This is a genomic window from Colidextribacter sp. OB.20 (assembly GCF_009911595.1).
Lineage (GTDB): Bacteria > Bacillota > Clostridia > Oscillospirales > Oscillospiraceae > Lawsonibacter.
Genome location: NZ_QWKG01000033.1, coordinates 1 through 46003 on the forward strand (window position 1 = coordinate 1; position 46003 = coordinate 46003).

Annotated in this window: 45 protein-coding genes and 5 tRNA genes; 15 read left to right on the forward strand and 35 right to left on the reverse strand. The window is 60.0% G+C overall.

Annotated elements, in window-relative coordinates:
• Window positions 1–803 (forward strand): hypothetical protein (locus D1641_RS09135; protein WP_160664898.1); only part of this gene is annotated, 803 nt, incomplete at its 5' end.
• Window positions 804–1147: 344 nt separating this feature from the next.
• Window positions 1148–1744: a hypothetical protein gene (locus tag D1641_RS09140; RefSeq protein WP_160664900.1), complete on the forward strand. Its 597-nt coding sequence runs from the start codon at window positions 1148–1150 to the stop codon at window positions 1742–1744.
• Between the two features lie 586 nt (window positions 1745–2330).
• Here D1641_RS09140 and D1641_RS09145 read toward each other — a convergent pair.
• The 6 genes from D1641_RS09145 to D1641_RS09170 form a co-directional block, all read right to left on the reverse strand.
• Window positions 2331–3071, reverse strand: coding sequence for an MBL fold metallo-hydrolase (locus D1641_RS09145; RefSeq protein WP_160664902.1), 741 nt, complete (start codon window positions 3069–3071; stop codon window positions 2331–2333).
• Window positions 3072–3102: 31 nt separating this feature from the next.
• Window positions 3103–4617 carry a tripartite tricarboxylate transporter permease gene (locus tag D1641_RS09150; protein ID WP_160664904.1) on the reverse strand — a complete coding sequence of 505 codons (1515 nt, stop codon included), beginning with the start codon at window positions 4615–4617 and terminating at the stop codon, window positions 3103–3105.
• Window positions 4618–4628: 11 nt separating this feature from the next.
• The gene (locus D1641_RS09155) at window positions 4629–5081 is read right to left on the reverse strand and encodes a tripartite tricarboxylate transporter TctB family protein (protein ID WP_160664906.1); all 453 of its coding nucleotides are present in this window, start codon (window positions 5079–5081) and stop codon (window positions 4629–4631) included.
• 89 nt (window positions 5082–5170) lie between these two features.
• On the reverse strand, window positions 5171–6256 hold the full coding sequence (locus D1641_RS09160; RefSeq protein ID WP_160664908.1) for a tripartite tricarboxylate transporter substrate-binding protein: 1086 nt from the start codon (window positions 6254–6256) through the stop codon (window positions 5171–5173).
• A 45-nt stretch (window positions 6257–6301) separates the two neighbouring features.
• On the reverse strand, window positions 6302–7063 hold the full coding sequence (locus tag D1641_RS09165) for an aldolase/citrate lyase family protein (protein WP_160664910.1): 762 nt from the start codon (window positions 7061–7063) through the stop codon (window positions 6302–6304).
• Between the two features lie 32 nt (window positions 7064–7095).
• Complete coding sequence (locus D1641_RS09170; RefSeq protein ID WP_160664912.1) at window positions 7096–8076, reverse strand: 2-hydroxyacid dehydrogenase; 981 nt, start codon at window positions 8074–8076, stop codon at window positions 7096–7098.
• A 368-nt stretch (window positions 8077–8444) separates the two neighbouring features.
• On the opposite strand from D1641_RS09170, the gene D1641_RS09175 reads away from it, so the two are divergent.
• Both D1641_RS09175 and D1641_RS09180 read left to right on the forward strand, forming a co-directional pair.
• The gene (locus D1641_RS09175) at window positions 8445–9443 is read left to right on the forward strand and encodes a LysR family transcriptional regulator (RefSeq protein ID WP_160664914.1); all 999 of its coding nucleotides are present in this window, start codon (window positions 8445–8447) and stop codon (window positions 9441–9443) included.
• Entirely contained in the window at window positions 9433–10368 is a 936-nt protein-coding gene (locus tag D1641_RS09180; RefSeq protein WP_160664916.1) for a hypothetical protein, read from the forward strand. Before D1641_RS09175 ends, D1641_RS09180 begins: the two co-directional genes overlap by 11 nt.
• A 133-nt stretch (window positions 10369–10501) precedes the next feature.
• On the opposite strand, the gene D1641_RS09185 is transcribed toward D1641_RS09180, so the two are convergent.
• From D1641_RS09185 to pyrB, 7 genes are all read right to left on the reverse strand, one after another.
• Window positions 10502–10577 (reverse strand) — tRNA-Lys (locus D1641_RS09185).
• 128 nt (window positions 10578–10705) lie between these two features.
• Window positions 10706–10779, reverse strand: a tRNA-Gln gene (locus D1641_RS09190).
• A gap of 52 nt (window positions 10780–10831) precedes the next feature.
• Window positions 10832–10907, reverse strand: a tRNA-His gene (locus D1641_RS09195).
• A gap of 13 nt (window positions 10908–10920) precedes the next feature.
• Window positions 10921–10997, reverse strand: a tRNA-Arg gene (locus tag D1641_RS09200).
• A 3-nt stretch (window positions 10998–11000) separates the two neighbouring features.
• A tRNA-Gly gene (locus D1641_RS09205) sits at window positions 11001–11074 on the reverse strand.
• A 121-nt stretch (window positions 11075–11195) separates the two neighbouring features.
• A complete protein-coding gene (locus D1641_RS09210; RefSeq protein ID WP_160664918.1) occupies window positions 11196–12035 on the reverse strand; it encodes a hypothetical protein in 840 nt (279 codons plus the stop codon).
• Window positions 12036–12129: 94 nt separating this feature from the next.
• Window positions 12130–13191 (reverse strand): aspartate carbamoyltransferase, encoded by a 1062-nt coding sequence (gene pyrB, locus D1641_RS09215; protein WP_160664920.1) that lies wholly within the window; start codon window positions 13189–13191, stop codon window positions 12130–12132.
• A 186-nt stretch (window positions 13192–13377) separates the two neighbouring features.
• Here pyrB and D1641_RS09220 point away from each other — a divergent pair, with 186 nt between their 5' ends.
• Both D1641_RS09220 and D1641_RS09225 read left to right on the forward strand, forming a co-directional pair.
• Window positions 13378–13896, forward strand: a complete 519-nt coding sequence (locus D1641_RS09220; protein ID WP_160664922.1) for a hypothetical protein — start codon at window positions 13378–13380, stop codon at window positions 13894–13896.
• Window positions 13897–13972: 76 nt separating this feature from the next.
• The gene (locus tag D1641_RS09225; RefSeq protein WP_160664924.1) at window positions 13973–14488 is read left to right on the forward strand and encodes a putative ABC transporter permease; all 516 of its coding nucleotides are present in this window, start codon (window positions 13973–13975) and stop codon (window positions 14486–14488) included.
• Between the two features lie 35 nt (window positions 14489–14523).
• Here D1641_RS09225 and D1641_RS19150 read toward each other — a convergent pair whose 3' ends face one another.
• The 11 genes from D1641_RS19150 to D1641_RS09275 all read right to left on the reverse strand — a co-directional run bounded on the left by D1641_RS19150 (window position 14524) and on the right by D1641_RS09275 (window position 20721).
• On the reverse strand, window positions 14524–14694 hold the full coding sequence (locus D1641_RS19150) for a hypothetical protein (RefSeq protein WP_201757315.1): 171 nt from the start codon (window positions 14692–14694) through the stop codon (window positions 14524–14526).
• A gap of 82 nt (window positions 14695–14776) precedes the next feature.
• The gene (locus D1641_RS09230; RefSeq protein ID WP_160664926.1) at window positions 14777–15502 is read right to left on the reverse strand and encodes a polysaccharide deacetylase family protein; all 726 of its coding nucleotides are present in this window, start codon (window positions 15500–15502) and stop codon (window positions 14777–14779) included.
• Window positions 15503–15578: 76 nt separating this feature from the next.
• Complete coding sequence (locus tag D1641_RS09235) at window positions 15579–15920, reverse strand: type II toxin-antitoxin system PemK/MazF family toxin (RefSeq protein ID WP_160664928.1); 342 nt, start codon at window positions 15918–15920, stop codon at window positions 15579–15581.
• A complete protein-coding gene (locus tag D1641_RS09240; RefSeq protein ID WP_160664930.1) occupies window positions 15914–16180 on the reverse strand; it encodes an AbrB/MazE/SpoVT family DNA-binding domain-containing protein in 267 nt (88 codons plus the stop codon). Before D1641_RS09240 ends, D1641_RS09235 begins: the two co-directional genes overlap by 7 nt.
• Before the next feature lie 65 nt (window positions 16181–16245).
• Window positions 16246–17010 carry a hypothetical protein gene (locus D1641_RS09245; protein WP_160664932.1) on the reverse strand — a complete coding sequence of 255 codons (765 nt, stop codon included), beginning with the start codon at window positions 17008–17010 and terminating at the stop codon, window positions 16246–16248.
• 51 nt (window positions 17011–17061) lie between these two features.
• Window positions 17062–17211 carry a hypothetical protein gene (locus D1641_RS09250; RefSeq protein ID WP_160664934.1) on the reverse strand — a complete coding sequence of 50 codons (150 nt, stop codon included), beginning with the start codon at window positions 17209–17211 and terminating at the stop codon, window positions 17062–17064.
• 149 nt (window positions 17212–17360) lie between these two features.
• A complete protein-coding gene (locus D1641_RS09255) occupies window positions 17361–18335 on the reverse strand; it encodes an SPFH domain-containing protein (RefSeq protein WP_160664936.1) in 975 nt (324 codons plus the stop codon).
• A gap of 43 nt (window positions 18336–18378) precedes the next feature.
• Window positions 18379–18807, reverse strand: coding sequence for an NfeD family protein (locus tag D1641_RS09260; RefSeq protein ID WP_347707411.1), 429 nt, complete (start codon window positions 18805–18807; stop codon window positions 18379–18381).
• 144 nt (window positions 18808–18951) lie between these two features.
• A complete protein-coding gene (locus D1641_RS09265) occupies window positions 18952–19938 on the reverse strand; it encodes a WYL domain-containing protein (protein ID WP_160664939.1) in 987 nt (328 codons plus the stop codon).
• Window positions 19939–20173: 235 nt separating this feature from the next.
• Complete coding sequence (locus D1641_RS09270) at window positions 20174–20506, reverse strand: ArsC/Spx/MgsR family protein (RefSeq protein ID WP_160664941.1); 333 nt, start codon at window positions 20504–20506, stop codon at window positions 20174–20176.
• Window positions 20503–20721, reverse strand: a complete 219-nt coding sequence (locus D1641_RS09275) for a DUF1653 domain-containing protein (RefSeq protein ID WP_160664943.1) — start codon at window positions 20719–20721, stop codon at window positions 20503–20505. The genes D1641_RS09270 and D1641_RS09275 overlap by 4 nt, the downstream gene beginning before the upstream one ends.
• Before the next feature lie 125 nt (window positions 20722–20846).
• Here D1641_RS09275 and D1641_RS09280 point away from each other — a divergent pair, with 125 nt between their 5' ends.
• Together D1641_RS09280 and D1641_RS09285 are read left to right on the forward strand one after the other, a co-directional pair.
• Entirely contained in the window at window positions 20847–23195 is a 2349-nt protein-coding gene (locus tag D1641_RS09280) for a sugar phosphate nucleotidyltransferase (protein WP_347707412.1), read from the forward strand.
• A gap of 457 nt (window positions 23196–23652) precedes the next feature.
• The gene (locus D1641_RS09285) at window positions 23653–25311 is read left to right on the forward strand and encodes a ribonuclease J (RefSeq protein ID WP_160664947.1); all 1659 of its coding nucleotides are present in this window, start codon (window positions 23653–23655) and stop codon (window positions 25309–25311) included.
• Between the two features lie 185 nt (window positions 25312–25496).
• Here D1641_RS09285 and D1641_RS09290 read toward each other — a convergent pair whose 3' ends face one another.
• Entirely contained in the window at window positions 25497–26684 is a 1188-nt protein-coding gene (locus tag D1641_RS09290; protein ID WP_160664949.1) for an SH3 domain-containing protein, read from the reverse strand.
• Window positions 26685–26902: 218 nt separating this feature from the next.
• Here D1641_RS09290 and D1641_RS09295 point away from each other — a divergent pair, with 218 nt between their 5' ends.
• The 5 genes from D1641_RS09295 to mtaB all read left to right on the forward strand — a co-directional run bounded on the left by D1641_RS09295 (window position 26903) and on the right by mtaB (window position 31874).
• Window positions 26903–28342: an AAA family ATPase gene (locus D1641_RS09295; RefSeq protein ID WP_160664951.1), complete on the forward strand. Its 1440-nt coding sequence runs from the start codon at window positions 26903–26905 to the stop codon at window positions 28340–28342.
• Between the two features lie 306 nt (window positions 28343–28648).
• Window positions 28649–29188, forward strand: coding sequence for a DUF2716 domain-containing protein (locus tag D1641_RS09300; protein WP_160664953.1), 540 nt, complete (start codon window positions 28649–28651; stop codon window positions 29186–29188).
• 6 nt (window positions 29189–29194) lie between these two features.
• Window positions 29195–29965 carry a hypothetical protein gene (locus D1641_RS09305; protein WP_160664955.1) on the forward strand — a complete coding sequence of 257 codons (771 nt, stop codon included), beginning with the start codon at window positions 29195–29197 and terminating at the stop codon, window positions 29963–29965.
• 275 nt (window positions 29966–30240) lie between these two features.
• Entirely contained in the window at window positions 30241–30576 is a 336-nt protein-coding gene (locus tag D1641_RS09310) for a cupin domain-containing protein (RefSeq protein ID WP_160664957.1), read from the forward strand.
• Window positions 30573–31874, forward strand: coding sequence for a tRNA (N(6)-L-threonylcarbamoyladenosine(37)-C(2))-methylthiotransferase MtaB (gene mtaB, locus D1641_RS09315; RefSeq protein ID WP_160664959.1), 1302 nt, complete (start codon window positions 30573–30575; stop codon window positions 31872–31874). The genes D1641_RS09310 and mtaB overlap by 4 nt, the downstream gene beginning before the upstream one ends.
• A 42-nt stretch (window positions 31875–31916) precedes the next feature.
• Here mtaB and D1641_RS09320 read toward each other — a convergent pair whose 3' ends face one another.
• The 5 genes from D1641_RS09320 to D1641_RS09340 all read right to left on the reverse strand — a co-directional run bounded on the left by D1641_RS09320 (window position 31917) and on the right by D1641_RS09340 (window position 36252).
• Window positions 31917–32723: a hypothetical protein gene (locus tag D1641_RS09320; protein ID WP_160664961.1), complete on the reverse strand. Its 807-nt coding sequence runs from the start codon at window positions 32721–32723 to the stop codon at window positions 31917–31919.
• Entirely contained in the window at window positions 32720–33277 is a 558-nt protein-coding gene (locus tag D1641_RS09325) for a prolyl-tRNA synthetase associated domain-containing protein (protein ID WP_160664963.1), read from the reverse strand. The genes D1641_RS09320 and D1641_RS09325 overlap by 4 nt, the downstream gene beginning before the upstream one ends.
• A 92-nt stretch (window positions 33278–33369) precedes the next feature.
• On the reverse strand, window positions 33370–34221 hold the full coding sequence (locus tag D1641_RS09330) for an amidohydrolase family protein (protein ID WP_160664965.1): 852 nt from the start codon (window positions 34219–34221) through the stop codon (window positions 33370–33372).
• A 162-nt stretch (window positions 34222–34383) separates the two neighbouring features.
• Complete coding sequence (locus D1641_RS09335; RefSeq protein ID WP_160664967.1) at window positions 34384–35958, reverse strand: sodium:solute symporter; 1575 nt, start codon at window positions 35956–35958, stop codon at window positions 34384–34386.
• A 144-nt stretch (window positions 35959–36102) separates the two neighbouring features.
• Entirely contained in the window at window positions 36103–36252 is a 150-nt protein-coding gene (locus tag D1641_RS09340; RefSeq protein ID WP_160664969.1) for a hypothetical protein, read from the reverse strand.
• 110 nt (window positions 36253–36362) lie between these two features.
• Here D1641_RS09340 and D1641_RS09345 point away from each other — a divergent pair, with 110 nt between their 5' ends.
• On the forward strand, window positions 36363–36572 hold the full coding sequence (locus tag D1641_RS09345) for a helix-turn-helix transcriptional regulator (protein ID WP_160664971.1): 210 nt from the start codon (window positions 36363–36365) through the stop codon (window positions 36570–36572).
• Window positions 36573–37367: 795 nt separating this feature from the next.
• Here the strand turns inward: D1641_RS09345 and pyk are convergent.
• From pyk to mnmA, 5 genes are all read right to left on the reverse strand, one after another.
• Window positions 37368–38798 carry a pyruvate kinase gene (gene pyk / locus D1641_RS09350; protein WP_201757316.1) on the reverse strand — a complete coding sequence of 477 codons (1431 nt, stop codon included), beginning with the start codon at window positions 38796–38798 and terminating at the stop codon, window positions 37368–37370.
• 163 nt (window positions 38799–38961) lie between these two features.
• Window positions 38962–40932 (reverse strand): methionine--tRNA ligase, encoded by a 1971-nt coding sequence (gene metG / locus D1641_RS09355; RefSeq protein WP_160664973.1) that lies wholly within the window; start codon window positions 40930–40932, stop codon window positions 38962–38964.
• A gap of 108 nt (window positions 40933–41040) precedes the next feature.
• Complete coding sequence (locus D1641_RS09360; protein WP_160664975.1) at window positions 41041–41889, reverse strand: hypothetical protein; 849 nt, start codon at window positions 41887–41889, stop codon at window positions 41041–41043.
• A 115-nt stretch (window positions 41890–42004) separates the two neighbouring features.
• Window positions 42005–42313 (reverse strand): hypothetical protein, encoded by a 309-nt coding sequence (locus tag D1641_RS09365; RefSeq protein ID WP_160664994.1) that lies wholly within the window; start codon window positions 42311–42313, stop codon window positions 42005–42007.
• A 12-nt stretch (window positions 42314–42325) separates the two neighbouring features.
• Window positions 42326–43378 carry a tRNA 2-thiouridine(34) synthase MnmA gene (mnmA, locus tag D1641_RS09370; protein ID WP_160664996.1) on the reverse strand — a complete coding sequence of 351 codons (1053 nt, stop codon included), beginning with the start codon at window positions 43376–43378 and terminating at the stop codon, window positions 42326–42328.
• A gap of 270 nt (window positions 43379–43648) precedes the next feature.
• Here mnmA and nrdD point away from each other — a divergent pair, with 270 nt between their 5' ends.
• On the forward strand, window positions 43649–45775 hold the full coding sequence (gene nrdD, locus D1641_RS09375) for an anaerobic ribonucleoside-triphosphate reductase (protein WP_160664998.1): 2127 nt from the start codon (window positions 43649–43651) through the stop codon (window positions 45773–45775).
• Window positions 45776–46003 lie beyond the last annotated feature (228 nt).

Below are 46003 nucleotides of genomic sequence, written 5' to 3' on the forward strand. Positions count from 1 at the left end.
TTTCACAAATCTATTCTCATCCTTTTTGCACCATTTGTCTTTATTTTTCTTCGAGTTCTACTATTGATTCGCACTTTACAAGGAGAAAACAAATGAAATTACATGATAACCAATTACATCTGCTCCGACATTTGGCACGTTTCAACCTGTTTGATTACAGTGGTTGCTTGAAAATGTTGGACATGGACGGAACCGGGAACCGCACCAAGCTGTCCTATGCGTTCCGTCCGTTGACAAAGAACAAATATCTTTCCAAGCGGAAAGATGGCAGCGTATCCATTTTGGCAAAGGGCCGGGCGCTGTTTCCTGAGATCAAACCGCTGATTGCTGTGGGCGGCGGCGCGAGCGAAACCAGACGCATAATTGAGGTATCCCGAATGGCGGCGTTGATGGAGAAGAACGGGGTGCCCGCTGTTGGAAGTATACCGGCGTCGCCGGAGCCGTGTTTTATCCCCTCTGCCTGCTGGCGCAACATTGCCCCCGGAATCCTGTCCACCACCCGTTTTGCTGGAATGTTGGTGGTGGGAGAACACCGCTTGGCAGTCTATGACATTGGAGACGGAACGATGGACTGGCAGGTACGGGCGGAGGGCTCTTTGTTTTACACCCGGTATGGCAGCTATGCGACAAAGGCTACAGGAATGCTCCTGATTTGCCGCAAGGAAGCTCGAATCAAGGCCGCCCGAAATTATTATCCGCCAGACTATGTGGAACCGCCGACAGCTTCTTCAAGAAAGCTGTCTGGAGCGCAACAGGCCTACACGCTGGTCCCGCTCCCCCATCAAGCTGAGAGCAAATTATGAGCACGTCTATTTGACAACTCCCGAGCATCTGGTTGTAAGTTTGAATCGGATTCTGGACGAGGAAAAGTACATCCAAGCGTTGTGTGATGAAAGTGGCGGCACACGGCTGGGCAGACAAGGAATAGGAGATGTGGAGATATGGCCTCGACACCTCTTTGTCAATCCGGCCTGTGACCTACTGAAATTTGTCCGCTTCTTTTCCGCTGTAAAAACATATCTGGAGCCGAGAGAGAAAGACGATTATTATCGGCCCCAGGTTACTCTGGAACTGTATATACACAAGATAGACCATCCCATTGCAGGGATGTATTCGGAATTTTACGGATTGGAGGGACTGAAAATCTATGCATACCGATCTTAAGAAAACACTGGCGACAATCAAACGCTGTCTGCCTATCGAGGGAGAACCAACCCGAGAGCAACTGCATCGGATGTATGATTTAACGCTGCGGCTCATGAGTCAGGAGTTAGCGGTTATTTATGACCAGGAGATGTTTGGCGGTGCAGTGGGGCAAGGGCAGCAGAAATTTTGCGAACGGCAGAGCGGCGGCAGGAACACAGGGGACACCGTGACACTGACGATCCGCGAGCCGCTACCTCCCATGAAGAAACTGACCGAAGCCGTCGAGGAACATTGGAAGGCCATGCTCCATGCAGCCATTGCTGAGGCGGCCCGTCAATCCCCGCTCCCATATTTTGAGAAAGCGTTTGTGGAAATTAAAATTGTTACCATCAAGGGTTGTAATAATGCCAAGGTATGGGATACCTCCAACCGGGCAATCCAAGTCATTCTCAACAACCTGAAAGGTATCTTTTTTAAGGATGACAACATGGATCATATGGCGTTTTCAGTGGTTGGACGATGGGGTGAAAAAGGTGCCACGATAATCCGTATTTTGGACTTTGACAAATTACAGCAAATCAGAGTCAACAGCTGTTAGCCATTTTTAGTGCAAAACTATGAGAGTTTAAAATTATCATAGTGAACAGTGGACAACATTAAAAAATATAACTGTTTTGGACTGCAATAGGTATTGATATGCTGTAAATTGGAAAACAAATCGGTCATAGTAAAACAGCTTTGAGGAGGGGTTCTGCGAGGAGTGTCTGCCTGGGCAGACGCGACGAGCAGAACAGGTCGAGGTGAAGAAAGAGGGGCTGAGTTGGTATTGACTCTCCTACCTTTTCGCCAGTAGGGGGCGGAAACCCCAGCCATAGCGATGTCAAAACTTCGCATATACTAATCTGTCGAATAGAACTGCCATCATAGGCAATTACCGGCAAAAAGCTTATAAACTCCGCCACCTTCTTCCCTGGGGTTCCCTCGTTGATGTTCAAGCAGCAGCTATAATCGTAAATTTGCTTCAAGGCCTGGTCCATCGCAAAATCGAACACATAGCACTCCAGTCTAATAAACGTCATTTGTTTTCTCTTCTATCCCAGAATTAAAACCTCCAAAGTGGCGTCTCTATTCTGCGCCGCTCTGGAGGTTCACTAATTTGGGAGAATTTTCTTGGGATTGCCGCTTTAAACTGAATACACCTGCAAAGGCTCCAAGCAAAAAGGACGCTCGATTCCTTCCATCACCTTTACATATGGAGCAAACGAAGCTAAATGTTGCTTAAACACGTTAAGTGAGTCCGTTCCAGTTACATAGTGAGTAGGAATTACCACATCTACACCGCACCAGCTGACCCCAAGCGCCGCCTCCCGCTCGGTCATCTCTCGAGAGGCACCTGGTCGGATCCCGCTAATCCCTGCACACATGATATTTGGATGGTAAAGTTCCCGAATGGTCCGAAAGTTTTCACTGAGAGCGGTATCTCCTGTATGATAGTAAGTAACCCCAGGCTCCACCTCGATGATGTAACCCACAGGGGGACCATAGGTCAAAATGCCGCCATTCGTATGCTTGGAGGTGTGAAAGGCCAACATGGTGCGCACGACAGTCTGTCCAAACTGCCGGCAGTCACCATATACTGTGCTGACAAGCCGTTCCTTGGGTAAATCCATATGCTCCTTGATGAGATGAATATTGTCGCTGCACATCATAACCTGAGCCTTGCTGCACGCCATAACCTCTTCCACATTGCCATAGTGGTCAGAGGCATGATGGGTAACCAACACCAGATTCACATCCCGAAAATCTTCCGGTACGGCCTCGGTCTGGACGTTTTTTGTAAAATAAGGATCGCATAGAATCTTATAGCCGTCGCTGCGTTCAATCAGTACGCACATACCGCCATAGTAGGTAAATTTAACACTCAAACGGATTGCCTTCTTTCCTTATAGAATAATGTCAGTCGTCCTCTTCCTCGCTCAGATGATTACCCTTGGTACGCACCATGTTAAAAATGGCAGAGCCCAGGGAGAGGAAGGTAAGCAGCATAAACACCAGGCTGATTGGCCGGGTGAACAGCGAGACACAGAAGTTCCAGCCGCCCCGCTCCAGCGCAATTCCCTGCATCATCCCCTTCTCGGTGAGAATGCCCAGCAGCAGACCTAGAACTAGGGGAACCACATTAAAATTATACTTCTCTAAAAAATACCCGACCACGCCGAAGAAGAGCATCACATACACATTGAACATAGAATTGGTGGCCGCATAGATGCCAGTCACACACAGGATTACAATCACAGCGGCCAGAATGTTGTTGGGCACTTTGGTCACGATAGTAAACCGGCGGGCGGTAAAATAGCCAACCAGAAGCATAAAGATATTCGCGATGAACAGGCCTACCATAAAGGGATAAATCGTAGTGGCCTGAACGGAAAAGAGCTCATAGCCGGGTTGGAGTCCGTGGAGGACCATAGCACTCATAAAAATTGCCATTGGGGGAGAACCTGGGATTCCAAGAGTCAAGGTGGGGACCAGCGCGCCCCCAGTAACGCCGTTGTTGGACGCCTCGCAGCAAGCGACTCCCTCGCGGATACCGGTCCCAAAATCCTTACCTTCAGGGCAGGAGCGTTTTCCGAGATCGTAGGATATAAACGTTGCTATGTTGGCCCCCGCCGCAGGCATTATGCCGATCAGGATTCCAATGATGCTGGAGCGAAGATAGGTAACGGGGTAGCGGAACAAATCCCGGAACAGGGAACGCCTGCGTTTTTCCTCTGCGGCGGTCTGCTTCCCGCTGAAGCTGCTCTTATTCAAAATCAGTTTGAAAATGCGGCTGATGGAAAACAGACCTGTCATAACCGCCAGCGTCTGTAAGCCGGACTCCAACTGGTACATACCAAAGGTAAAGCGTTTAAAGCCGTTGAAGGGATCAATGCCCACGCAGCCCAGCAAAATACCCAGTACGCCGGCAATCAGTCCCTTCCAAACATCCTTGCCGCATAGGGAAGCAATGATTGTCAGCCCAAATACAGCCACTGAAAAGTACTCCTGCGCGCTGAACTTCAGAGCAAATCGGGCTAGCGGAGGCGCAATGCACAGCAGGGCCACTACGCTGAGCATCCCGCCCCAGAACGAAGCGACGGCAGCCTCATCCAACGCTTCCCCCGCCCGGCCTTTCAGTGTCATCTGATGCCCGTCAAAGGTAGTAGCCGCCGCAGCACCTGTGCCGGGCGTTTTCAGGAGGATGGCAGAAATGGAGCCGCCGTACTGGGTCGCGCAGTAACACGCGGCTAGAACCAAAAGCGCGGTGGTCCGGTTCATACCAAAGGTCAGGGGAATAAGCAGCGTCATACCAATGGTAGGGCCCAAGCCCGGCATGGCGCCGATAAAGATTCCATATACCGTACTGGCAAGGCAGAGCACCAGATTTTCCACTGTCATGACCTGCTGGAACCCCATGATGATGTTCGACATGATATCCCTCCTCAGATCAGAAAGCCCTTGGGCAATACGGTGTTCATTGCCGCAGCAAACAGAATATAAAGCACCGCCACGGTTATCAGGCTGATAAGGGTGGTCTTGATCTTGTTTTGCTCCTTACTGCCAAAATAGATGCAGAACGCCACCATAAACAGTACGCTGGAGGTCACCCAGCCGATTACGGTAATGAGTGCCGTGTAGGCGAGCATCAGCGCAAAGGCGGTAAGAACCTTAACCGTCTCCTCATGGGAATTCCTCTTGCTCTGAAACACAGGAACCCCCAGCCTTTCATTGATGCAGGTATGAAGAAACAGGGCGGCGCTGAACACCATACCAAGGATGCACGCAATCACCGGGAACAGCCTGGCGTCTCCCACGACAGTTTTTATGGTAAAAAAGCAGGCGGCCGCAAAAAAGCTGAACGACACAAGGGAGACGATTTTGTTTTCTTTATACATAAAACACCTCCACACTTTCGGAAGACTTGATTCAAGGGGGAGGACAGGATTTTCCCTGTCCCCTCCTCTATTTTGCCCTGTAAGCCCAGTTATCCGACGGCGGCGAGATAGGCGTCATAGCAGGCCTGAATATTGGTCTGGCACTCGGCGCTGGAGACGTAGTTTACCGTGCTTCCATAGGTGTTCATGCTCAGGTCAATATAGTCCTGATTCTCGGCCATCTCCGAAAACAGAGTGGTTAGATAGTTGATGATAGCGGGATCGGTCCCTTTTTTCACCAGCATACAGCGGGTGATGGGAATGCTCAAGTCATAACCGGTTTCCACAAAAGTGGGGATATCCGGGAACAGATCAGAGCGCTCATCGCTCGCACATCCGATGGTTTTGGCTGTGGTTCCGTCGTTGCTTGCAGCAGAAAGGGCGCTCATCTCCGCGTCTACATGCCCGCCCAGCAGGGCGGCGTGAACCTCGGCGGTGCTGGTGTAGTTGACAATATTGATGTCCAGCTTCAGTTTGTTGACCATCAGCTGCGCCATCAAGCCGCCGGAGCTGGCGGCACCAGGAGTGCCAATGGTAAGCTCGCCGGGGTGATCCTCCGCATAGGACATAAAGCTGGCCAGATCGGAGAAACGGTCATCATCGGCACGGATGGTAATTGAGCGGGAGTCATTGTGCAGTCCGCAGACGGCGTCAAATCCCTCCGCCACCACAATGTTGGTGGCCATTTGGCTCTCCAGCGCATTGGGATCAAGGTACTGGAAGTCGTTTTCATTGACAAAGGTAACAGCGGCCAGATATAGCTTCTGTCCATCGGCTTTAGAGGCGGTCACATCGGCGGCGGCCACGCGGCCGCTGGAGCCCTCGATATTCGTCACTACATAGTTATCTCCAGAGAGCTGACTGGCAAACTGGGCGGCGGCCCGGCAGTTGTTGTCCTGCGCCCCGCCGGCGGCATAGCCGCAGACTACGGTTACTGTACCCCCCTGGGGATAGCCCGCAGGCTTTATCCCCGCCGCGCCGCTGGCGGAGGGCTCTCCGGGGGAGGCGGCAGGATTGTTCGAGGCGCTGCCCGGCATACTGGAGGAGGCGTTTTGCCCTCCGTTGGAACATCCGCTGAGCGCAAGAGCTGCGGCTAGGGCCAGGGAACACAGTTTGACAAAACGATTCTTTTTCATATCAGTTCTCCTTTTCTCATTTGACACAAAGAGCTTGGCGGAGCACTAGCCCTTTAATTCCTGAAGCTTGTCCTTCATGGTGGCGAAGAGAATTGAGTCGTCCCGCGCAATGCTGAAGCAGTGGACGCCCTTCTCCCGCAACTCCTGAATCCGCGTTTTGTTTTTCACCAGCAGGGTGGGAATTTTGCCATATTGCAGCGCCTTGGAGATCACCATATCCTCCGCAGCTAAAACGTCGGGGTGGCTGTTCTCGCCGGGAACTCCCAGCGCCTGAGACAGGTCGTTTTTCCCGGTGGCGACCATATCCACGCCGGGAACTGACAATATCTCGTCGATATTTTCCAGTCCCTCCCGGTCCTCAATCTGGACAATCAGCGCGACACGGTCATTGGCGGTTTTGGCATAGTCGCTCAGCTTGGTCTCTCCGAAGTTGAGGATACGGGCGGTGCCAGTCATGCCCCGTTCTCCCAGCGGAGAATACTTCATCATGGAAATGGCCTGCCGGGCAATCTCAGCGTTGCGCACATGGGGGATCATCAGTGCATCCGCCCCCATATCCAGCAGTGCGCTGGCCTGGCGCAGGTCGGTCACCCGCAGCTGGAGCGGAAGGCCCAGCAGCTTGGCGGTACGGATCATCTCAGTGAGGCAGGCATAGTCGAACAGCATATGCTCACAGTCAATGCGCACAAAGTCATAACCGGCCCGGGCGGCCATTTCCAGAACAGAACAGTCATGGATGGAAAGATTCAATCCGTAGCTGTCCAGCCCCTGCCGGGCCCGTCCGGGTATATTTGGTTTTTGAATCATATTTGACTCCTCCTTATCATAAACGGTTTTGTTTATTTCTTGGCCACCACCACATCTCTGGCGGGGACCGGCTCGCCTTTGGAAAAGGCCACAATATTTTGGTAGGCGTGCTCGGTAACCGGGATCACATTGTCGCTGGCCGCGCCGCCGATGTGGCAGGTGCAGACAACATTGTCCATCTGCAGCAGCGGATTGCTGGGGTCCACCGGTTCCTGGGCGAAAGCGTCAAGACCCGCACCGCGCAGGGTCCTGCTTTGGAGCGCCTGAATCATCGCTCCCTCATCTACAATGGGACCGCGGGCGGTGTTAATCAGAACCGCTCCCTCCTTCATGCTCCGGAACTGCTCCGCCCCAATCATCCCCCGGGTCTGGTCAGTCAGCGGAACATGCACAGAGATGATATCACTGGTACGAATCAGTTCCTCAAAGGGGACGTAGTGAGCCTGGAGCTTTTCCTCCAGCTCTGGAGAGAGACGGAATACATCGTAATAAACCACCTCCATATCAAAGCCCTGGACCATCTTTGCCACCTTTTTTGCGATGTTGCCAATGCCCAAAAGGCCCACTCGTTTGCCGTTCATCATGTAACACTGGGCCCGCATCTCGGTGCGCACCCACTGCCCCTCCCGCATGGTGCGGCTGACATAGGGAATCTTCCGGTTGACTGCCAACATCAGCCCTACAGCCAACTCGGCCACAGGGATGGCATTGGAGCCAGCGGTAATATTGACGGGGATATTCCGCGTCTCCGCCGCCTTGCAATCGATCTTGTCAACTCCGATTCCCCACTTTTGAATCATTTTCAGCTTAGGAGCAGCGGCTATGTACTCCGCGGTAACCGGGATGCGGCCGGCAATGATGTAGTCAGCGTCCCGAACCAGACGTAAATGCTCCTCCTTGTCGGTCAGGGAGGTGGGACGCACCAGTTCAAATCCCTCCGGAAGAATCTCCCGTTCCTTTTCCATCAGCGCGTCGGCGTGTATCTCGAGCCAGACAATTTTTTCCATGTTCATTCAATATCATCCTCCTGCTATTTAGGGTGGGTTCTGTACGCTCATCCTGCTGTCAGTGTATCATTCAAAATGTTAAAAGGAAATCATAAATTATATTTTATTTTATCAATATAAACGTGTAATAATTATTTTATTTGTAAATAGTAAATAAATAAAGCAAAGCTTTTTGTATATTTAATACAATATTTTAGGAATAATTCAGAAGAAAAGTTTTCCATTAAACAAAAAGACTGACGAGGCATACACGAAAAAGAAACAAGAGATATCTTGCTTCTTAATACACGATTATGTTAATATCATTACGGACTAGCCTTTACGTTTCTGATTTATTCCGTCCACAGGATTTTTTATTTGATTGGAGGTATTCAATGAATTTTGTTAACTTAAAATATTTTTTGACCGCAGCAGAGGAACTGAATATGACGAAAGCCGCACAAAGGCTCTATATTTCCCCACAAAGTTTAAGCAACCATATTGCCCGAATGGAGCAGGAATTGAACATTCAGCTGTTCGAGCGAACACCTAAACTGCGCCTCACCTATGCAGGGGAGTGTACCGCCAAGATCGCGGCCCAGATGCTGAAGCTGAACAAGCAGATGCAGGTACAAATCAATGATATTATTAACCAACGCAGAGGAAACTTAAACATCGGCCTTGTAACCCGCGCCCGCGGACGTATTCTGCTGCCTAAAATTTTGCCTGCCTATCATCGGATGAATCCGGATGTAGAACTACATCTGGAAGTAGGCAGTTCGGATGTTTTGGCGGAGAAATTAAAGGAGGGCTCGCTGGATCTTATTTTTACTATGAAACAGGACACTGGGAACGGCTCTATCTGCGCGCAGGAGGTATACCGGGAGAACTTCTGTCTGATTGTATCTGAAAGCACCATGCGGCAGTTGTTTCCCGACAACACCAAAACAGTGGTCCGGGCCTTTGAACGCGGGGTTGATTTGTCCGCCTTTCGTATGGCGCCCTTCCTGTTGATGGAGCGGGGCGCGCCTGTCCGGATTCAGGCCGACCAATTGTTCCTCTCCGTGGATTGGGAGCCCAATGTCATTTTGGAAAGTACCGACCTGGAGACGCTGCTGGCGCTGTGCTACGCGGGGATGGGGGTTACCTTTGCCCACGAACGAACCGCGCTGCACAGCTTCGCTAAAAACCTGGCCGGCGGTACCTCTGCGGTCCATGTGTTTCCCATTCTGGATGACGCATTCACTGGCCGTACGTTCCTGTGTTACCGGCGCTCTGAATATTTGAGTAAGGCGCTGCGAGAATTTATTACACTGACTATGGAAACATTCCATCAGCCAAAACCATTTTTTGAACATTTATTAACGGAAGGCGGAACTTACGATGCGCTATGAGACAAAGGCAGGAATCTTTCAAACCGTGGACCAGTGGGCTCAAGTGCCCCCGCAGGAAATCAGCGGACCAATCGCTGGTGTTGGCAGGGACCAAGATGACCATATCTATGTGCTGACCCGCAGACGGCCTGCCATCTTAATCTTTGACCGAAAGGGGCAATGTCTAGAACGCTGGGACGACCAGGTCTTCGCACGCCCACACGGAATCCATGTTGTGAAAGGAAATGCTATCTATATCGTGGACGACGCAGGACATGCCGTTTATGAATTTCGTCCTGACCATACTTTACTTCGAGTCCTTGGAAATCGCGGAGTTCCATCTGATACCGGCTGCATAAACAAGGATTATAAAACAATTACTCACAGCGGGCCGCCCTTTCATTATCCTACCGGGATCACATCAGACGAGGATGGCAGACTCTATGTATCGGACGGCTATGGAAATGCCAGGATTCACTGCTTTTCCCCGGAGGGGAGGCTGGAGTTCAGTTGGGGAGAGCCTGGCACAGCACCGGGACAATTTCAGCTGCCCCACGGAATTTTTTATCACCAGGGAATCATATATGTGGCAGACCGTCAGAATAACCGCGTTCAGCTCTTTGACCGCAGCGGCAGGCCACAAGGCTGCTGGACTAATTTCATCCGGCCTTCTGGTTTGTGTATGGGACCTGACAGCAATCTCTACGTTTCGGAATGCTGTCACCGAGCTGCCTTTGATGGTTGTCCCAGCCGTATTACCATCATAAATTCTCAGGGACAGCTCGTGGACCGAATTGCGTTTGACCAAAAGGATGAGTCTGCTAAAGCATATCATACTGCTCATGGCGTTACTGTGGACAGTGAGGGCAGTATCTATATCGGAGAAGTTGGTAAAGGATTTCCTGAAGGATACTCCGGTATGCGGAAACTCCAGCGGCTCAGTTGATTTTTGGCCATTTTGTCTATTCGCAGTTTTCTAGAATAAAAAGATAGAGCCAAGGTCCTATAACCTCGGCTCTATCTCTGTTTCAATCGCAAATACATTTCTCACGACAAAGAGTGTTCGTATCTGCGCGTTTTGGTGACCCAGCGGAGATTCGAACTCCGGACACCCTGCTTAAAAGGCAGGTGCTCTGCCAACTGAGCTACTGGGTCGTGGCGATTGCGTTTTGAGGAGGCCAAGCTGCCCCAGGCGGCCCGTCAAATGCGGCTTTGCTGCCCTACGGATGCAACGCACCCCTTCGCGGACAAGCGGGCCGGGTTTGAAGCCTGTACCGACGATGTGGCAGGGATGGCTGGACTCGAACCAGCGATGAGGGAGTCAAAGTCCCTTGCCTTGCCGCTTGGCTACACCCCTGTGTTGAAAAGAGGGAAAGCCGGAGCAGAAGCTCCGGCCTTCCGCCTTCTTGTGGGGTGGGTAAAGGGGCTCGAACCCTCGACACCCGGAACCACAATCCGGTGCTCTGCCAGCTGAGCTATACCCACCATATCACTGACGTGGTACGCCTGAAGGGACTCGAACCCCCGGCCCGCTGCTTAGAAGGCAGCTGCTCTATCCACCTGAGCTACAGGCGCGTCTGGAGCGGGTGATGGGAATCGAACCCACGCGACCAGCTTGGAAGGCTGGGATTCTACCATTGAACTACACCCGCATGGATGGTGTTCCTGTTACATCAGCCTTTTGATATTATCACATTTCTTCCGGCCTGTCAATGCCTTTTTGCGCAAATTTTTCCCGGCGGGAGCGGGGCGGCTCGGGGCCGCCCCGCCGGATCAACCGCCGATAAAAAAGATGGTGTCTCCCTCCTGCTTGCTGACCACCTCTATCTCCTCGGTGAGGGGGATGAGGGCCATGTTCCGGTACAGCTGCTTCCCGGTGACCTGCCAGCTGGACATGGTGAACAGGTAGTTCAAGGTGTCCTCAACGGGCAGCTCCGGATCGAAGAATCCCAGCTCAGGCAGACCGAACTCCGCCAGCCCCTGTGTCTGTATGGTGGGCTTGTCCTCCTGGAGGCCCCGATAGAACCAGACCCACAGGGGAACGGGGAAATAGTCCGGGTCGTCCCGGCCCACCTCCTCCATCTGGGCACGTCGGGACAGGTAGTTTTCCTTGCTCACCAGCAGGGCGGTGTTGGTCACCGAGACCCCCACGGCCCCCTCCAGCTCCAGCAGGGCGGCGCACACCAGACTGAAGTCCCAGCAGGCCCGGCGCTTGCCCTCCAGGGTCTTTCCGCCTCCCTTCTGGGCCAAAACCCAGAAGGACTTGTGGTTACAGAAGGCCTCCTGCCTCTCCGGGCTGAGGAACAGGTTGTGCTGGGCCATGACGGCGATGTCCCGCTCCTCCTTAGGCACCGGCATGGGCAGGTAGGAGCACCAGAACTCCAGTCCGTCCACCGTGACGGTAAAGGCGGGGACCTTGGGGTGGCTGCGGTCGATGCCGCTCACAGACCGCTCCCCAAAAGTCTTTCGCAGCTGTTCAATGGCCGGGCCGACGTTCTTCAGCACCCGGTCCATGAGCAGCAGGGCCATGGTGTCCTCCCTGGGGGGCTTGGGCCACTCGCTCTTCGGGGCGGGCTCCGGCGCTTTTTTCTTGAAGCGGTCAAACAGTCCCATAATATGATCTCCTTGTTGTGGTGTAGGGGCCGACGAGTCGTCGGCCCGTGGTCAGATGGCGCGCCGGGGTCGTCGCGCCCTACAACGCCTCCAATTACCCCAGCGCCGAGTCGCAGAAGGCGCAGCAGTCCACGCCGCCGTTTTTCTTCACCAGGGGGGGCAGGTAGGGCTGGCTCTGGGTGATGCACCGGGGGTTGCGGCAGACAGGCTTTGTGCCAATCTCCACCGCCTGGGCGCGGTCCAGCCGGGGCTGGTTGGCCAGGTCGGCCAGCAGTGCCATCCGGGCGAACATGCCGTAGCGGGCCTGCTCAAAGTACACCGCCCGGGCGTCGTCGTCCACATCCACGGCGATCTCGTCCACCCGGGGCAGGGGGTGCATCACCAGCATGTGCTCCTTGGCCCGCTCCAGCTTCCGCCGGGTGAGGATATAGACCCCCTTACACCGCTCATACTCCAGCGGGTCCACGAAGCGCTCCCGCTGGATGCGGGTCATATACAGCACATCCAGCTGGGGGATGACCGCCTCCAGGCCGGTGACCTCGGTAAAGCGCATGTTATTCTCCCGCATAAAGGTGCGCATGTAGTCGGGAATGGCCAGCTCCCGGGGGGAGATGAGGAAAAAGCAGACATTCTCAAACTTGGCCAGAGCCTTGATGAGGGAGTGGACGGTCCGCCCGTTCTTCAGGTCGCCGCACAGACCTACCGAAAGCCCGTCCACTCCGCCCAGCAGGCGGGTGATGGTGGTCAGGTCGGCGGTGGTCTGGGTAGGATGCATATGTCCGCCGTCTCCGGCGTTGACCACCGGGACGTGGGAGTAAAGCGAGGCCGCCTTGGCCGCCCCCTCCCAGGGGGTGCGCATCACCACCACGTCGGCGTAGCCGGAGACCATCTTGATGGTGTCCTTCAGCGTCTCCCCCTTGGACACCGAGGAGGAGTTGGGGTCGGCGAAGCCGAACACCGTTCCGCCCAGACGGAGCATGGCGGTCTGGAAGGAGAAGTTGGTGCGGGTGGAGGGCTCATAGAACAGGGAGGCCATCACCCTGCCCCGGCATGTATCCAGAAAGCCCTCCGGGGCGTCCATAATTTGGCTGGCCCGGGCATACAGATCGTCCCACTCCTGCCGGGACAGGTCCCCAAAGTCGATTAAATGACGCATTCCATCTTCCCCTTTTCCATTTCTTCCGCTATCCTACCACAAAGCGCCCTGTTTAGCAAGCGAGAATATGGGACAAGGGAGCCGAATCTTAACAGAAACTTTAAATATTCTCCTTGAACGCCGGTGTGGGGTGTGCTATAATATGTGTATCACCCGCCCAAGGCGGACAGAAAGGAAGTTATTCCCATGTTCCAGAGAAAGAGTCGGCTGCTCGCTGCCGCAATGTGCGCTGTTCTGGCGGCAATGCTGATTGTGCCCGTCTCTGCCCACGGACATCATGGCGGATGGGGCCGTCACAGCAGATACAGACAGCAGGTTCAGACCAGCGTCACCGTCTGCCCTTATGAGGACTGCACCGAGGCCGGCCGCCACATCCACGACGGCTTGACCTACTGCGGCTACGGCCATGGCAGCGGCGTGTGCGACAACAACTGCCGGGCTCTGTGTCCCTTCGAGGACTGCGTAGTAGCGGGCCGGCACTACCACGACGGCGCGCCCTACTGCGGCTATGACCACGCCGGCGGCTACTGCGACGGCGCCTGCCAGGCCCTGTGCCCCCTGGAGGACTGCCAGCTCACCGGCCGGCACACCCACGGCTATGCCACCTACTGCGGCGCGCACCACGATTACGGCTATTGCGACGGGTCCTGCGCCGCCACGGCCACGGCTGTCTCCTACGGCTGCGGCCATCACGGAGGCTGCTGACCGGGTACAATTTGGAAAATCACTGTATAAACCCCCTCCATTTTCACACCCTAACAGGGAGAAATGGAGGGGTCTTTTGATCTGGTTCTGGAGCTTTGCGGCGTACAGCTTCGCCGGTTTTCTGCTGGAGGCGGCCTTCGCGGCGGTGGTGGGGGGCCGGTCCGACCGGAAGGGACTGTGGGTGCTGCCGCTGTGCCCGGTGTATGGGGCGGGGGCCTGTCTCATTTTGCTCCTAGCCGGCCGGGCGGCGGCCTGGCCCCCGGCGGTGTTCCTTCTGGGAGGGCTGGCGGCCACGGCGGTGGAGTACTGCGCCGCCCTGTATCATGAGAGGGTGCTGGGGGTGACCTTCTGGAGCTACGACGGCCTGCCCGGGAACCTCCAGGGAAAGGTCTGCCTGCCCTTCTCTCTGGCCTGGGGAGTGCTGTCCCTGGGGTTGGTCTACTGGCTGCACCCCCTGCTGGCCCCAGGGCTGGCCCATGTCCCCGCCCCGGTGAGCTGGCTGGCCCTGACCACTGTGCTCACCGACGGCCTGCTCACCGCCCTCCTGCTGCGGTGCAGCGGCGACACCGCCAGTCTGCGGTGGTACAGATAGAGGAAACCGCCGGCCAAATGGCCGGCGGTCAGCGTTTACTCCTCGTAGTCGTCGTACTCGTCGATGTGGGCGGAATGCTGGAGCTTCCCCTTAGCGGTATCAACCAGCTCGGCGAGGCCGTCCCAGTAGGCGATAATGGCGCAAATAGCGGCGGCGGCGGCCAGAGACAGCGCCACAATCTTCAGAACCAAACGGGCAACTTTCATAACAGATACCTCCCATACAGAATTGCTGCCTCTAGTTTACATGATTGCCAGAAAAAATACAATCGTTTTTCAGAAATTTTATTTATTTTTCTGGGAGAGGTATTTTCCGGTATTCCCTGCCCGCCTCCGGAGCCACCCCTCGCTCCGCCATCAGCTGCTCCACCGTGACGAAGCAGAAGCCCTTGGCCAGCAGGGCGTCCACCACGCGCAGAGCCGCCTGCTCAGAGCTGGGGAACAGGTCGTGCATGAGGATGATGTCCCCGTCGCGGGCCCGGTCCACGATGGCGGACACAATCCGGTCGATGTTGTCGTCCTTCCAGTCCTCCGGGTCCACCGACCAGAGGATGATGGGCCCGCCGCACCAGCCCTCGGCCTGCCGGTCAATGAGCCCATAGGGCGGGCGGAGCCAGTAGTTCCCCTCCCCCAGCAGGCCGGTGAGCAGCGCCCGGGTCCGGCCCACCTGGAGGTCGAAGGCCCCCCGGGACAGCCCCTTCAGCTCCACGTGGTCATAGGTGTGGATGCCGATCTGGTGACCCTCGGCGGCCATGCGCCGGACCAGGTCCTCGTTGCCCGGGATGCGGCTGCCCACCAGGAAAAAGGTGGCGGGCACCTCCCGCAGAGCCAGGCCATCCAGCAGAGGGCCGGTGGTGGAGGACCGGGGGCCGTCGTCAAAGGTGAGGGCCACCAGGGGCGGGCTGTCCACCGTCACCGCCGCCGGCCCACCTGCGGGCGCGGTCTGCGGCTGCCCGGGGAGGGCCATAACCAGCGCCAGCACACACAAAAGAGCCGCTAATTTTTTCCTGCTCATCAACCCGCCGCCTCCTTGACGCTTTTGCTGTCAGTATGTGCGGCAGGGCGAAAAAATTGCGATGAAAAATATGTTTTTATTCCTTTATTTCTACAAAGCCAATAATCAGGTCTACGGCCTCCGCCGTGATCTCCGCGGGGGCCCGCTCCTCAAAGGACGCGCTCCGGCTGGACAGGTCCAGCATCCGGGCCTGGTCACACATCACAACGCCCTCCGTCTTTGTCCGCTGATCCAGCCGGATATGGAAGGGGTGGCTCCGGTCCGTGTGGGTAATGGGACATACCATCGTCAAGCTGCTGACCCGGTTGAACAAATTATTGCTGACCACAAGAGCCGGGCGGCGGCCTCTCTGCTCATGTCCGGACTGGGGATCAAAATTCAGGTACACGATGTCACCCTGCTCAAACACCGTCACCATATCTCGTCACCCTCCGCCCTTCCCCAGTCCACTTCTTCCTCCTGGAGGGACCCGATCTCCTCGATCGGTTTCCCGTAGAAGGCGGTCAGGCGTTCCTCCAGGCTCCTGTGCGGCGCCGTAACAGCCTTTTGGATGGTAATGGTGTTCAAGGTCTGCGTCAGCTCCACCCGGTCATTCTCCCGAAGCCCCAGAGCGTCCAAAAGGGGCTTGGGGATACGCAGCCCGTTGCTGTTTCCCCATTTTTGAATGGTCGCGTACATGCACAAATCACTCCCTTTTCATATAGTATATACATAGTATATACTTCCGTCAAGAAAAATATTCGTCAGGGGTGCAGATAAAAGGCGTGGGTAAACCAGTTGAACACCCACTCGCGTAGAATGGGGGAGCTGTCCCACTCCTCCGCAAAGCCGGGAAGGCAGCGGATTTCCTCCCGCCAGCGGGCCATGATGGGGTGATTGTTTGTATCAACGCTCTCCTTCCACCGCCGGGCCTTCTGTTTGTGCCAGGCCTTCAGCTCCTCCAGCGCCCCTGGGGCCTGGAGGGAGAGCGTCTCAATCTGGGGCAGGATGCGCTCCGCCAAAAGACGCCAACGGGCGAGCCTGCGCTCCTCCGCAGGCTTGAGGGGTGTCTCCAGAGCCGGAATGGCGTACCGCCGGAGCTTGTCCGAGAGCACCTCCAAGGCCTGCTCCAGCTGCTTCTGCGGCCCTGTCTGGTAGCGGATAGGCTCCATGGGGCCGGGGGAGGTCAGGAGAGAGGAGGGCTCGCTGGGGTCGGCCGCCAGCTGGCCGATGAGATAGTTGGGCGGCCCGCCCCGGGCGCTGTTGACCCGCCAGGGCATGTGCAGAAGGCCAGTCCAGTCGTACCAGTCGGGGACGTGCCCGCCGCCGATCAGATACCAATTGATGGACAGGTCGCCCTTGCCATCCTCGAAGTATCGGTCGATGGGCAGGTAGTCATACCAATAGCCCGGCTTCTCCCGGACAAAGCCGTAGGTCCCGCCCGACTCGCTGACAAAGCGGAAGCCGGGGAATTGGGTTTCCACCATTTGAATGAGCTTCCCCTTCACCGGAACGCTGCGCACAGCCATAACAATTCCTCCTTATGAGAAGGGCCGGGGAATTTCCCCGGCCCCTTGCGTTTATTCCTGATCCTTTGCGTCTGCTATGGTGTCCAGCAGGTCGCACAGCTCCTCTTTGGTATATGTGGCTTTATCGCTGTTCTTGAACAGACGGCGCAGGTCGTAAATAGTTGCTTTTTCGATTACTTTATAATCCTTTTCCGTAGGCATTAAATTTACCTCCTTTTGCTCTGTCTGCCCTTTCTCAGTTTTCCTTTTTCTTGTCCTCTAACAGCTCTTCGACCTTCCGCTTTGCCTTTTCCAGATCCTTGCAGCCATCCAGGACCATGCGGATCATTTTAATGATCCTGCTCCGGACTTTACTGTCTGGGCACGGTTTTGGTGATGGTGGCCTTGGGGTCCTCGGTGTCGAAGACGGTCTTGGCGGCGGCGGCCAGGCCGGCGATGCCCTGGAGCTCGGAGGGGATGATGATCTTGGTGGCCTTGCCGTTGGCGGCGGCGGTGAAAGCCTCCAGGGCCTTGATGGTCAGCACGCCCTGTCCGGGGGCGGCCTCGTTGATCAGGCGGATGGCGTCGGCGGTGGCCTGCTGAACCTTCAGGATGGCCTCAGCCTCGGCCTCGGCCTCCAGAATCTTGGCCTGCTTGGCGCCCTCGGCCTGGAGGATGGCCGCCTGCTTGGCGGCGTCGGCCCGGAGGATGGCGGACTGCTTTTCGCCCTCGGCCACCAGGATCTGAGACTGCTTCTGGCCCTCAGCCTGGAGGATGGACTCGCGGCGCTCACGCTCGGCCCGCATCTGCTTCTCCATGGACTCCTGAATGTCGCGGGGGGGCATGATGTTCTTCAGCTCCACCCGGTTGACCTTAATGCCCCAGGGGTCGGTGGCCTCGTCCAGGAGGGCGCGCATCTTGGTGTTGATGTGGTCCCGGCTGGTGAGGGTCTGGTCCAGCTCCAGGTCGCCGATGATATTCCGCAGGGTGGTGGCGGTGAGGTTCTCGATGGCGGACATGGGGTTCTCAATGCCGTAGGTATACAGCTTGGGGTCGGTAATCTGGAAGTAGACCACCGAGTCGATCTGCATGGTCACGTTGTCCTTGGTGATGACGGGCTGGGGGGCGAAGTCCACCACCTGCTCCTTCAGGGACACGTTCTTTACTATGCGGTCCACAAAGGGGACCTTGAACTTTACGCCCTCGTCCCAGACGGTAAGGAACCGGCCCAGCCGGGTGATGACGTAGGCCCGGGATTGAGGCACAATCTTGATGCAGGAGCCGAAAATAATCAGCGCTACAATAACAATAGCTACCCAGGGAAGGATTGCGAATAAAATATCCATACTGCTCTCTCCTTTTTGAATGATGGTTGATATGGTACTGTGGTCACAGGGTCTCAACGAATACCTTCACGCCCTCGATCCGCTGGACCCTGACCTGGGTTCCGCTGGGGATGACCACGCCCAGCTGGCTGCGGGCGGTCCAGATCTGGCCCATAACGTTTACCTGGCCGGTGCCGGCCTCGTTGTCCACCGCCTCTGTAACCAGGGCGGTCTGACCGATAACCCGGTCAGCGTTGGTGGGGGAGCGCCGGGGGTGGATCAACCGGGATACTGCGGGCCGCACCAGGGCCAGAGCCGCCGCGGACACCGCCGCGAACACAATAAGCTGGAGCCAGAACGGCCCGCCCACGCAGGCCGCCACAAAGGCGCCCAGCGCCCCTACGGCAAACCAGATGCAGACCAGGCCCACCGTGGCCGCCTCACCCACGCACAGAGCGATCACAGCGGCCAGCCAGAACACCTTAAATCCCACAACAACTCCTCCCTTCGGATCAAAGCGATTCTCTGTCACTCCTATCATATCATACCGCTATGAAAAATACCACTGTCTCGACAAAATTTTTAACGAATTTTAATTTAGGCGCTGACTGACATTGTTCAAACAGGCCCTGGCAGCTCAGGACAATTCATCCAGCGCCGCCGATAGACGCCGCTGGTAGGCGGCCACAGCCTCTCTGGGGCCCGCCAGGGTGATGCTGCCGTCCAGCCCCAGCAGCCAGCCGAAGAACTGAGGGCTGATGACCACCGGCAGGGTGACGGTGAAGTGCTCCTCCCCGTCGGGGACCAGGATCACGTCCTGTCCGAAGCGGTCCCACACCAGGCTGGCCTTGTCCCGCCGGCCCCGGAGGGTGACTCTCACCTCCTGGCCGCTGTACATGCCAAAGTGTTTCTGGCCGTACTCCGCCAGCTGGAAATTGGGGTACTGCCCCTTCCCCTCCCGGCCCATGCAGGTGACCACAATCTCCGCCATCTTGTCCACCCGGTAGTGGCGCATCTCCTGATGGGTGTGGTCAAAGGCCACCAGGTAGTAGTTCTCGCTGTTCCAGATCAGGCCGTAGGGGGAGACCACATACCGCTTCCCCTCCTGGCGGAACACCCGTTTCCGGGCGATGTCGAAGTCGAAATATTTGAAGGTGATGGCCTTCTGGCCGGCGATGGCGGTGTGGAGCTTGTCCACGTTGTAATAGATGCTCTCGTTCATCACCTTGATGCGCCGGTCAACGTAGACCTGCCGCTGGAGCTGGCCGGCCTGGTGGACGCTGGCCAGCCCCTCCAGCTTGCGGATGAGGGCGTCGCTCTTCTTTTGGGTGATGAAGCGGGAGGACTGCACCGCGTCCATGAGCAGCTTGACCTCTGGCAGCTGGAAGTCCCGGCTGCCCACAAACCAGCCCGGGCTCTTGCCCTTCCGGCACTGCACGTCCAGCCCGAACAGCCTCAAAGACTCCAGGTCGTCGTAGACGCTCTTGCGCTCGGCCTTGATGTCCTGCCGGGCCAGCCCCTCGATGAGCTGGGCTACCGTGAGAGGGTGGTCCTCGTCGGTCTGCTGCAGGAGTATCCGGGCCAGATGGAGCAGCTTGGTCTTTTGATTGGTGGTTTTCGCCATAGACAATATCCTCCTTTCCAGGTTTCACGCCCCAGTGTAGGGGATATGATGTACCATAAAACGGACTTTTAAAGGCGGCGCGCCAAAGGCCCCCTTCGAAAAGGGGGCTCCCGGCGAAGCCGGGTGGGGGTTTTCCTAAAAAGACAGACAGGAAAAAACCCTCCGTCATTTGCTCCGCAAATGACACCTCCCTTCACGAAGGGAGGCTTTTGTATGCTCTCCTGAGGGCTGTGGATTAACTCCACCCCTCCCACACCTCCGGGCGAAAGCCCACCGTGGCCTGCCTCCCGTTGCGGACGATGGGGGTGCGCAGGAGGGCGGGGCACTCGAAGAGCTTCTCCAGCCTGGCCTGGTCAGACGCCAGATAGGACACCAGCACCGCGTCCGGGTGACCGGGGTCCACCATGGCCTCCAGTCCCACCGCGTTCTTCACGCTGGTCAGCTCCCCCAGGCTCATCCCCTGCTTTTTCAGGTCCACCGCCTGGAACCTGATCCGCCGCTCTTTAAACCACCGCTCCGCCTTTTTGGTGTCGAAGCACTTGCTCTTTCCGAAAATCTGAATGTTCATATTCCCTCTCCTGTGTAAATAAATCTGGGCCCGGAGTACCCCTCCCGGTCCACCTGCTCGTTCCACATGGCAGCGGGGCGGACCCACAGGCCCCCCTCCCCGTACAGCGCCCGGTAGACCACCATGGGCTCCAGGGTCTCCGAGTGGAAGGCCGTGCCGATGACCTCATATTCCCTTCCCTTGAAGTGGCGGTAGCGCCCCGGTCTGATGTCCATGTAAATCCCTCCTGTTTTTTCACAGTATACCATATTTTGCCGCTTTAAACAAGGTTGAAAGCCTCTGATAAAAGCCATACTAACCGTTACAAACGGATGGAAGGATGGCGAAGCGTTTGAAGGCAGTGATTATGGCGGGCGGTGAGGGCACCCGGCTGCGCCCCCTGTCCCTGGGCCGGCCCAAGCCCATGACCCCCCTGCTGGGCCGGCCGGTGATGGAGCACATCATCAACCTTCTGAGGTCCCACGGGGTTGGCGACATCTGCGTCACTCTGTGCTACAAGCCTCAGGCGGTGATGGACTATTTCGGGAGCGGGGAGCAGCTCGGGGTGCGGCTGACCTGGTTCACAGAGGAGGAGCCTATGGGGACGGCGGGCAGCGTCAAGGCCTGCATGGACCATCTGGGGCGGGAGGACTTTCTGGTCATCAGCGGGGACTGCGTCTGCGACCTGGACCTGACCGCCCTGCTCCACTTTCACCAGGAGCGGGGGGCCCAGGCCACCCTGGCCCTCTACCGCCACCCCAATCCCCTGGAGTATGGCCTGGTTCTCACCGGCGGGGAGGGGAGGGTGGAGCGGTTTGTGGAGAAGCCGGGCTGGGGCCAGGTGTTCACCGACCAGATCAACACGGGCATCTATCTGCTGTCCCCCGCCGCCATGGACAGGGTGCCCGAGGGGCAGGTCTTTGACTTCGGCAAGGACCTGTTTCCCGCCCTTCTCCGGGAGGGGGCGCCCCTCTATGGCCTGCCCCTGGAGGGCTACTGGCGGGATATGGGGGACTGCGGGGCCTATCTGGACTGCGCCTGCGACGCTCTGTCGGGCAAGGTGAGGCTGGATATGGGCCTGCCCAAGCGGTCGGCGGGGGTGTGGTCCGCCCAGCCCCTGCCCCCGGAGCTCAATCTGGTGCCCCCCTGCTGGGTCGGCGAGGGGGTCTCCCTGGGGGCGGGCTGTCTGGTGGGCCCCCACACCGTGCTGGAGCGGGGGGCCGCCGTAGGGGAACGGGCGATGGTCCAGCGGTCGGTGCTGCTGGAAAACGCCGCCGCCGGGCCCCGGACCACCCTGTACGGGGCAATTTTGTGCCGGGACGCCTCCGCCCGCAAGGGGGCGGTCCTCAATGAGGGGGCCGTCCTGGGGGAGAACGCCCTGGCGGAGGAGGGAGCAATTTTGCTGGAAAAGGTGAAGCTTTGGCCGGGGCAGACCGCCCCCGCGGCCTGCCGTCTGGCCCGGTCCATTACCAGCGGGAGCCAGAGGACCGCCCTGCGGTTCAGCGACGGCGGAGTCATCCGGGGAGTGCTGGGGGAGGATATGGGTCCGGAGGCCATGATGGCCCTGGGCAGCGTTCTGGGGGCTGGGGGCCAGGTGGGCCTGGGCTGCTCTCACACCCCCGGAGCCGGGATGCTGGCCCGGGCCGCCGCGGTGGGGGTGGCCGCCGCCGGAGGGGATGCCCTCACCCACTCCCTGGACAGTCCCGTGGAGGGGGCCGGAGCGGCGGCGCGCTTCCAGCTGCCCGCCTCCCTCTTTGTGGAGGAGAGCGAGGGGAGGGTCTACCTCCACTTCTTTGGGCAGGACGGCCTGCCCCTGGGCCGGGAGCGGGAGCGGAAGCTGGAGCACGCCCTGCTCCAGGGGGAGCTCCACCGGGCTCGCAGCGGCCAGGTGGGCCGGCTGCGGCAGATGGAATTTTCCCAAAACCAGTGGGCCCGGGGGGTGGCGGAGGGGGCCGCCCTGCGCCGCCCCGCTCTGCGGAGGGTGACTGTGGCGGCGGGGGACTCCACCCCTGAGGACCGGGCCCTCCGGGCGGCTCTCTCCGCTCTGGGGTGCAGGCTGGAAAAGGAGTGGCGGCCCGGAATTGCTGCCTTCCAGGCCCGGCGGGGAGGCTTTGTCCTCACCGCCCGGGACGAACAGGGGGCGGAGGTGGACCCGGGACAGCTGCTCACCCTGCTGGCCCTGATTGAGATGGAAAACGGCGCCGGGAAGGTGGCTGTTCCCGCCGGAGCCAGCGCCGCGGTGGAGCTGGTGGCCGCCGGCTACGGCGGCACTGTCCTGCGGCTGGACCGGGACGGGGACCAGGCCTCCGCCCTCTATGCCGCCCAGCCCTGGCTGAGCCAGGCCCCCGCCGCCGCCGTGCGCATCTGCTCCCGGATGGCCGTCTCCGGCCAGAAGCTGGAGGCTCTGGTGGCCAAGACGCCCCGGTTCTCCGCCTGGCGGCGGGAGATTCCCCTCAGCTCCGACCGGGGCCGGGTGATGCAGGCCCTGGCCCGGGAGAGTGCCCGCGTCCCTGCGGGAGAGGGGCTGCGCCTGCGCACCGGGAACGGCTGGGTCTATCTGACCCCCCTGGCCCGGCGGTCCGCCCTGCGCATTGTGGCCGAGGGTCCCGACCTGGAGCTGGCCGCCGAGCTGTGCGACTTCTACGCCAACCGGACGGCGGAGCTGGACCGGGCGATTTCTGAGCAATGTGCCCAAGAGGAGGACAAGTAACGGCATATCTGTTCTTCTGAAACGCATAGTATACTTTTCAGGAAAAGTGTGGTAAACTATAAACATCTATTATGCCTTGCAGATATCCGCCGCTCTGTAGGGCGCGACGACTCGGCGCGCCTTATATCAGACAGAGATTTCAGAGCGGGCGGCGGGCCGGGGTCGTCCCGCCCTACACAGGGGGATGGCCGGCAGGGCAGAGAACAGATTCGATTTAAACGCCAAAAGGGGGCGGGAGAATCCCTCCCGCCCCGGCGTCTAAATATATTCCGCAGACCCCGAACCGCAGGACAGGCGGGGACGGCTCGCGGACGTTACAACGACAGAGAGACATCGGAAGACGAAGGGACCGCGCACCCAAACCGGCGAGGCAGGGCCGGAGCGGGACAGTCCTTCGTCTGATTTCTGTGGGCCTTTCTGTCAGGCTACATCAACATCAATGAAAAAAGGAGCAATTATGGCAGAAAAACTGAAAATTATTTCCCTTGGCGGTCTCAACGAGATCGGCAAGAACCTCACTGTATACGAATACGGGGGCGACATCGTCGTGGTGGACTGCGGCATGGGCTTTCCTGACGACGACATGTACGGCATCGACGTGGTCATCCCCGATGTGAGCTACCTTATCAAGAACCAGAACAAAATCCGGGGCATCTTCATCACCCACGGCCACGAGGACCACATCGGGGCCCTGCCCTATGTGCTGCGGTCGGTGAACGCCCCCATCTACGCCACCCGCATGTCCGCCGGGCTCATCAGGCTGAAGCTGGAGGAGCACCGGCTGCTGGACCGGACCAAGCTCATCACCTGCGAGGCGGGCCAACTTGTCAAGGCGGGGCGGTTTACCGTGGAGTTCATCCATGTGAACCACTCCATCGCCGATGCGGTGGCCTTCGCCATCAAGTGCCCGGCGGGCACCTGCGTCCACACCGGCGACTTCAAGATCGACGCCACCCCCATCCAGGGGGGCATGATGGACCTGGCCCGGCTGGGCGAGCTGGGCAAGGAGGGGGTGCTGGCCCTGCTGGCCGACTCCACCAACGTGGAGCGCTCGGGCTACACCCGGTCTGAGCGCAGCGTGGGCGCCTCCTTCGACGCCCTGTTCCGGGGCTGTGAGGAGCGGATCATCGTCACCACCTTTGCCTCCAACGTGGACCGCATCCAACAGGTCATCGACGTGGCCGCCCGCTATGGGCGGAAGGTGGCCGTCACCGGCCGGTCCATGGAGAACGTGATGAGGGTCTCCTCTGAGCTGGGCTATATGAACATCCCAGACGGCATCCTCATGGACCTGAACCACATCAAGTCCCTGCCCAAGGACCGGGTGTGCATCATCACCACCGGCAGTCAGGGAGAGACCATGTCCGCCCTCACCCGCATGGCTTTCAACACCCACCGGCAGGTGGACCTGTTCCCCGGCGACCGGGTAATCATCTCCGCCTCCGCCATCCCGGGCAACGAGAACGCCATCGGCAACGTGGTCAACGAGCTGTACCGCAAGGGCGTGGAGGTGATGAACGAGCGGGACCTGGCTCTGCACGTGTCAGGCCACGCCTGCCAGGAGGAGCTGAAAATCGTCCACGCCCTGGTCAAGCCCAGGTTCTTCATCCCCGTCCACGGGGAGCAGCGGATGCTCCAGCTCCACGCCAAGCTGGCCCGGGAGATGGGAATGGACGCCAATCATATTCTCATCAGCGACATCGGGCGAGTGATCGAGCTCACCCCCGGCTCGGCCAGGCTGGCGGGCACCGTCACCGCCGGGCAGGTCTTTGTGGACGGCTACGGCGTGGGCGACGTGGGCAGCGTGGTCCTGCGGGACCGCAAGCACCTGGCCGAGGACGGCATGATTGTGGTGGCCCTGTCCATGTCCGGGGAGAACGGCGGGCTGGTCTCCGGCCCGGATATCATCACCCGGGGCTTTGTCTATGTGAAGGAGTCCGAAGGCCTGCTGGAGGAGCTGCGTCAGGTGGCCCTGGAGGCCCTCCAGCATGTGGACACCCGCTACTCCACTGACTGGTCTGCCATCAAGGGGGCCATCAAGGGGGATCTGTCCGGCTACCTCTACAAGAAAACCAAGCGCTCCCCCATGATCCTGCCTGTTATCATGGAGGTGTGAAAAAACTCCGTCCAAGGCGGCCAGCCTCAGACAGCATAAAAGCCCCGCGCGGAAAAATAAGCTGCCCCCTGATGCAGTCCTGCATCAGGGGGCTTTTGTCTGCCATCCGGCTTTACAGGGGCGGTTCAAGGGGAGCCTGGGGTGTGCACGCTTAGGGCCCCCGGCCTGCGCCGGGGGCCCGCTGTTCAGCTGATGGAGATAAAGTCCTTGCGGATATAGCCGGTCTGATTGGTCTTGTAGGCAACCTTATACCAGCCGTTCTCCTCGCCCAGGACGGTGACGGTGCTGCCGTTTCCGACGCTGGCGACCTTGTCGTAGTCGGTGCCCGGCCCGGAGCGGATATTGACGCCCTTGTCCGCGTTGACGATTTTGCCCTGCTGGCCGCCGCTGGGGATGGTCCCGCTGGGCTTGCAGTAGACCGTTGCCTCAGCGCTGACGCCGCCGCAGGAGGCGGTGATGGTGACCTGAGCGCCGGAGGCGCCGGTGTTCACGTTGGTGACATTGCCGGAGGCGTCCACTGTGGCGGCGGCCTCGTTGCTGCTGGACCAGGTGACAGTCCCCTCCGCCCCCGCGGGGAGCAGGCTGGCGGTGAGGGTATTCGTCTGGCCGGGCTCCAGGGTGAGCTCGCTCTGGCTCAGGGCAATGGACTCCACCGCCGGAGTGACGGGGGTGTTGACCGAGCTGCCGCCGGAGGCGGAGGAGCTGTCTACAGAGGAGGAGCCGGGGCTCTGGCTGCCGCTGGGGTTCTTGCCTCCGCCGAAGAAGGGGGCGCCCATAAAGCGGTAGATGATGACCAGAGCGGCGATGACCACGATAAAGGAGCCGATCCAGGTGGCGGTTTTCAGGGCGGAGGCGGGCCGGCCGTAGCCGCCGCCTCGGGTGTTGGCCACCCGCTTGCCCGAGATGCCGCCCCGGCTGGGGCGCTCGTCGCAGAAGGGGCAGCGCTTATAGGTAACGGAGTAGTCCTCCCCGCAGTTTTCGCAGCGGATGACATCGTTGCGCCGGGGGGGGGATTGCCGCCGGCCTCGGTCGTCGCTCCGGCTTTGTGCGGGGGCGGGCTGACGGGGGGCGCTCCGGCTCTGGGAGGAGGGCTGACGGTAGCCGTCCCGGCCCTGAGAGGAGGGCTGACGGTAGCCGTCCCGGCCCTGAGAGGAGGGCTGACGGTAGCCGTCCCGGCCCTGAGAGGAGGGCTGACGGTAGCCGTCCCGGCCCTGAGAGGAGGGCTGACGGTAGCCGTCCCGGCCCTGGGAGGAGGGCTGACGGGGGCCGCTCCGGCTCTGAGAGGCCGGCTGCTGGTATTCATCCCGATCCCGGGCGCCTGTGGGACGGCGCTCGCCGCCGCCGCGGGAGGGGGGAGATTGTCTTTCAGCCATGGTTGTGTCTCCAATCCTTATTCATTCGATATGGTCCTATTCTACAGGTATTTTTCTCCCCCGTCAACGGCAAATCGTCAAAATAACAAAATATTCACAATTTTATGTCAATCGACCGGCAGACCTGGGAGAACGGGCCGCCAAAGGCGGCGGCCCCCACTTGACCTGTCCGCCGCTTTTTACTATAATAGGGCCATCCAAGTGAGGAGGTCCCGCCTATGAGCACCCTGATGACCGCCAGCGAGGTCCACAAGCAGTACGCGGAGGCGGCCGCCGCTTTCCGCAAGCTGATTCCCGACCCCTCCCTGCGTCTGACCTTCAGCCGACAGGTGGACGGCTATCTCCGCAGCTACGCCCTGGGGGTCTGGCAGGCGGACAACGCCAGCTCCATCACCCCCCGGCACGTGGAGTTTTACAACGCCATCTGGTCCCCGGGCAACCCGGTGCCCTCCGCCCTGTACTGGGAGGTGGCCTCCGGCGTGGCCAACTTCGACCTGTTCCAGCCCCCCGCCTTCTTCGAGGATCTGCGGCGCTATGACAGGATGAGGGGCACTGCCCTGGCCCGGCGGTTCGCCGACCAGCTGACCCTGCTCCTGCTCCTCTTTGCCGCGGTGGACGGGGTGGTCAGCGAGAGTGAGGCAGGCTTTGTAAACGCCTGCAGCGGCGCTCTGCTGGAGCTGTGCGACCAGGACGGCCTGCGGGCCGACCGCCCTGCGGTGCGGGCGGACGAGTTTATCGCCCCCCGGCCCGCCTCCCCCGCAGCTCCGGCGGCGGAGAAGAGGGCCGCTCCTGCGGCAGAGGGGCCGGAGGAGCCCGTCAAAGAGCCCGAGCCCTCTCTGGAGGAGCTGCTGGCCCAGCTGGACGAGCTTTGCGGCCTGGAGCGGGTGAAGAAGGACGTAAAGAGCCTCATCAACCTGGTAAAGGTGCGCAGGCTGCGGGAGGAGGCCGGCCTGCCCGTCCCCCCCATGTCCCTCCACCTGGTGTTTATGGGCAACCCGGGCACCGGCAAGACAACCGTGGCCCGGCTGCTGGCCAAAATCTACCACGCCGTGGGGGTGCTGTCCCAGGGCCAGCTGGTGGAGGTGGACCGCTCTGGCCTGGTGGCGGGGTTTGTGGGCCAGACCGCCCTCAAGACCCAGGAGGCCGTCCAGAAGGCCATCGGCGGGGTGCTGTTCATCGACGAGGCCTACGCCCTGGTCAACGCCGACAACGCCAACGACTTCGGCCACGAGGCCATTGAGGTCATCCTCAAGAACATGGAGGACCACCGGAAGGACCTGATTGTCATCGTGGCGGGCTACACAGACCGGATGGAGCAGTTCATCCACGCCAACCCCGGCCTGGAGTCCCGGTTCAACAAGTACTTTTTCTTCGAGGACTACGACGGCCCTCAGCTCATGGATATCTTCCGCTCCATGTGCAAAAAGAACGGCTACACTCTCTCCAAGGAGGGGGAGCAGTTCATGGAGAAGGACCTTCAGGAGCTCTACGACAGCCGGGACGAGAACTTCGGCAACGCCCGGGACGTGCGCAACCTCTTCGAGCAGGCGGTGGCCCGCCAGGCCGACCGGGTCTCTCAGCTGGAGGAGCCCACCAAGGAGCAGCTCATGGAGCTGAAGCCGGAGGATTTGGAGGAGCCGTCGAGCGGCGACAGGTAGGGCGCGACGACCCGGCGCGCCGTCCTCTCCCGGGCGAAAAAGGGGAGGGCGTGTAGGGGCGGATATCATCCGCCCGCAGAATAAACGTGTGTAGGGCGCGACGACCCGGCGCGCCGCCCTCTCCCGGGCGAAAAGGGGAGGGCATGTAGGGGCGCACATTGTGCGCCCGCAGTCAATGGACGAGGTTCGTAAAAGGCGGGCGGACAATGTCCGCCCCTACAGGGCGCGCTGTCATTTAAAGGATGCGGCGATGGAAAACGGCGGGCCGGGTCGTCCCGCCCTACAAGGTGAAAGGGGACCTGTCCGTTGGAAACCTTCTTTTCTATCCTGGAGGACGAGGAGTACAACCAAATCTGGGACAGAATCGACAATGAGCTGCAATTCCAGCCCAGTATCCGGAGCAGTCAGCCTCCCTTCCGGCTCCCCGCGCCCTGGGTGGTCCACGATCTGGCCTACTACCCCGTGGACCGGCAGTATGAGGACTTCGCGGCCGCAGTTGTCCAGGCTCTGGTTGCCTGCCTGGGGGAGGACGACTGGATTTACGCCCTGGACTGGCAGCACAGCGGCTTTCGCTATGACCCCCGCAGGCCCGTCACCGAGCATGACCACTGGGTGGAGGATGAGCGGTACGGCGGCATTTTTGGCGGGAGGTATAACGCCTATTTTCCAGAATTTTACCCCGACGGGGATTATTACTTTTTTGTCCAGCGGGACCTGAAATGGGGCTATCTGGGCCACCCCTGGCGGCGGGAGATCTGGCTGTTCGGTGCACCGCTGGTGGAGCGGCTGTCCCCGGGGCTGGAGGAGCTGGGTTTTCCGGTGAAAAACAAATCAAAAGAGGAGTAAACGGGTATGGATCAATGCTATGCGCGCCCCTATTACAAGGACACAGGCAGGCGGCCCTATCTGTACTACGCGGTGATTGGCATAGACGGGGAGGCGGAGCTGGAGATTTCCCGCTCCCGGCACCGTGTGGACGAGGTGCCCGCCGGGCTGGTGCTCAACGCCTTCCGCCGCGCAGAGCACGCCGCCGAGATGGACCAGCTGCTGGGCGGCGTTCTGGGCCGGGTGCTGGAAAATCAGGACAAGGCCCTGTATGAGAAGGCCAAGGCCGGGGAGTCCTGGCTGATTCTCCAGGGGGAGGTCCAGAAGGACGACACTCTGGACTACTTGCGCAATGCCGTGGGCATTGTCCAGGCGGCGCTGGATATGGGGGCGGAGGCGGTGCTGGACCTGCACGCCCTGCGGCTGATTTCGCCCCAGGGGTGGAAATCGCTCTTTGATCCGCCCTTCTCCCCCTGGGAGCACGTAACCTTCCTATGGAGCCCCATGGAGGGCGGCAGCTTCTGGCTCCACACCCGGGGCATGCTGAAATTCGGGCGGCCGGACATTGGGCTGGAGGGGGTGCCCCAGGGAGAGCAGGGCCGGGCGATGGATATCTTTAAGCAGATGGTTTTCTATGCGGCCCAGGGGGCGGCGTTTACCCAAAACACAAGGCTGCATATCAGCGAGCACACAGCCTGTATGCTCCACCCGGAGCTCGCCGGGCAGATGGACGACCCGGACTATAACAACGAGCACTATCAGATGTCCTGGGCGGACTGCGTGTTTGAGGACGTGTAGGGGCGGATATCATCTGCCCGCAGAATAAACGCATGTAGGGCGCGACGACCCGGCGCGCCGCCCTCTCCCGGGCGAAAAGGGGAGGACGTGTAGGGGCACACATTGTGCGCCCGCAGTCAATGGACTGGGTTCGTAAAAGGCGGGCGGACAATGTCCGCCCCTACAGACGCACGCAGGGCGCGCCGTCATTAGAACGGATGCGGCGATGGAAAGCGTCGGGCCGGGTCGTCCCGCCCTACGAAAGTGTACCATATAAAAATGAGGAGGAAAAAACCATGTTACTGAACTTTGAAAAAATCGAGGAGAAGGTCATCCCCAAGATGCGGGGGGGCGAGGGCGAGCTGATCGCCCGGATGTTTGTCAACGAGGACACCAAGATCATGCGCAGCCGGCTCACCCCGGGCAGCACCATCGGCCTGCACACCCACGAGACGGACAGCGAGATGATCTACATCCTGTCCGGCCGGGGCAAGGTGCTGTACGACGGGGAATACGAGCCCCTGTCCGCCGGCTCCTGCCACTACTGCCCCAAGGGCCACGAGCACAGCCTCATCAACGACAGCGACGAGGACCTGGTGATTCTGGCCATGATTCCCAGCCACGGCGCATGAGGGTCGCCTTCTGCACCCTGGGCTGCAAGGTCAACCAGTATGAGACCCAGGCGCTGGAGCAACTGTTCGCCGCCCGGGGCCATGATCTGGTTCCCTTCGAGGGGGAGGCGGACGCCTACATCATCAACACCTGCACCGTCACGGCGGTGAGCGACAAGAAGTCCCGGCAGACGGTCCGACAGGCCCGGAAGCGGGCCCCGGGGGCGGTGGTAGCGGTGTGTGGCTGCTACCCCCAGACCCACCCAGGGGATATGGCGGACCTGCCTGTGGACCTGGCGGCGGGCACGGGAGATCGGACCGGCTTTGTGGAGCTGGTGGAGCGGGCCTGTGAGGAGCGACGGGAGAAGCTCACCGCCCTGGACGACGCCATGAAGCGCCGGACCTTCGAGCCCCTCCCCGCCGGGGGGCTGGAGGGCCGCACCCGGGCCATGCTCAAGGTGGAGGACGGGTGCGTCAACTTCTGCGCCTACTGCATCATCCCCTACGCCCGGGGGCCGGTGCGCTCCCTGCCTCTGGCGGAAGCCGCCGCCCAGGCGGCGGAGCTGGCGGCGGAGGGCTATCGGGAGCTGGTGCTCACCGGCATCGAGATCTCCTCCTGGGGCCGGGATTTTAGGGACGGGACCTCCCTTATCGACCTGGTGGAGGCGGTGTGCGCCGCCGCGCCGGGGTGCCGGGTTCGGCTGGGTTCCCTGGAGCCCCGGACCGTCACCGAGGAATTCTGCCTCCGGGCGGCGAAGCTGGAAAATCTCTGCCCCCACTTCCACCTGTCCATGCAGTCGGGCTGCGACGCCACCCTGGTCCGGATGAACCGGAGGTACAGCGCCGCCCGGTTCTATGAGAGCGTGAACCTTCTGCGAAAGCACTTTGACACCCCCGCCATCACCACCGACATGATTGTGGGCTTTCCCGGGGAGACGGAGGAGGAATTTACTCAGTCGCTGGAGTTCATCCAGCGGTGCGGCTTCGCCGCCATGCACATTTTTCCCTACTCCCGCCGCCCCGGCACGCCGGCGGCGGCCATGCCCGGCCAGGTGCCCAGGGCCGTCAAGGAGACCCGGGCTCATAAAGCCGCTGGAATTGCCGCAAAAATGGAGCGGGACTACCTGTCCCGGCTTGAGGGGCAGGCGGCGGAGGTCCTCTTTGAGGAGGAGCGGGAGGGCTTCTGGCGGGGACACACCGCCCGATACAGCGAGGTGCGGGTCAAAAGCGGAGAGGACCTCAATAACCAGCTGCGGAACGTCCAGATTACCGCCGTGGGAGATGGATTTTTGGAGGGGGAACTGCTCCCCTCCGGCTAACAGCAAAACAGCGCCGGCTTTCTTGAAGCCGGCGCTGCCATTTTACAGAGCTATAGTGCCATCCATAATTTTTGCAAGAAATTCCGGGAAGGAAGCGGCCGCCTGTCCGCACTCCTCAAATTCCGGCTCCGCTCCATAGACAACTGCGCCGTCCTCCATGGAAATCGCGTAATAGGAGTAACCGTTTTTCAGAGACATGACGATGGGGAGGTGACGGTCCCAGAAGATCCTTATTTCATCCTCCCAAGCCTTGTCCCCCTCCGCGCTTTTCAGGCTGAGCTGTTCCCACTCATTCCACTGCCAGGCGTGGTCCAAACGGGAGTCGTAGTCCTCTGCGCACAGGAACCAGGTGGTCTCGTCGCCGTTGTACAGCTCACTGACGGCAGCGGTAAACTGTCGCCACAGGTCGGGGATATTGTGGTATCGCTCGGCGACCCATTTGGGGAGTGGAGGGTTTGGCCGGGTTTCCACCTTCCAGCCCTGTGTCCGCATGTGCTCCAAAAACTGCTCCAGGTCAAGTCTAAGGGCAAAACGGATTTCGGCCTCAAATTCATCGTCAGGCAGATCAAAGGGGAAGGGGTCCGCATCCTCATAGGGCCCTTCCGGCCTGTCTGAGAACTCCAGGACAATAAAAGGCCCCCTTGAAAAGAACATTTTATCCACTCGGATGTAGTCCTTCCCCCGCTTCCAGAGCCGCTTTTCCACTTCCTCCTGGAAAAAGGTGCCGTCAGTATATCCAAATGTCTCCAGCTCCCGTGTTGTTCCCACCAGCTCCGCGCCGTATTTTTGCAGGATTTTTTCCGCAAAAGCGGTTTTTTCAAGCAGGGGTTCAGAGGTGTGTCCGTTCATGTTTCCTCCCTGGGGTCGGGTAGGTCCACATAGACGGGCGGGTGGCCGGCGGCCTCCACGAAGCGGAGCAGGTCCTCCCGCTTCAGCTGGAGGGTGGAGGTGGAGATGCCCGGGTGGCCGCTGATGAACTCGTCGGCCAGCAGGTCCCGGTCGATGACCAGCTTGACCCGGCGGTCTGTGTCGAAGAGCAGCTCCAGGGCGGAGACCGAGCCGGGGACGGTCTGGAGGTAGTCCGCCATGTGGCCGCCGTCGGCGAAGGACAGCCGGGTGCACCCCAGCTGGGCGGAGAGGAATTTGGTCTTAAAGGGCTTGTCCCCGGGCATCAGAAGCAGGTAGAAATCGGTCTGCTGCTTGTTGCACAGAAACAGATTCTTGCAGATTTCGGAGCCCAGAATCTGCTCCACCTGGTGGCAGATCTCGATGGTGTCGGCGTGGTCGTGGTCCACCCGGACGTAGGGGATATTCAGCTCCTCCAGCCGGTCGTAGATGGCCAGCTCCTGGGGGATGCGGCCGTCGGTGGGGCGGGTGGTGTAGCGGGTTTGGTCGATGTACATGGTATCGCTCCTTTGCGTGTAGGGGGCGGCCTCTGCGCCGCCCCGGAAATGATGATAACGCCGATGGAACGGGGCGGCACGGAGACCGCCCCCTACGTTCCTATGTCCAGCAGCTTCCGGGCGTAGCCCCCCAGGATGCCGTCTTTCTCCTCCCGGGTGAGGGGCAGCGCCTCGATGAGGGCGACCCCCTCGGTCTGATCCCTCCAGGGGGAGTCGGTGCCGAAGAGGACCCGGCCCGGGAACTCCCGCACCATACGGACAAACTGCTCCACCGCCATGAGGGGCAGGTCGGAGGGGCCGTAGTAGCCGTCTCCCAATGGGGAGATGCGGCCCAGGGCGAAGGCGGTGTCCAGATAGACCCCGGTCTCGGGCAGGAGGGCCTCCACCCGGTCCCACTCCCGCCAGCCCCCCATGTGGGCCAGGATGAGCTTTACCGGCCCCACCTGCTTCAGGGCGTTGAGAGTCATCTCCGGGGTGCAGTTGTCCCGAAGGGGGAAGCCGATGTCCCGCCCGGCGTGGGTGAGAACCACCAGCCCCAGCTCGCCGCAGCGGTCCAGGATGCGCAGATAGCGCAGGTCGTCAAAGTCGATTCCCTGATAGATGGGGTGGAGCTTGACCCCCTTCATGCCCAGCTCCGCGATGCGGGCCAGCTCGGTTTTCCAGTCCGGGAAGTCGGGGTGCATGCAGCCGAAGGACCACAGGCCGGTCTCTCCGGCCCGGTCGTTCATCCGGGCGGAGGCGTCGTTGACGTGGACCACCTGGTGGGCGCTGGTGGCCACCGGCAGGACCAGACAGCCGCCGATGCCCGCCTTGTCCATGGAGGAGCGCAGGCCGGCCTCGGTGCCGTCGGAGAAGGCCACAGTGTGGCACATGGACTGTAGCTTTTCGATAGTGGGCCGGGCAATTTTGTCCGGGAAGGTGTGGGTGTGGATGTCGAAGATCATGGGTACGGTTCCTTTCTGGAGAGATGTAGGGGCGGACATTGTCCGCCCGTTGGTATGTGTCCGCATACGGACGGGCACGCAATGTGCGCCCCTGCACGGCATAAAAACCGGCGAAGCCTGTAGTATCATACCACAGGCTCCGTCAATTGGAAAGAGAGAATTTTACTGGGGGTCGCCCAGGGCCTGGCTCTTGCGGACGGTGACCTTCTCCTCATAGCAGGAGAAGGCGTCGTCCACCAGCTCCTTTTTGGGCTTGGCGGTGAACAGGGACACCACCGGCACGATGACCAGCCCGGCGATCATGCAGAAGGCGCCGCAGTTGATGGGGGAGACCAGGATGGGGGGGAAGCTGGCCTTCAGGGGGGAGATGTCGGCCAGCATGACCACAGTGGAGAAGATGAAGCTGGTCCAGCAGGCGATTTTGGTGGCACCGCGCCAGTACAGGCCGTAGAGGAAGGGGGCCAGGAAGGCGCCGGCCAGAGCGCCCCAGCTGACGCCCATGAGCTGGGCGATGAAGGTGACGCTGGAGCGGTACTGGATGATGGCCAGCACTGCGGAGATGGCGATGAACACCGCGATCAGGCAGCGCATGATGAATACCTGTTTCTTTTCGTTCATCTCCTTGATAATGTGCCCCTTGAGCAGGTCCAGGGTCATGGTGGAGCTGGAGGTGAGCACCAGGGAGCTGAGGGTGGACATGGAGGCGGACAGCACCAGGATCACCACCACCGCCAGCAGAATATCAGGCAGGCCGGAGAGCATGGCGGGGATCACCGCGTCGAAGCCGCCCACAGGGGTGCCCGCCTCGGTGACGCCCACCACATCGGAAAACAGCCGGCCAAATCCCCCCAGGAAGTAGCAGCCCCCGGACACCACCATGGCGAAGAGGGTGGAAATCACGGTGCCGGTGTTGATGGACTTCTCGCTTTTGATGGCGTAGAACTTCTGGACCATCTGGGGCAGGCCCCAGGTGCCCAGGGAGGTGAGAATCACCACGCCCAGGAGGTTCACCGGGTCGGGGCCGAAGAAGGAGGCGAACACCCCAGGGGCCCCGGCCACCGGGCCGGCGGCGGTCTCGTTGGACACCTGGGCCAGCTTGGTGAGGGCCGCCATAAAGCCGCCCTGGCTGCCCAGTACCGCCGCAATGACGGCGCAGATGCCGAAGAGCATGATGATGCCCTGGATGAAGTCGTTGATGGCGGTAGCCATATACCCCCCGGCGATGACGTACACCCCGGTGAGGATAGCCATCACGATGACGCACACCGCGTAGTCGATGTCAAATGCCATGCCGAACAGCCGGCTGAGGCCGTTGTACAGGCTGGCGGTGTAGGGGATGAGGAAGATGAAGATAATCACCGAGGCGGCGATCTTCAAGGACTTGGAGCCGAAGCGCTTGCCGAAGAACTCGGGCATGGTGGCGCTGTCCAGGTGCTGCGTCATGATCCGGGTGCGGCGGCCCAGCACCACCCAGGCCAGCAGAGAGCCCAGCACCGCATTGCCGATGCCCGCCCAGGTGGCGGCAATGCCGTACTTCCAGCCGAACTGCCCGGCGTAGCCCACAAAGACCACGGCGGAGAAATAGGAGGTGCCGTAGGCGAAGGCGGTGAGCCAGGGGCCCACGGAGCGTCCGCCCAGCACGAAGCCGGTGACGTCGGTGGCGTTTTTCCGGCAGTACAGGCCGATGCCGACCATGACCCCGAAGAACACCAGCAGCATAATAATTTTGATTGCCATAGAAACATTCCTCTCCTTTGCGTCTGCTTTGACGCTTTGTACCGTTGAAGTGTAACGCAAAGAAGCGCCAAAGTCAAGAGGAATTTTTCAATTTGTTAAAATTTTTGCAGCAAGCGCAGGGCGCACCAGACGGTGCGCCCTGCTTTATGCCTGGTCCAGAATGCGGTCCTCCGCCTTGGTCTGGGCCTCCTCCAGCAGCCGGTTGGCAGTGGGGACGTCCAGGCGGCCCAGCGCCTCCAGCGCGTCGGTGATGGCGTTGAAGAGCAGGTGGTATAGTCCCTTGTAGTCGGTCATATTATTCACCTCTTATCATATATACTTTAACTAGAATATACCATAAGACATTGCTTGTCAACTGGCATATAACTCTTTTATGATATATATCACAAAGAGAGGGTATGGAAATGAAGGTTGTACGGTTTTGTTTAGCCGAATATTTAGATGCCAATGACATCAGCCGATATAATCTTGCAAAGCGTACCGGCATCCAATATCACGTTATTGACAGCTACTACAAGAACAAAGTTTGCCGCTTAGACAGCTACAACCTGGGCCGCATCATTGAGGCGCTGGACTGTCAGCTCACCGATATCCTCACCGTGGTGGAGGAATAAAAACAGCCCCGTCCCTCAAAACGAGAGACGGGGCCGCCCACACCCTTGACACATACGGTTAAGTATAGTATACTGTGGGTGTGTAGGGGAGCCGCTGAGCTTCGGCGGTTTGGCCCACGCAGGTTTAAGGCTTTCTATTTAAAAGAAACCGTCACCGTGCAGGGTGGCGGTTTCACTTTACCCTGACCTGAAGTGTTACAGTGTATCCACAAAAGTGGAATGTAAACGTCATAGTCCATGGCATAAGGCATTCACCTCCTTTGCAGAGGTGTAGCCAAACATCTCAGTCTAAGAGCCGTCGCTTCGCGACGGTTGGCCTCGAAACGCGCCTGCGGGCGCAGCGCTGCCGCTTTGCCAGCGCACCTTAAGGCTATTTTAGCAGTGCGGTCGAAATATGTCAATCAAAACAGCCCCGTCCCTCAAAATGAGAGACGGGGCCGCCCACACCCTTGACACATACGGTTAAGTATAGTATACTGTGGGTGTGTAGGGGAGCCGCTGAGCTTTGGCGGTTTAATCCTAGAAGTTTAGTTTCTTATCACAAGCTCAAAGAAACCGTCACTTGTCGGAGTGGCGGTTTCCGCTTGCCTTGACCTTGACCTGGATCGTCACAGTAAAACCACGGATGTGGAATGTGACAGTCATGGTTACTGGCATGGGGCCTCACCCCCTTTCGGAGGATCGACCAAACCGCCTGCGCCTTCGCTACTGTTCCCTTGCGTCGAATTATAACAGAAATATCCTCAATGTCAACAACATGGGCTGCCCCGGCCGGGGCAGCCCATGTTTATGTAATCACATATTTTCCGCGTCGATGACGTGGGCCTTGATCAGGTTGGTGCAGCCGCTCCGGCCCAGGGGGACGCCGGCGGTGATAACCACCACGTCCTTGTCCTGAACCAGCCGCTCCTTCACGGCCACCTCGTTGGCCAGGGAGAAGATGCGGTCGGTGGAGGTGACCTCCCCGGTGAGGAAGGGGATCACGCCCCAGGAGATATTCAGCTGGCGGCGAACTTTCTCGTGCATGGTGAGCGCGGCCACCGGGCAGGCGGGCCGGAACCGGCAGATCATCCGGGCGCTGCGGCCTGAGTTGGTGGCGGTGAGGATGGCCTTGGCCTCCAGGTCCTTGGCGGTGAGGCAGCAGGTGTGGGTGATGGCATCGTTGATGTCGGAGGCGGGGATAATCCGCTGCTTCTGGAACTGCTTCCAGTAGTCGATGGCGTTCTCCGTCTCGGTGACGATGGTCACCATGGCGGTGAGGGCCTCCACCGGGTACTTGCCCCCGGCGGTCTCGCCGGAAAGCATCACGCAGCCGGTGCCGTCGTAGACGGCGTTGGCCACGTCGGACACCTCAGCCCGGGTGGGACGGGGGTTGCGCATCATGGAGTCCAGCATCTGGGTGGCGGTGATGACCGGCTTGCCCGCCTGGAGACCCTTGCGGATCATCTGCTTTTGCAGGATGGGCACCCGGGCGGCGGGAATTTCAACCCCCAAATCCCCCCGGGCCACCATGATGCCGTCAGCCGCGGCCAGGATCTCGTCCAGGTTGTCCACACCCTCCTGGTTCTCAATCTTGGCGATAATGCGCACCTCGTCCCCGCCGCAGTCGCGGAGGATGGCCCGGACGGCCTCCACGTCCGCCGCCCGGCGGACAAAGGAGGCGGCGATAAAGTCGAAGTCATTCTCCACGCCGAAGCGGATATCGTCGATGTCCTTCTCGGTGAGGGCGGGCAGCTGGATGTGGACGCCGGGGATGTTGATGGACTTGTTGGCGGACAGGGTGCCGCCGTTCTCCACGGTGCAGATAATCCTGGTGTCCTCAATCCGGTCCACCCGGATGGCTACCAGACCGTCGTCAATGAGAATCTGCTGGCCCGGGGCCAGCTCCTCGTGGAGCTGGGGGTAGGTGACGGACACCCAGCCCTGATTGCCCACCACATCCTCGGTGGTGAGTGTGAAGGGGTCGCCCGCCTCCAGGGTAATGGACTTGGTCTCGAAGCCCCTGATGCGAATCTCCGGGCCCTTGGTGTCCAGAATGGTAGCCACCGGCCGGCCCATGGCGTCACGGACATTCTTGAGCATGTTCAGCCGCTCCAGGTGCTCGGGGTGGCTGCCGTGGGAAAAGTTAAACCGGGCCGCGTCCATGCCGGTGCGGATCAGGGTGCGGATCATGTCCTCACTGTCCACCGCGGGGCCCAGGGTACAGATGATTTTCGTCTTTCTCATAGTGATTACCTCCTTCGGGTATCATCGTTCTTCAATTTCGGACGCCCCCTATGTTACAGGAAAAAATCCCGGATGAATAGGGCAGATTTTCATAAAAATGCAGGCTCTCCCGGGAAAAAAGTGTGCTGTCCCTCCAAGAGGAACAGCACTTTTTAACAAATGATTAACACATTTTGGCCCCTGCGGGTATCTTATCATCCAAAATCAGCAGATTCAGGCACTCCTCACCCTTTTCGGTGTGGACGGCGGAGATGAGCATCCCCTGGCTCTCCTGACCCATCATCTTCCGGGGGGGCAGGTTGACAATGGCCATGAGGGTCTTGCCGATCAGGTCCTCAGGCTTGTACCACTTGGCGATGCCAGAGAGAATCTGCCGGTCGGCGCCGGTGCCGTCGTCCAGAGTGAATTTGAGCAGCTTGTCGCTCTTCTTCACCGGCTGGCAGTCCTTCACCTTGACGGCCCGGAAGTCAGACTTACAGAAGGTGTCGAAGTCCACCTTCTCCTCCAGCCGAGGCTCGATCTCCAGGTCGGGGAGGGCAGCCTTTTTGGCGGCCTCGGCGGCCGCCTCCAGCTGGGCGAGGGCCTTCTCCGCGTCGATGCGGGGGAACAGGTTCTCTCCCCGCTGGACGGCGGCGGTCTGAGGCAGGGAGCCCCACTGTGCCGCGCTGTCCCAGGTGGAGCACTTCTCGCAGGCGCCGATCTGCCGCAGCACCTCGGCAGCGGAGGTGGGGATGAAGGGGGTCAGCAGAATGGCGCACACCCGCAGGGTTTCCAGGAGATTGTACATCACATGGGCCAGCCGGGAGCCATTGGCCTCCATGTCCTTGGCCAGCACCCAGGGGGCGTTCTCATCGATATACTTGTTGGCCCGGTCGATGACCTTGAAAATCTCCGCCAGGCCGTTCTGGAAGGCGAAGTGCTCCATCTGCTCCTCGTAGCGGCTCCGGAGGGCGGAGGCCATCCCAACCAGCTCGCCGTCCTTCTCCGGGTCCTCCGCCTGGTTTTCGGGCAGAGTGCCGCCGAAGTACTTGCCCACCATGGACACGGTGCGGCTGAGCAGGTTGCCCAGATCGTTGGCCAGGTCCACGTTGATGGTCTGGATCAGGGCCTCGTTGGAGAAGTTGCCGTCGGAGCCGAAGGGGAAGGTGCGCAGCAGGAAGAAGCGCAGGGCGTCCACCCCGAACATCTCGGCCAGGATATAGGGGTCCACCACATTGCCCTTGGACTTGGACATCTTGCCCCCGTCCAGCAGCAGCCAGCCGTGTCCAAAGACCTTCTTGGGCAGGGGCAGGCCCAGGCTCATGAGCATGGCGGGCCAGATGATGGAGTGGAAGCGGACAATCTCCTTGCCCACGAAGTGGACGTCGGCGGGCCAGAACTTGTCGTAGTCGTCATACTGGTCGTTGTCATAGCCCAGGGCGGTGATATAGTTGGACAGGGCGTCCACCCACACATAGACCACGTGGCCGGGGTCGAAGTCCACCGGGATGCCCCAGGTGAAGGAGGTGCGGGAGACACACAGGTCCTCCAGGCCGGGCTTGATGAAGTTGTTCACCATCTCGTTCACCCGGGAGCGGGGCTCCAGGAAGTCGGTGTCCTCCAGCAGGTGCTGGATCTTGTCCGCGTACTTGGACAGCTTGAAGAAGTAGGCCTCCTCCTCCGCGTCCTGGACCTCACGGCCACAGTCGGGGCACTTGCCGTCCACCAGCTGGCTGTCCGTCCAGAAGGACTCGCAGGGCTTGCAGTATTTGCCCACATACTTGCCCTTATAGATGTCCCCGTTGTCGTGCATCCTCTTGAAAATCTTCTGGATGGCGGAGACATGGTAGCTGTCGGTGGTGCGGATGAAGCGGTCGTTGCTGATATTCATCAGCTTCCACAGGTCCAGAATACCCCGGTCCCCCCGGACGATGTTGTCCACAAACTCCTGGGGGGTGATTCCGGCCTCCCGGGCCTTGTCCTCGATCTTCTGGCCGTGCTCATCGGTGCCGGTGAGGAACATCACCTCGCAGCCGGTGAGCCGCTTATAGCGGGCCATGGCGTCGGTGGCTACGGTGCAGTAGGTGTGTCCGATATGCAGCTTGTCGCTGGGGTAGTAGATGGGGGTGGTGATATAAAAACGTTTCTTTTCCATGGTGACGGTCTCCCTTTTCATCATTTTAGATTATCAAAACGGCGGGCCGGGGTCGTCCCGCCCTACGCGTGCCCTGTAGGGCGCGACAACCCGGCGCGCCGCCGCGGGTCAGGCATCATCCATATTTTCCTCCTCCACGGGAGGCATTCGCTCCGGCCAGGGAGGGCCGAAGGTATTGCGCAGCAGGGCCCGGGCAAAGGTCAGGGCGGACAGGGAAAAGGCCGCCAGCGCGGCGGAGGTGAACCAGTCGGGCCGGTCTGCCAGGGCGGTGATTCCCACCGCCGGCCCAAGCAGGGACAGAAAGAGGGTCAGGTGCCGGCGGGGCCGGCCAAACAGGAAGCCGGCCAGAAAATAGTGGGCCAGGGTGAGGGCCAGGGCGGCGGCCAGCTGAAAGCCGTATTTCATCAGCACCGGCTCGGTCCCGTGCTGGAGGTGGCAGGCGAAGAGCCAAATCAGAGCGGCGAAGGCGGGGAAGGGGGCAAACCAGCACTCCGCCCTGCCCAGCCTTTCCCGATAGGCCATCCGGCCCATGTACAGCACGCCGAAGCCGCCCAGAACGCACAGTCCCCCCGTCAGCAGCTGGGAGACGGGAACGGACAGCTGATACATGTCCGGCGCGGCCCGCCACAGCCGCAGACCCTTGAAGCCCGCCATCATCCCCAGGCTTCCGGCCAGGGTCATCAGCAGCCAGGAGATGACGAGCGCGGCCATCTGGCCGGCCTCCGGCGAGCGGAAGGCGGGCAGGAAGTCCTCCGGCCCTTCCTTGTGCCGCGTCAGCAGGGCGAAGGCCAGGGCCAGCAGAGCCAGCAGCCCCAGCAGGGCGAAGGTGGCGGGGGCGCCCCGGGTGAACAGGCCGGTCTCCGGGACATAGGCGGAGGCCAGCTGCCACCGCCGGAGAAAAAAGCCCCCGATTCCCCCCGCCAGGGCCAGGGAGGGCAGGAAAATATCTTTTCTCATATGTGATAGTTCCTCTCGTTGTAAAGCGTTTCCGCAGTTATCGTGATAGGATAGGTGCTATGATATACCAGTTCCTTGAAAAAATCAACTGAAATCCTGTGGGACGGAGGCTTTCCTACAGCTTCGGCCCCTGTCCAAAGCCCCTTTTGTCCTTGGGCCCGAACTGGAACCACAGGGCGACCAGCAGCAGGACCACGCCTGTGATGGTGCAGATCCCGCTGACCAGCTCCGGAATTGCCTCTTTGAGGTCCAGGAAGGAGACGATTGCCAGAAACACCAGATCGGTGAGCAGCAGCGCCCGGGCGGTGGGGTCGAAGCGCTTGCCGGAGCGGGCCTTCTCATCGGCCAGCTTCTCCTGCTCCTGCTGCCGCCTGGCGGCGACGGTGGGGCTGTGCTGGCGCTTTTTATACTTCTTTTTTGCCATAACGGTCTCCTTTCAGCGGGGCAGGCTCCGGGCGATGACCGCCCCGCCCACCACGGTGTCTCCATCGTAGAGCACCACGGTCTGGCCGGGGGTGACGGCCCGCTGGGGGCTGTCAAAGGTGACGCGCAGGGTGTCCTCCCCGGTCTGCTCCGCGGTGCAGGGCTGCTCCGCCATGCGGTAGCGTATTTTGGCCCGGAGGCGCACCGGGCCGTCCAGCCGCCCGCAGGCGATCAGATTCAGCGCCTCCCCCTCCAGGGCGGAGGAGAAGAGGCTGGCGTTTCCGGACAGCACCACCGCGTTGTCCCCTGGGCGGACCTCCTTTACATAGAGCCGCCCCTGGCTGGAGGACACCCCCAGTCCCCGGCGCTGGCCCACGGTGTAGCCCACGATGCCGGCGTGCCGGCCCAGCGGGGTTCCGTCCTCATGCAGAAGGGGGCCGGAGGGGTAGTCCTTTCCGGTGTACCGGCGGAGGAAGGCCCCGTAGTCCCCGTCGGGGATAAAGCAGATATCCTGGCTGTCCTTTTTCCGGGCGCTGGCAAGGCCGGCCTCCTCCGCGATGGAGCGCACCTCCTCCTTGCTCAGCTCCCCCAGGGGGAACAGGGCCCGGGAGAGCTGCTCCTGGGTGAGCATAGCCAGGACATAGCTCTGGTCCTTCTCCGGATGGGCGGCCTTTTTCAACAGCCAGCGGCCTGAGCCCTGGTCGAGGTTCAGCCGGACATAGTGGCCGGTAGCCAGCCGGGCACAGCCCAGCGCAAGCGTCTCCCGGAGGAGCGCGCCGAATTTCACCGCCCGGTTGCACCTCACGCACGGGTTAGGGGTGCGGCCCCGCTCATACTCTGAGATAAACGGCCCGATGACCCCGGTCCGGAACTCCCGGGACATGTCCAGGGTCCGGTGGGGAAAGCCCAGCTGGCTGGCGGCGGCGGCGGCGTCAGCGCCGTCCTCCCCGCCGTCGAAGAGGCGCAGAGTGACCCCCACCAGCTCGTGCCCCGCCCGCTGGAGGAGCAGGGCGGCCGCCGAGCTGTCTACGCCGCCGCTCATGGCGGCGGCAGTTTTTTCTGTCATAGTGACCTCCATGGGCATATTGCTGAAAAATTTCCTCCAGTATACCACATTTTCCCCCCTCTGGCAACTCAAACCCCTGGAAAGACCGGACTGCCGGGTGTAAAATACATCTTGTATTCATATTGATAAACAGGGGAAAACCAGCACAAGATGTAGTGGACAAAAAAGGCAGGGTGTGGTATAATCCTTTCGCACTCAGGTTTTGGGAGCCCCCTCCCTGGCGGAGGGTTCCTTTTTTTAGCGCTTTTTACGATTGGGAGGAGAAAAACAATGAAAGTCATTAAACGGGACGGCACCAGTGTGGACTACGACCGCAGCAAAATCGTGACCGCCATTGAGAAGGCCAACGCTGAGGTCCCTGAGGCCGACCGTCTGGACAGAGCGGGGATTGACGCCATCATCGACAGCATCGAGGAGCTCCGGCGCCCCCGTATCCTGGTGGAGGACATCCAGGATCTGGTGGAGCAGGGGCTGGTGGAGCGCAACAAGTTCCACCTGGCCAAGACCTATATCATCTACCGCTACAACCGGGCTCTGGTCCGGAAGGCCAACACTACCGACGAGTCCATCCTGGCCCTGCTGCGCAACGAGAACAAGGAGCTGGCCGAGGAGAACTCCAACAAGAACACCATGATCGCCGCCACCCAGCGGGACTACATCGCCGGCGAGGTGAGCCGGGACCTGACCCGGCGCATTCTGCTGCCTGAGCACATCTCCAAGGCCCACGACGAGGGGGCCATCCACTTCCACGACGCGGACTACTTCGTCCAGCCCATCTTCAACTGCTGCCTCATCAACATCGGCGACATGCTGGAAAACGGCACCGTGATGAACGGCAAGCTCATCGAGAGCCCCAAGACCTTCCAGGTGGCCTGCACCATCACCACCCAGATCATCGCCTGCGTCGCCTCCAACCAGTACGGCGGCCAGAGCGTGGACCTGCGGCATCTGGGTAAGTATCTGCGCAGGAGCAGAGAGAAATTCAAGGCCCACATCGCCTATGAGTGCGCCGGCAAGGTGGACGAGGCCACCATGGACCGCCTGGTGATGGATCAGCTCCGGTGCGAGCTGAAAAACGGGGTCCAAACCCTTCAGTATCAGATCAACACCCTGATGACCACCAACGGCCAGTCCCCCTTCGTCACCCTCTTCCTGAACCTCCAGGAGGACGACCCCTATGTGGAAGAGAACGCCATGATTATTGAGGAGGTCCTCCGCCAGCGGCTGGAGGGCATCAAGAACGAGAAGGGCGTGTTTATCACCCCCGCCTTCCCCAAGCTGGTCTACGTGCTGGACGAGCACAACTGCCTCAAGGGGGGCAGGTACGACTACCTCACCGAGCTGGCCGTCAAGTGCTCCGCCAAGCGGATGTACCCCGACTACATCTCCGCCAAGAAGATGCGGGAGAACTATCAGGGCAACGTATTCTCCCCCATGGGCTGCCGGTCCTTCCTGGCCCCCTGGAAGGACGAGGAGGGCAATTACAAGTTCGAGGGCCGGTTCAACCAGGGAGTAGTCTCCCTGAACCTGCCCCAGATCGGCATTCTGTCCGGCGGCGACGAGGAGAAATTCTGGTCCCTGCTGGAGGAGCGGCTGGACCTGTGCTTCGAGGCCATCATGTGCCGGCACAACGCCCTGAAAAAGGTGCGCTCCGACTCCTCCCCCATCCACTGGCAGTACGGCGCCATCGCCCGCCTGCCCAAGGGGGCCTCCATCGAGCCCCTGCTCTACGGCGGCTACTCCTCCATCTCCCTGGGCTATATCGGCCTGTATGAGGTCACCAAGCTGGTCACCGGCGTCAGCCACACCCAGCCGGGGGGCACCGAGTTCGCCCTGAGGGTGATGAACCGGCTGCGCAAGGCCTGCGACGACTGGAAGGCGGAGACGAATATCGGCTTTGCCCTCTACGGCACCCCCGCCGAGAGCCTGTGCTACCGCTTCGCCCGCATCGACAAGGAGCGCTTCGGCACCATCCCCGACGTCACCGACAAGGGCTACTACACCAACAGCTACCACGTGGACGTGCGGGAGCACATCGACGCTTTCGACAAGTTCACCTTTGAGAGCCAGTTCCAGAGGATTTCCACCGGCGGCTGCATCTCCTATGTGGAGATTCCCAACATGCGCCATAACCTGGAGGCCCTCAAGGACGTGGTCCGGTTCATCTATGACAATATCCAGTACGCCGAGTTCAACACCAAGAGCGACTACTGCCAGTGCTGCGGCTACGACGGGGAGATCGAGATCAACGAAGACTTCCACTGGGAGTGCCCGGTGTGCCACAACACCGACCAGTCCAAGATGAATGTCACCCGGCGCACCTGCGGCTACTTGGGAGAGAACTTCTGGAACGTGGGCAAGACCAAGGAGATCAAGGCCCGGGTGCTACATCTGTAAGGACAGGGTCTAAAGGCCCCCTTGTCAAAGGGGGCTGGCATTTGCGAAGCAAATGACTGGGGGATTCCGTTCGATCAATAGGTTTTCTGTATATGGAATCCCCCCGCCGCTTTGCGGCCCTCCCCCCTTTCACAAGGGGGGCTTACTTTCTGAAAGAAGTCCTGCAAACAAAAGTCAAGCCCTAAAATGGAAAAATTTTGAGTGGGTGAAAAAGGGAACAACAAACTA

Coding starts and splice junctions, on each gene's coding strand:
- D1641_RS09140 (WP_160664900.1), top strand. CDS start 1,148: ATGCATACCGATCTTAAGAAAACACTGGCGACAATCAAACGCTGTCTG.
- D1641_RS09150 (WP_160664904.1), bottom strand. CDS start 4,617: ATGTCGAACATCATCATGGGGTTCCAGCAGGTCATGACAGTGGAAAAT.
- D1641_RS09155 (WP_160664906.1), bottom strand. CDS start 5,081: ATGTATAAAGAAAACAAAATCGTCTCCCTTGTGTCGTTCAGCTTTTTT.
- D1641_RS09160 (WP_160664908.1), bottom strand. CDS start 6,256: ATGAAAAAGAATCGTTTTGTCAAACTGTGTTCCCTGGCCCTAGCCGCA.
- D1641_RS09165 (WP_160664910.1), bottom strand. CDS start 7,063: ATGATTCAAAAACCAAATATACCCGGACGGGCCCGGCAGGGGCTGGAC.
- D1641_RS09170 (WP_160664912.1), bottom strand. CDS start 8,076: ATGAACATGGAAAAAATTGTCTGGCTCGAGATACACGCCGACGCGCTG.
- D1641_RS09175 (WP_160664914.1), top strand. CDS start 8,445: ATGAATTTTGTTAACTTAAAATATTTTTTGACCGCAGCAGAGGAACTG.
- D1641_RS09180 (WP_160664916.1), top strand. CDS start 9,433: ATGCGCTATGAGACAAAGGCAGGAATCTTTCAAACCGTGGACCAGTGG.
- D1641_RS09210 (WP_160664918.1), bottom strand. CDS start 12,035: ATGGGACTGTTTGACCGCTTCAAGAAAAAAGCGCCGGAGCCCGCCCCG.
- pyrB (WP_160664920.1), bottom strand. CDS start 13,191: ATGCGTCATTTAATCGACTTTGGGGACCTGTCCCGGCAGGAGTGGGAC.
- D1641_RS09220 (WP_160664922.1), top strand. CDS start 13,378: ATGTTCCAGAGAAAGAGTCGGCTGCTCGCTGCCGCAATGTGCGCTGTT.
- D1641_RS19150 (WP_201757315.1), bottom strand. CDS start 14,694: ATGAAAGTTGCCCGTTTGGTTCTGAAGATTGTGGCGCTGTCTCTGGCC.
- D1641_RS09230 (WP_160664926.1), bottom strand. CDS start 15,502: ATGAGCAGGAAAAAATTAGCGGCTCTTTTGTGTGTGCTGGCGCTGGTT.
- D1641_RS09235 (WP_160664928.1), bottom strand. CDS start 15,920: ATGGTGACGGTGTTTGAGCAGGGTGACATCGTGTACCTGAATTTTGAT.
- D1641_RS09240 (WP_160664930.1), bottom strand. CDS start 16,180: ATGTACGCGACCATTCAAAAATGGGGAAACAGCAACGGGCTGCGTATC.
- D1641_RS09245 (WP_160664932.1), bottom strand. CDS start 17,010: ATGGCTGTGCGCAGCGTTCCGGTGAAGGGGAAGCTCATTCAAATGGTG.
- D1641_RS09250 (WP_160664934.1), bottom strand. CDS start 17,211: ATGCCTACGGAAAAGGATTATAAAGTAATCGAAAAAGCAACTATTTAC.
- D1641_RS09255 (WP_160664936.1), bottom strand. CDS start 18,335: ATGGATATTTTATTCGCAATCCTTCCCTGGGTAGCTATTGTTATTGTA.
- D1641_RS09265 (WP_160664939.1), bottom strand. CDS start 19,938: ATGGCGAAAACCACCAATCAAAAGACCAAGCTGCTCCATCTGGCCCGG.
- D1641_RS09270 (WP_160664941.1), bottom strand. CDS start 20,506: ATGAACATTCAGATTTTCGGAAAGAGCAAGTGCTTCGACACCAAAAAG.
- D1641_RS09275 (WP_160664943.1), bottom strand. CDS start 20,721: ATGGACATCAGACCGGGGCGCTACCGCCACTTCAAGGGAAGGGAATAT.
- D1641_RS09285 (WP_160664947.1), top strand. CDS start 23,653: ATGGCAGAAAAACTGAAAATTATTTCCCTTGGCGGTCTCAACGAGATC.
- D1641_RS09290 (WP_160664949.1), bottom strand. CDS start 26,684: ATGGCTGAAAGACAATCTCCCCCCTCCCGCGGCGGCGGCGAGCGCCGT.
- D1641_RS09295 (WP_160664951.1), top strand. CDS start 26,903: ATGAGCACCCTGATGACCGCCAGCGAGGTCCACAAGCAGTACGCGGAG.
- D1641_RS09305 (WP_160664955.1), top strand. CDS start 29,195: ATGGATCAATGCTATGCGCGCCCCTATTACAAGGACACAGGCAGGCGG.
- D1641_RS09310 (WP_160664957.1), top strand. CDS start 30,241: ATGTTACTGAACTTTGAAAAAATCGAGGAGAAGGTCATCCCCAAGATG.
- mtaB (WP_160664959.1), top strand. CDS start 30,573: ATGAGGGTCGCCTTCTGCACCCTGGGCTGCAAGGTCAACCAGTATGAG.
- D1641_RS09320 (WP_160664961.1), bottom strand. CDS start 32,723: ATGAACGGACACACCTCTGAACCCCTGCTTGAAAAAACCGCTTTTGCG.
- D1641_RS09325 (WP_160664963.1), bottom strand. CDS start 33,277: ATGTACATCGACCAAACCCGCTACACCACCCGCCCCACCGACGGCCGC.
- D1641_RS09330 (WP_160664965.1), bottom strand. CDS start 34,221: ATGATCTTCGACATCCACACCCACACCTTCCCGGACAAAATTGCCCGG.
- D1641_RS09335 (WP_160664967.1), bottom strand. CDS start 35,958: ATGGCAATCAAAATTATTATGCTGCTGGTGTTCTTCGGGGTCATGGTC.
- D1641_RS09340 (WP_160664969.1), bottom strand. CDS start 36,252: ATGACCGACTACAAGGGACTATACCACCTGCTCTTCAACGCCATCACC.
- D1641_RS09345 (WP_160664971.1), top strand. CDS start 36,363: ATGAAGGTTGTACGGTTTTGTTTAGCCGAATATTTAGATGCCAATGAC.
- pyk (WP_201757316.1), bottom strand. CDS start 38,798: ATGAGAAAGACGAAAATCATCTGTACCCTGGGCCCCGCGGTGGACAGT.
- metG (WP_160664973.1), bottom strand. CDS start 40,932: ATGGAAAAGAAACGTTTTTATATCACCACCCCCATCTACTACCCCAGC.
- D1641_RS09360 (WP_160664975.1), bottom strand. CDS start 41,889: ATGAGAAAAGATATTTTCCTGCCCTCCCTGGCCCTGGCGGGGGGAATC.
- D1641_RS09365 (WP_160664994.1), bottom strand. CDS start 42,313: ATGGCAAAAAAGAAGTATAAAAAGCGCCAGCACAGCCCCACCGTCGCC.
- mnmA (WP_160664996.1), bottom strand. CDS start 43,378: ATGACAGAAAAAACTGCCGCCGCCATGAGCGGCGGCGTAGACAGCTCG.
- nrdD (WP_160664998.1), top strand. CDS start 43,649: ATGAAAGTCATTAAACGGGACGGCACCAGTGTGGACTACGACCGCAGC.